Genomic DNA, 57,671 nt, shown 5'->3' on the forward strand with positions numbered 1-57,671 from the left:
AAGGCCGATAAGCGCCTAAAGACCAGCCGAGGAATCGCTAAACGTAAACAGCGTTGTTATGATGTTGAACCTGTGTTTGGTAATATCAAGCACAATCATCACTTTAAACGTTTTATGCTACGAGGCATTGAAAAAGTGACAATTGAGGCTGGATTATTGGCTCTGGCTCACAATTTAAGAAAGAAAACTGCATGAGAAAGAGCTGAAAGAGCCCAAAAACTTGTTCCCACCTCCCTAGGCCCTTCATATATTTTTACTGAATAAAATTAAGGCTCTGCATATATGCCCATGTGTATAGCGCTATACAAAAGAAAAAACCGCCTCAATTATTATTGAGACGGCTTCTTTTTTTTTGCGGTGTCTTTTTATCAATATAGACGGACGTTTATAGATCCTAACCCACTCTTAGTTGTCATGCTCTACTAACATTCGTTTCACACCGAAAAACATCGTATAGCAAGAAAGAGTTGACAGGATTCGAACCGCCTATTCCACTGATTATCCCCCCTAAGCCACCAAAACCTATTAAAGGATGGGCGATTGGATTCGAACCAGCTAATCTATTGTTTATCAATATTTTATCTGGCTGACATTTTTACAGAAAGGCAAATGTCCGTTAGTTTTAACAAGAAGGATAAAATTTTAAAGCCAATTTGAGAGGATAGCGTATTTCCTCTATTCTTTTCGATTTTAATAATTCTTGTTATTAAGTCTTCCTGCCCTCCAGTAAGATTAATTAGGTTCTCAGTTCTGTGCTGACACGGATGTAAATAATTGCTGTTGACATGACTTTCTCATAATAACGGAAAGTTTCACTAGAAAATCATTTTAAGAAAATTATATTGTTTGTTTGTGGTTTGGTCTCTTTGATAGGCTTTTTTAAAGCTTGATCTAGTTTCTGCAACATCATAGTAGAGGCTTCATTTACACAACAATCAGAGCTATATTTTGACCAATTTAACATCTCAAAATCTCACTAACATCAAATTAACAAACTGGTTAACAATCAATTAACAGCCATACTAAGCACTAGCAGTATATTTACTTTAATTTGATTTAATGACATTATTTCAAACCAGCTACCATTAAAGATGTCCTATATGGAATCAATTTCGTCGGGAAGATATAGACCACTGCAGGTCGTCCTGGAAGGAGGAAAATAAATCTAGGATTGTCTCTAATCGTTTAGAGTTAATGAAAAGTTAAATACTCAATTTACTTAAAACTAAAATAGTATCAAATGTTTATGCATAATATTGCCTTAGAATCAGCTGGTGCCGCTGCTGCTACTGGTATTGACTGGAAGGTAATTCTTGGAGCTATTGCAGCAAGCACCCTGACTAGTACTTTTATTTCTGCTATTATTAGCTGGAAGGACAAGCGTATTACTTACCGTGACGAGTACTATAAAAGAGTGATAAATAAGAGAATTGAAGCTTACGAGACCGTAGATAAACTTATGCAAATCTTCAAAAGAGTAGCTGCTAGATACATAGGTGATACCCAAGTCAGATTGTATGCTTTTTTTATAGAACGATCAAATCCAGACGAGCCACATTCTATTAAAACAGTGCACCATGAAATTGGCAAGGTCCTCATGTTGAATAACTGGATCGATCATAGAATATCAGAGCATATATCACAAATAAACCAGGTCTTAAATCATATACTGATTACTGAGTTACAAAGTTCGAACTCTTGGTCCAGGGAGGACTACATCGAAATAGGAATAAGATATTACGCGAGACTCGACGAATTAAGAACCAAAATCGAAAATCGCGCAGGAATAGATTGGAACAACCTACACAAGAAGAATGGAATAACGAATGGATACCAATATGAAGCGAGCGTTATCTACAAAATAAAGAGCAAGTTTATCAAGACGAAACCGTTGAAAATGCCATAGGGTTGAAAACCACTATTACTGAACACCTGAAGCCATTACAGCGGATAATTAGCCGTGAGTAACATTCGAAGTCAAAGGCTCCTTAAATAACATTACACAAATGTTATAATACATAACATGAAACTTAACTAATCCTCATCTTCACCGACCAATTTCCTCAAATCATCCATAAAATGCTCGAAAATTGTATTGACAGGCCCACACCTGAAAGCCTTGTCTGACAAGGATTTCAACCTTCTCTATCATCAAGTTTGTAGCAATTTTTAAAAACGTTGACACTTTCGTTGGCACTTTAAATCTGGCTACATGAATCTCCTAAAAAATGGTTGTCGCTATAGCGACTTTAATTTCTTCCCAGATAACTGGAATACTACCCGAGCGTCTTTGAAAAAAACCTGGCGGATAGAATATCGATTCTATGATCCGGAATTCAAGGAAAAATATCCTAAAGGCTATCCTAAGGTCATTAAAGCCAGGTTGAATCGTGTAAAAACGCTGGAAGACAGACAACAGTTAATGCGTGAATTACGCGACCTTGAAAGAGATCTTCTGAAAACCAGGGGTACAATCCTATTTTAAACATCAAGGAAAAGCAGACCACGAATGAAGAAATATCCCAGCTGGTAGATCCGAAAACGCCATTTATCCAGGCATTGGAGATGGGATTGGATCTCAAAGTAATGGATCTGGAATCCAAGAAGGATATCAAAAATAAGCTTCCACATGTCAAAGCTGCAGCCGATGCAATAAAGCTGAACGGCGTACTATTATCAAACATGCCTATTAGAAGTATACGAAAAAAACATATGCGCCTACTACTCAACAAGATCGGAAACAACAAAGGCGATAAATGGACCGCCAACAATTTCAACAGGTACCGCACAAACCTCCGTACCATATTTATTGAGTTGGACGATTTGGAGGCAATTGAACTAAACCCCTTAGATGGAATTAGAAAGAGAAAGGGAATCAAAAAAGAACGTGAGGTACAATCACAGGCATACAAATAATAATTAGATGAAATGAGTTTATTCAAGGCAGCATTACAAACAGGAAAAACAGTGCATAGCAAATGCATGCAATTAGGGTTCTTGCGTTCATAATCACAAGGTTAGGCGGAGCAGATAATAGCGACGATATAAATTTCAGCGCAATGGTTGCTGATGCGCAACTATACTTGTGATGGGTTAATAACCAAGCTTATTAAGTTCTAATTGTCCCTGCTATAAAAAAGCAATGCGTGCTAACAAACAGCTTCAATACTAATTTACTCCATCCGGCTAGAATAGACAAATTATTAACAAAATAGGGGATTTTTCCGGGGGGATAAGGCCTATGACCGCGCTCAACTAACCATAACAGATGTTACAGTTTACACATAAGTGCAACCTTGATGATGTTAAATCAAAAACACTAGTAATGCAAAAGTTTATAAGCAAATACAAGAATTACTTTGCAATCAGCTTAGTGTCTGTACTTGGGTTGTATCTTATGATAAAAACTGTTGTTATGTTACCAACTGATCCTACAAAGGTAGCGCCTGGAGACATAAAGTATAAGTTCTTTATACTTCTTATCACTCTAACATTACTTTTGGTATCTTTCCTAGCGTGGTTCTTATTAAAATATTTAGAAGACAGGCCTACACGACTCGTCTATTATGATGGAACCAACAAAGAGAGTCCTTTTCATCTAAAGCTAGACATTGAAACTATATTGACCAATGCTTTGAAAAAATCGTTAATAGACGATGCTACTGGTGTACTACCGGAAGTAATTGAAAGCAGATTTCCATCTATTAATCAAACTGATTCTCTTCAGAACGATTATATTGAGCAGCTCAGGTACGAAATTAAACACTCAAATAAGTTCAGTTCGATTATTAAATTAGAAAACGAGTTGAAATCTCAAATATCCCGCTTAGTTAAAAATTCAAACCTCAATCTAGTGATTGGAATATTAACAACTGTGCTTGCCATGTCGTTTCTTGCGATATTCCTATACGGTCATACTAAAATGACGACATCCATCGAGTTAATTCAGTACTTCATACCAAGAGTCTCCACGGTTATATTTATCGAAGTTTTTTCTTTCTTTTTTCTGAAGTTGTATAAAAACAATCTCAGTGAGATCAAATACTTCCAAAATGAGATCACAAACTTAAACTTTAAACTTTGCGCATTGAAATCGGCCATACAGCTTGGAGACAATCAAACAGCCGCAGCTATAATGTTGCAATTTGCTGCAACAGAAAGAAACTTCATTCTTCAAAAGGGACAAAGCACTGAGCGGCTGGAGCTTTTGAAGGTTGAGCACAAAGACAATAAAAACATCGCAGACTCAATAGTCAATGTAGTTAAAACAGCAAAGGAGAATTAGAGGCATAGTACAATACGGATATAATTTACCGGATCCTTTTGTCCGGATTCTGAAATAAAGTTAAGCAGTGGCTAATGATGTGTGTTATCACGCGTAATAATATTCCGGATGTCCAAAATACGGGGCCAGATATCCAAAATGAGCTAAATTGAGGAAAATTCAAACCTATTTATGCCTACACGCGAAATTGATGGAATTGAATACCAAGATTTAGTAATTGAGGATTGGTTGGAAAGTTTAGAAGCGCAACAATTCTATCATACTGAAACTAACCGATTGAAAGCAAAAAAGAAGTACTTAATCGGGACACTTGATGTTAAATATTTTGTTCCGGCAGATTTTATATTGATTGCTTTTGAGGACTGCATATTTTCAGGTAAGGTTGTATTCCATAATCATAATTACGCGAAAGTCGAATTTAAGAACTGTGTGTTTGAAGACGATGTAAGGTTTGTTGGGGGGGATTTTAAAAAGCAGGTAATATTCAATGGTGGAAAAATTCAAGGTCGGTTTGAAATCATAAATGGAAATTTTGAAAGGATTGACTTGTCGATGAATTGTAATGAGGTTTACATCACAGGAGGGAAATTCACAAATTTTGCAATTAATAGTTTCGGGCATTCAGATTTGTTCAGTATAAATGATCTGGTTATTCTGAGTCAAGGGATCTCAGGGAATATCTCCATAAGTAGAATGAACATAGCTAGCACAAATCTGTGGGGAAACATCCATAAAGATGCTGAACTTTCATTTAAGAATATATCATTTACACATCTCAAGATAGAGGGTCTTTTTAATAATGGAAAACTGAGGTTTTTCGATTTGGTGCCGGTAAAGCGCAATACTGCGAAGCCATCCTTATTTATAATGAATTCAAATCTCTCTAAAACAGATTTTTTTAGCCTCCCAATTGACAAACTTGAAAGATTTGAAATGTATAATAGCTTTTTTATCGATTGTACATTTGTGAATGTAACCTGGCCGGCTGAATTTGACACTGCGATGGATGGCGCTCATTACTCTGCACTGCTAGACCGCAAAGAAATGTTTCGCCAGCTCAAATATTCTTATTCCAAACAGGGCGATTCTGTGATAGAGCATAAGTTTCACGGCCTTGAAATGGATATTTACCGGGAATATTTGAAACGAAAACGGCGCGACTTAAAGGACATAGGGAATTATAGCAAATGGAGAACGGATCGGCAAACATCAATTATTTTATGGTTTAGTTCATGGAGTAGCAACTATGGCCAGAGCTTCAAAGCACCTCTATACACATTGCTAGCCGCCGGAGTTGTACTTTTTGCTGTGATGGTTACGTGTGGATTTATTCAAGGCTTCCAGGCGGGATTCCATTTTGATTTTTCCTGGCCACAAATATCCACAACAGCTGGTCATTTCTTCAGCTTTATAAATCCGCTACGCAAGTACGAGGGTCAAGAATTAAATATCGGAGTACTCCTCGATTCAGTCATGAGGATTATAGCATCGTACTGCATTTACAATTTTATTCGGGCAACCCGGCGGTTTGTAAAGTAGTCTCAATTTCCACGATAGTGATTTCATGTTCTTCATAGAGCACCTGCATCTTTACTTTCGACTGACTCCTCAACCTCGCTATATTTTCTTCTCTGATATTATAAAAGGGCGTAAAGTGGAACATCGGAAGAATGCAAACATGTTTTATTGAAACGATGCAAACATAAACCCTCATATTGTTTTACCGAAGATGCCGGCTACAGAACGCCTACTTATAAAAAACAAAATCAACTGGAACGCTTAAAGAGTACCCAAAAAAATGGTATTTTTTTGAAAAACAGGGGTAGGCAACAAACACAACGGCGGGAACACCCAAAAGCACAAAAGCCGCACGTTTTGTGCGGCTTCTACGAAGGCATTTTATCCATGTTAGGGATAATCACATTTCCATGGATATGTAAACGATTTTGGATCTACTTTAAGTGTTTCTAGCAATTGTAACAATTCTTCATCCGAGTTGAGATAGTAAAATTTTTTATCGAGATGTTCTTCCTGGTAGTAATCGTTCCTCTTATTATTCTCGTAGGTAATCTTTTCCATCTCAAATTGAACTGCCATGTAAATATAGTCCAGGTGTTCAGTACCAAATGGCTTTTTCTTTGTTTTACCAACTGCAATCCATCTGCGACGATCAGGGGTTGAAGCCGTCAATTCTGCAGCAATTTCACCGCCACTTCTCAGTCTATTGTAAATCGCTAATTCAAACTTATCTTTCATCTATTTAAAAAAATATATAATAAACCAATTTTCTTGCAACTTCAATCTGGAGATGAAGTCTATCTCCGTGCGGATTGCCTATTCCATGCCCCATGAGCCTGCCTGGATTCGCTGGGTCCCATACATCATCCCAATGATATGTTCCATCTGTTTTACCATAATAGGCCTTTACTTCGGCATCAGTCATTCCTGTTGTGTTTATATATCCTTCATGCATAAACATGCCCCTGTACAATTCCTCTGCCTCTGCCCGGCTTGCTACTGTTACCTCTGTCTCTCCTAGTTTTATTGCTTCCGCGGCCTGTTTAACCCGTATTGAGCTCCATTTGTATTCGGTAATCACCCTGCGAATCTTACCACCAAGCTCTACCAGCTTCACACCGCTAAAACTAACATTGGGTGGAACACCATGCATTGGCACTCTATGACCGGTCAGGTTTCCCCGACGATCGATATATTGGTTTCCAAATGTCCGCTGGCCAAATAGAAAATCTTCAGCCCAGCTACGTGCTGTGGTTACTCTATAGTGAAAACCATAAGTTATACCAAACATCATCCGATCAGAAAGATCTGACGCCCCACCATTAGGTGTAACTTTTATACCACTTATCCTTACTACATCAGTTTTCGGGTCAAAGTGATGCCATACCTTTGGTAAAAATGACATCAATGTTGTATCATCACCCAAAGGGTCTGACAATAACGCCGGGTTGTTAAACACATGATGGTAAGGTGTATTCTCGGGATGCCGTTCGCTTTCGGGATCAATTTGCTTCCACCTGCCAATTTGAGGATCAAAGGTACGGTAAAATGCATCATACTCATTTAGGTTTAAATCCGAGGTATGTTCGATACCATTGTATTCTAGCCTGTTTTTAGGATAGCGATTACCCGCCAATGCATAACTGGAAATCCCTACCATTGTCAACCCAAAAGGATAATAGTGAGTTTCTTCTAACAAAGGACCACTACTTAATCCCAAAATCATGTTATCGAAGAGCACATCCTGTTGACTTTCATTGCTGGTATAAACATACAAAAATCCACTTTTTTCAATTGGCATCTTTTCAACTACCAACTCTTGCAATTCGTCTGCAACTTCCTTGACCTGCCTTACACCGCTGTTAGACTCAACCAGTTTGAAATTATCATCGAACAGAACGAAATTGAGGTATGCTTTGGGACGTCCAGAAGAAGGTGTCTCGCGACTTACCTCCTTTAAACGCTGGTAATCATTTGTATAAAAGTTCTCGTTAAAGGGAGTATTATTAAATGCGAGCTCAGAATTGTGTATATCCCCTCCTTTATTCGTAGCTAGTCCGAATGCTTTTACAAGATCTATCAACATGTCTTCGACAGGTACATTCTGTTTATTCTGCTCAGGTCTTTGGGATTTGTAGAAAGCTTTAGTATTGATTTTAACGGTATCTCCGGCCATAACTCTTAGGACAAGAGATGGCCCGATCTTTTTCCCTCCTGCTTTGGCATTCAACTTAGCAACAAATTTATTCTCTTTGGTAGTGGGATCATCCGGATAGCCTGATGGCTTATCTGCTCTAGATTCCTCAACATTACTGAATAGGGCGGTTTCTTCAGTTGCTGCTGCAACTTCCATTGTTGCAGCATACATACTAAAGTCACTTTGATCCGTCAGTACAGTTCGGACATTGCCCAAATTGTCCCTCTCAAAGTAATCAAAAGCATAAGTAATTGGCACTCCCGTCTTATAAACAGGGCGAATACGTCCTTCTGTATGGCTGATCAATTCTAAACTGTCCTGACGATAAACAAACAGACCATCATAATCAGTTACCATAGTTTTCGGAGTATTGCCCGTATTGTCCGTTACCATCTTAGACAATCTGTTGCCTGTCGCATCATACTGATAGGTTATCTTTCCTTTACCATCAATAACTATCTCTACAGGAAGGTTCAGGTGATTATAGGTGACAGCACTGACGTGCTTGTTAGAGTCTGCAACAATATTACCGTTTCCGTCATAAAAATAATCTCTTCCTGAATTCGTACCATTTAAAAAATCCCCAAGCTTTGCTGAAGCTGTTTTTGCGGGGTTTGGATCTGATATGGAATCCAGCTTGTTACTATTCTGACGATAACAATATGTCAGACGGTCAATGGTATCTGCTTTGGTTCCGATCATGCCCTTCTGCCACATAGATCGAATATTGCCATTAGCATCGTATGTCAGATTACTGACAGTAAAATCTTTCTTATCCTGGCTCCAGTTGCCACCATTCTTTTGCGTAAAATCAGCCTTGATAAGACGACCTGCAGTATCATAACGATAACCATAAGCCCAGGCGCTATCTGCACGTGTTTTCCATTTAACACCAGCTATATTACCATTATATTGACTGGAATCGAATCCATAATCATAACTCAGCTCTAGCCCAAACCAATTGGATGTATTATTGCCATTGTTTACAAAATTTCTGTTGATTCCCTGTAACCAGCCACGGATGTTATAAGAATAGTTCAAACTGTCGATCACTGCTCCTGAAGGAGTTACACCTAAACGTTTCAATCTTAACTGTCCTAATTCATTATAATCATTTGCCACAACCAATCTCTCCAGTCCGGCATCATCATTCAGACGCTCTCTGATTGTAAGTAACCGGTCACTATGATCATAGGTCATCTTTGTCAGTAGTGTACTCTGCGGCGTTATACTTTTAGGATTCTGATGGCGGAAGTAGGTCGCCAGCATCGCTCCGTTAAAATTATACAGTGTTGTCAGGACGTCCTTGCCCCCGAAATTATTCTCGCTTATCATCTGAACAGAGCGCCCCTTCTCGTTATAATAATGAGTCGTAGTCAGCCACTTATCAGTACCCAATACCCTTACTTTACTACCAGTTACCCTACCTGTAGTAATCTCACTGACTGGTGATCTGTCCGGATACTGGGCATCTGTAGCCTCCAATTTTCCAGTATCTGTGGCAACGAAAGCCAACTTGCCAGAATAATTATAGTTGTCATAAAAAGTATAAGTTAGAGGAGTCAAAGCAGATACTGGTATGTTAGGTAGAGGGTTAGTGGCTAGTATGACAGTTGTATCACCTACAGTCGAAGGTTCTATCCTTGCGTCTATTTCACTATTGTTACCAGAGTCAAATCCATCCAAAAATAATATCGAGTTGGGCGCAACATACAAAGAACTACCGTCATAGTTGTACAATGCAAGATCAGCCTTTACCGGAGCTACATAAGATATAGACTGAGAAGTGGTCGCCGCATTCATCGAGGTTTGTAAAGCATCTCTCGTGACACTCGCCTTATAAATGGCAGTCATTGTGGGACGGTTCAATCCATCGTAAAAAGTAGCCTGCCACTCCATAGGAAATTTAGTCCGCTGAACAGAATCTTGTGTAAAAACCAGCCGGTTTCTCACGTCATACACCATGAATTCCCGCCCGGAGCCTGGCAGCTTTCTCATTACAACACGTTGTTGTTCGTCGTACTGATACTGAAAACACAGCTCATCTGCTATGGTTGAGTTTATTGTCCAAGAATCCTTTATTGCCTCTATAGCTAATGGTGTTATGACAAAACGCAAATTTCCCACATTGTCATAGACATAATAGGTAGATAACCATCCTATGTGTCCAGTACCAGGATTCCCAGCCACCTGCGACTTTTTTAGTACAACCTGACCATTTCTGTCCTTATATTCAAGGACCTGAGCTCCCTGTTCATCTAAAATTATACTCTTAAATAACTGGCCTGCGGCATAAATACCTGTGCTGACAGGTATACCTGAACCTATGTTCCATATTCTTACTGAGTCAATAGCCAAATTAGTCTGATATCGCGTTTCAACTGGACGGGTAACCCAGCTATTACCAACTGAGTATGTTTTGATCTCTCTATTCAAAGGCGAACCATCAAATTCACGTTTAGAATAATAAACCTGCTCGCCAGGAAACTTTTCCCGCATAAAATCAGCCTGCGCTGCAAATACATTGTACTCAAATTGCCCGTTACTGGCCGAAGACACATAAGGATGATAATTCAAAACTCTCCTTCCATCTTCATCATAAATAACAGGCTGAATACGATCCTTTCCTCCAGGAGATCCCCCTTTTTTTACTGTCTGTAACACTCTCCCTAATCCATCAACATATTGAGTTTCCTGCCGTACCTCCGCAACAGAGCCGCTATTTAGTACAGCATTGACATCTTTTAGAGGAAGTTGTGGCCGTCTTATTCTTACGTAATTGATTTTCGCGTTCCCTTGATACGCAGATGGAATAGTAGCTATTCCTGAGCTTATTGTTTTGGGGCCAATAACTTTAGAAGGAATATTTGTCTGAGCTACAGATAGCGGGCTATAACCAAGCGTTCCTGCTATCAAAAACAACAAACTGAATTTCACATTTATATTCATGAAAGTATCTCAATATTTTGTAAAGGATTCAGAACTTAATTTTGGCATGGTGCTCCATATGTACCATCAAATATCTCTATTGAGCTGGAACCATCTGAAAAATAGTACCGAATGTAACAGTCATAAGCATCATCTACCTTAACAGAACGGGTATATTTCTTAATCCCTCGTTCACATACTCCATTTATCCATTTGCGATCCGGGCTATCACATTTTTCTACACAGCTCGCAAATATGTTAGCATACTCCTGTCCATTTTCATCAATATCTGCCAGTGCTTTTGCGTCTGCATCGCCGGCAGATACAGATGACTTATATTTTCCTTTAGGTATCCTGTAAGTTATGCTACCACCATCGTATCCACTGCCACAATTTGTACGGTTGAAAACTTTGGACTTTTCATTATTACTATATAATTCTGGTGTTTCTGGATCGGGTTTCCGGGCAGTTGAATAACGTACTAATTGCAACACATTACCATTTCTATCCCTTATAACAGACAGTCTTCCGAAATTGTCATAATGATAGGTTGTTTTCTTATTTGAAACATCAATAATAGAAGTTACTCCATAAATGCCATTGTATGTATGGGTTTGCATAGCAGCATCAAAAGGCATGATTTTTACATCATCTATTGCATCCCCTTCTGAAAGCAGCATGTTATTAGTGTACTTCTTTCTTACCTCTATCCATTTCCCCTGGTCCCTATACCAATAATCTATTAGATATGATTTACTGTTAGGGGCAACGAACGGCACTTGAAAATCTCCTAAATAATATGCTTTGCCAGTATTTGCACCTTCGGCGTCGTTTGCTCGAGCAAGATCTGACTCGAAACTTTCGTAATAGCTTTCTTCCGGCAATGCATTTATAATTTGAGCAGTCATTTCACCGTTTTTTGACCATTTATAAGAATACTGACCATCTTGCTGAACTATAGATAAAGGATGAGACGTAGAATCATACGACTTCACCTCAAATATTTTTATTGGATTATCTCCATATTTTTCCCAGCGATATTTAGGCGCGACAAGTCGCTTGTCAGCAAACCAGCTCATATCATAGTCAGTTGTGGATATTTTGATGATCTTTCCTGCAAGCAGCTCTGTTTCTTCAACAACAGGTGCCAACATATTTCTATTTACCATTTCTGTATAAACAGCATTCCCCGATTGCAAATTATGGGGATATTTATACTGCGTTATTTTCTGTTCTAATTTGCTGTTTAAAGCAATTTGCTGGGCTAATAACAACTTCTGTGTGTCATATGACATATCCACCACTGAAACTATTGAATCTGATCCTGTGTAAAGGGTTTCACGTTGTTGTTTTATTCTTTTAGCCGTAGCCGTAAAGAATGATGATTGCGCATATTTCACTAGACGCCCACCACCGCTTTCAGTTCCACAGCACACATCCGCACCTGTAATTTCATTGATTGTTCTGCTTCCAGTGATGGTATAATAATCAAACTCCTTTTTGCTTACCAACCTACCGGTCACGTCATATTGTAACTCTTTTATTGGCACCCCTCTGTTCCAGTCATAATTTACCCCTCCAATAAATGGATAAGTGCCTGCAGAATCAGAAACCAGATCCATTCCCATTCTATTAGGTTTTAAAGGACTGGGATTGGCATAATATACATGAGACATTACTGAAGGCTTAAATTTACTGTCACAAAAGCCTTGTATATCAACCCTGCATCCTTTCGTTGGGTCATCATTGGAATCCCCATATGCACCTGGAAAACTAAACTGATGTACAGTTTTACCGCTGTTCTGTGTCTTAACAGTCACATACCTATAGCCTACGGTAGAATTAAAAGTGCCCCCTAACACAGTAGCGTCTCTGATAGTATTAACTAATACTTTTTGATAATAGTCAACTGTTTCGACCGCCCCACTCTGATAAAAATCCGCAATACCTGGATAAGAAAATAATGGCAGTATACTTATCGCACCACTTGTCTTCGAACCAGCAAAAGGAAGATTATATTCAAAATCCTTTATGATTTGCGATTTGGTACTGTCTGTGTGTGTGATACGTTTTATCCTAACTCCTCCTGCTTTCATATTAAACGCATCCGCAACATTCGACGAAGTCTCCGGCAACCACAGAAACTCATTTGGTTCGTACTCAAAGGTTGTACTTCCACCATTACCGTAAGTAATTGATGTTAATATGCCCGCCTGTACTAGCGATGTATTTACAGACATGTTTCGTCCGGGAACATATAATTCCACAGGTTCAGTGCTGGGGCGTTTGAAAGGTAGATACCTTTCGTAATGTCTCTTACTTCTTGGATAAACATATACTTCCGGAAGTATACCGACTGTGTTACCAGTCTGGTTATAGTATCCCCACATATCCTGATTAAAAGACTTTCTATGTGGTAGCAGTGTTTCATTATATGTTAGCTTATATAACGTAATGGCTGAGGACAAATCACTTATATCCTGAACACTGTCTAGATATAGTCTTTTTGCTATAAATGTGGAGGGTGAATTTGCTGCATTAAACGCGTCCCGATACGAATGGGCTAATCTGTAGCCTTTAACGTTTCCGTCGGAAAAAACTTTAACAGAGGTAAGTACCTTATCACCCGATAGGTCTTGTCGATTTTCCTTATATGCAAATGAAACAGAAGCCCCCGGATAATTTATCGCCGTCAATACTTCCGTGGTTATATGCCTTTGGCTTGAATATCCAAATTCAGGAGCGTATGATGCTAACGATGACCATAGTATCGAATTAGTAAAATTGCGAACATTATCACACTCATAGTCTATGACTATTCCTTTTTCATAGTTGAAAGTAATAACCTCTCCGGTATAAAGCTGAATAGTACGCAAATACCATGCTGTTCTAGCGCCGATTTCATAGTAAGACATTGATGGCGCACTCAGATCATCTACAGCTCCGAACAAATACGTGATTTTGTCAGTTGAGCTTTCTCCCAACGAAAAAGAATATTTATTTCCCGATTCATCAACTATGGCTATATGCTCATTGTCAATAAATGAGATTTTCAAGTTATTACTATCCAATTTGATAACTTCTTTTACAGTACCATTGTTGGCTTCATTAAATGGATCAACTGAAATAATGAATTTGCCATTATAGCTTGCGAAGCTATAGTAAAAAAGATCAGTTCCTCCACTAATGTTGTTAGTTACTCCGTTAGGATCGACAACACCATAAAAACCGAGATCTGACTTGCCATTTACTGCACAGATGATTTCCCCTCCGGCTTGCAGCGTCCATCCCATACCCACTCTGCTTGCGATTTCCTGTACCTTTATTCCAGAGGAATGATAAGTCAGCGCAACCGGCATTGAAAAGTTACCTACTTTAATTTCGTGCAATGGCAGCTCAAGACTATGAGTGCCAGTAAAAGGAGATATCGGAAAATCTATATACTTGGCAAGGCTTGATGCTTCTGGCGAAGATGGCAAAACACCCATCTCAATGTTACCTCCTCCCTGGCCCAAGCCCCGCAGAGCTAAAAACATAATAACAAGAACCAGGAATACGCCTTTCATTCTCATAGGCTACACTCGAATTTGATGATTTCTTTTAATTTTATCGCACATTAAAACCAAACCTATTCGTATATCATAAACAAACATACTATTGGGTAGATAAAATAGTCCATCTGCATTTATATATTCAGGTGATTTAATAACTTCTTATAGAGGAAACAGCTCTATTTATCATTTTTCTCCTATGGATGTCTTCTTTCTGCGTCTTATTTTGCAGTTTTAGCTCACCGGCCTCCTCTTTCACTACATATTTTAATGTTTGACCGTAACGAATGTGAACTGTAGGACAAACAAGAACTGTCAATAAAAACGATGTCATTTTCACTATTTAAAAATTGTCTCCTAATAGCAATTTTGATTTTATCGCATGTATCGACGGCTGATTTTTCCAACCGCTGGCAAATCATACACATAAAATGGCTCGTTGCTCACCTAGGATAAACATCTTACAGGTAATGCACGTCTTTAATAAAAAAACTACTGCCCTGAGTTAATACGCTCGTATTCTTACAACAGTATTAACATAACCTTACAGATTTATTATAAGATGACTTACAACAATCTTCATACTGGCTGCAGGCCAGATCTAAATTGAGAATTATGAATATGCTCGAACAAAGTATAGGAAACCTAAAATAGGTACTGGGCAACATCAAATTCAACTAGTCGCAAAGGTGATAAAACGACGCAACAAAACACATAACACATTAGTTGTACATGCATTGCATAACATCAATAACTCACTTCCACTACAAAGAAAAACGGACACTGCGCATTGTATGTACGTCGAGAAAATTTAAGCGGTATGTCACACATTTAAATTTGTGCTACAGCGACTCATTCATGCGGGCTAGGAAGTACACAACCGCGAGAGACCATAAATAAAGATGAAAACATTAAGTGTTAAGGCCTTAACAGTTAGTCACAGGCAAAAGAGTGTCAACAAGCCACATCCGAAAAGTATTGTCTTGGGTCGTGCACTCAATAATTATTAACACTGAGTAAAATATTCTGATTCTGAACTAGCCCTACTTTGACAGTAAATCATACCTGCATCTCCGATTAATAGCGAAAATCTCTATTTTGGGATGAAGAAGGTCACCAAGGTGAGTATTAAAGATGCTAATCTCTTCCAGTCTGCAGGTTTATTAGCGAATTCACTAATAAATGGTCTCAAAACACCATTTCTTCATATCTTCATAATAGTCCTTCAAATCACTGCAAATTGTATCATTTGAGTACAACCTCACTTGAGCGTACTAACCTAATAAATGCACAATAAACAACTGATAACCATTCACTTAAATAAAAATATACTGAACCAATCCGGTTCACCAAACCCGACTTCTTGAGAATGATCTCAAAAGGTCGGGGTTCTTTTTTGTCTGAAATGCCCGTCAAATCTGCAACAAGCGAGAACAAAGAGTTTATTTTTGTGGTCCGAGGTTGGTCTTTTTCTTTGTTATAGTAGATTCTCTCCGGGAATATCATCAATTGCAATTTCTGCTTTTCTCTATAGTCGCTGGAAGCCCATAGCCGTGCGGGTTCTGTGACGCGCTTAATAGCTAATTTTATGTATTTTTCGAGGTTCGAGGTGTTAATTAGGTTTATCATAAACCTTTCAATAGACATACAAAAATTTTATAAACTGAATACTGAAACACTGATATATAAGGATGAACGTCCAGTCGCCCCGACAATAAAAAATGAACCCTTCAGATCGTTGGATTTGAAGGGTTTTTAGTTTAATGGAATTTACATTGCATCGGCCTCTTTGCACAATTCACTGTGATTAAAACACCTACTGGTTCGAACTGTGGAGATGAAATCTAAAAAGTTTAACGCAGATTTTGCAACTCTAACGATAATCTTAAGACTTTAATCTTCGCTTTGAAAGAGGTATCTAAAGTTCAGATAATGAATTTATTGACATTTATCACAGTACTTTATTAACAAATGTCTTTTTTGTCCAGTGCGGAAATCTTCAATTTTGGATCGTAATAAATTTATCAAAATTGAAATTAAAAAACAAAGTAGCCGTGATTACCGGCGGTAATAGCGGCATAGGATTCGGCATAGCAGAAGCATTGAAAAATGAAGGAGCAGTTGGTGTGATCACCGGAAGGAATCAAACCACATTGGATAGCTCTACAATACAACTGGGAGTGGGATTCATTGGTATCAAAGGAGATGTAACCAATCTGGATGACCTGGAAAATGTATTCAAGGTAACAGCTCTCAAATTCGGTAAGATCGATACCCTCGTCGTAAATGCAGGTGGTATCGTTGATGGTGTACCAATGGCCGACATTAATGATGTGACTGAGGAAAACTATGATCAGTATATGGATCTTAACCTTAAAAGCGCCTATTTTACTGTTAAAAAAGCATTGCCATATCTCAATGACGGAGCATCGGTCATTCTGATCGGTTCAAGCGCCGCCCATCGCGCAGCTCCCGGTATGACCATCTATGGAGCTGCAAAAGCGGCAGTTATTTCCCTTGCCAAAGGTTTATCGCTTGATCTTTTGTCAAGAAAGATCAGGGTGAACACTCTTTCTCCTGGTTCTATTGACACTCCGGTGTTTGGAAAAATTGTACCGCAAGAACAGGTCGACGCTGTTAAAAAACTCTGGATCGATATTACACCAGCCGGACGACAAGGAGTGCCTTCTGACATCGGAAAAGCAGCAGCATTTCTTGCATCTGACGATTCGGCTTTCATTATCGGCACGGAAATACTCTCTGACGGCGGCCTGACGAATCTAAGTTTAATGAAGTAGTATTTCTTTGGGTAGCAGAGATCTGCTGCCCTCTTTTATTATAATTTGAAGCAGGGCAATAGTAAGTTGACCGGCAGCCTGCTTCTACCCTCTATGCATGAATCATTTAATCAACACATTCAACAGGTGGCGTAAAATAGTATGTGAACTTTTAAATAGCTTTGTACAAAGTCGTTTAAAATGTTTGAAACCTTGGCGATATACCTAGTTGAAAAAGGGGCACTCACTCAAAGCGAACTGGAGCTCATTGAGCAAGTCTCTGTTTTAAAAAAAGTTAGAAAAAACCAACTTCTGCTCGAAGAAGGTAAGTTCAGTAATTTTATAGGCTTCGTTGCGAAAGGAAGCTTCCGTTTGTTTCGCACAGCGGAAAATGGGCAGGAGCACATTATGAAATTTGCCATAGAAAACTGGTGGATCTCTGATTTTACCAGTTTTATGTCCGGTGAACCAAGTAATTGTTATATCGATGCCCTTGAAAACAGTGAACTGATCTTGTTTTCCAGGGAGAACTGGGATCATCTTCTTGCAACTATTCCCAACTTCAAACGTATGATCGATAGGCTGACCGCCAAAAACTTTGAAGCACATCAGAACAGAATTTTCAGTAACATCAGCGAGCCGGCGGAAATTCGATATGATAACTTTGTTAAAAAATACCCAACACTTTATAATCGGATACCCCTGTATATGATCGCCTCATTTTTAGGTATCAAAAGGGAAACGCTCAGCCGCATCAGAAAACAGGCCGCTTCAAAAAGAGATGCAAGCTGACCTCCAATAACAAGTTAGTTGTACCACTTTCATTTTCTGTTCTGCGACTGTAAGTTCTCTTCCAAAGAAATATAGCCGAAACTTCGTCGACCAATTACAACTGCGCTTTTTGCTAATTGTCACGTTCATTTTTTACAAATGTCCTATTTGTTTAGAAATGGTCGATCTAATTTTGACTTAAACATAAACGTTCAAAATGAAAAAAGTAATTCTAATGTCCGGAATGGTCACAATGGTCATGGCTTCTTTCAATGAGAATGCAAAAGGTGCCGACGCAACTGATAAAGGGGTGATCTACAACTTAAGTAATGCTATTGCCAACACAGGTTTATCAGTAGTTGCTTATGACTCGACAGCACTAAAGGTTGTCAATGCATTCTTCGACAAATTCAAATCTGGTGCATCTCCTGAAGAACTAGCAAACTCTTTTGACGAGAAGGCTGAAATGTTCATTCCCGGCGATATGAAGAACGTACCCTGGATCGGTAAAAGGATAGGACGTGCAGCGATCACAGATCATTTCAAACTGCTAAGAGAAAACATCAAGCCGGTTATCAAAGATATCCTGGACCACCTGGGTCTGTTTATATTTGGCAGATCTAGCTTTTTAATTGAACATAAACGACGGATCGATGTCTGCCGGAACGTCCTGGATAATATCCCAATGTTCAGCTATTCTCCCATCCTGGACGCGCCATATGTCCATTGACATCTTACCATGATCTGACACGTCATTTTTGGTAAAACACTGTATCCAGACGAGATCCCCTTCCGCAGCTATTCGTTTAATTGATACGGAAAAACCGGGGTACTTTCCGAAAAGATGTTCCTGCATTGCTTTTAGTGTACCCTCAGCCCCGCTCCCCCCATGCGGATGATGGTTGATAAAATCGGAAAGCATCATCGACATGGCTTTTACAAGGTCTTTGTCATTGTATAAGGTGTAGAAGAAGTTGGTTACAAATTTTTTATTTTTTTCTTCCTGCCTGCTATCCCGTTTTTGCTGGCCAGATGAGATAAGATGTGATAGAAGCAGAAGGGCCAATATACCCGACTGACGCAATAATTGTCTCATAAAGTTTTATTTTGATGAATACATTAGTGATCCTGTCAGCGATCATTATTGATACTAACAATGTAAAATTGCTTACAATCCTGTTTTCTGTGAATGAGCCATATCATTAAAATGAATTGATACAGATCAAATACTGCCACGGGGGAAGCTAACTGCATTAATCAGTACAAAGAAAAAATGAGACAAACTTATTGTTTGTGTGGCAAATAGAATTACAGATATCAATGATAAACTTGTACAAACCAATTATCTTTTAGACAGGTAGATGGTCACAATGCGCCTGCAGTCGATCAGTCAAGTTACCAATACTAAAGCTTTGGCTTACGATCCTTGCCGGACGTATTCCCATGGTGTTTCTGATTCCAACGGGTCAACATATTCAGGATAGGAAGCAACTCAAGCCCTTTCGGGGTCAGTGAGTATTCAACGCGTGGAGGTAATTCTTTAAAAACTTCCCTTTTAACGATTCCATCTTCTTCCAACTCCCTTAACTGATCGGTGAGTACTTTCTTGCTGATAATACCCATCTTCGCATGAATGACGCCGAAACGCACCTTCTTTTTACCAATCGTATAAATGATGATCGGTTTCCACTTTGTCCCTATAGTTGCCATCGTCCTGGTCATAGGACAATTATGACAAATGAAAATATCCCTGTCCATATTTACTGGTTACTTTATCGTTACCAGTATCTGTATTGCATTGATATTACAATACCTCTCATTGGTAACTTTGCGTAACTAATATAAGTTTTTCCTGAACAATAATAATTTTATGAAAAATCTTTCATTAAAACATTGGCTTTTCTTACTGCTTTTTCCCTCACAGATATTATTTGCGCAATCCGGGCTGAGGCAGGCCGGATACTATAGAACGATGGTAGGCGATGTAGAAGTGATTGCACTGTCGGATGGTACGGTACCTGTTGATGCACACATGCTCCTGGGGAAAGTCCCGAACATAGACACGTTACTTCATCATGCTTATCTGAAACAGATAGTGGAGACTTCTATCAATGCATATCTTATTAATACCGGATCACGCCATATTCTTGTAGATGCCGGGGCCGGGGATCTCTTTGGCGGCACTTACGGGGGAGCGCTTATTCAAAGTCTGCGGAATGCGGGGTATCAAACCACGCAAATTACCGATATCCTCATCACGCATATTCACCTTGATCATACAGGAGGGTTGCTGGTGAACAATAAAATGGTCTTCCCGAAGGCGACCATTCATGTAAACAAAGCTGACATTGATTTCTGGTCACAGCATCTGGCACCAAAGGTTGCGGAAGCAAGAGGCATCACCGCCAACCGGGCTGCTTTTATGGCACTCAAACCGTACCTGGATGCAGGAAAAGTGCGCACGTTTGAAGGAGCTTCCGTTCTATTTGAAGGCATCAGCACGCTGGAGGCATCGGGACATACTGCCGGACACACACTCTTCGCACTGGAAAACAACGGAGACAAAATGGTGTTCTGGGGGGACCTTGTTCACATCTCCGCAGTTCAGCTGGCGATGCCGGACAATCGGGACGAGTATGACTTTGATAAAGACAAGGCGGCGGAACAGCGTGTAATGTTATACCGGGAAGCTGCGGAAAAGAAGTATATGGTGGCAGCGGATCATATTTCGTTTCCCGGATTCGGGCGGTTAATAAAAAAAGGAGTTGCCTACGAATGGATACCACTTAACTACAGCGTACAGCTCTTAACTAAGTGACAGAAGAAGATAACGCCGCCGGCAGGTAAGCACACACGCGACACTGCACAAAAGTCAATCTGTTTGATTTATACAAATCTTGGTTTGTTTCACATAAGCGACCCTCTGACATATCATTCTATCTTTGAGTCATCAAAATCACTAAAAAATTCAAAGCAATGGATACAAAGAATGTATGGTTAGTTACAGGAGCTTCCAAAGGACTGGGACTCACATTAGTAAAAAAACTGTTGGCAAACGGATACCGTGTTATCGCTACCTCCAGAAATGCGAATGCTCTTGAGCGCGAGATAGGGCCCGCTTCTGATACTTTTCTGCCACTCGAAATGGCACTGGCTGACAATAACGATGTAAAAAATGGCATTGAAAAAAGCATCCGCCATTTCGGACGTATAGATGTTGTTGTGAACAACGCAGGATATGGTCAATCGGGAACACTGGAAGAGCTCACGGATGAGGAAGTAAAAAGCAGTTTTGATGTAAACGTTTTTGGTGCTATAAATGTAATCCGTAACGTATTGCCTTACCTGCGCGCACAACGGGCCGGACACATTTTCAACATCTCCTCCATCGGCGGTTACACAGCGGCATTTCCGGGATGGGGAATTTATTGTGCAACAAAATTTGCCATTGCCGGCATTACAGAGAGCCTGGCAGAAGAAGTAAGGGAATTTGGTATTCACGCCACAGTTGTCTATCCCGGCTATTTCCGTACGGAATTCCTGTCAAAAGGTTCCATCAAAATAGCGGCGAACCCTATCGATGCATATGAGTCGGCGCGTCATTCAGAAGCAGCACATTTAAATGAGATCAATGGTAATCAATCTAATGATCCGGAAAAAGCAGCGACTATACTTATCGATATTGCCAACCTGCAAAAACCGCCTGTGCATCTCTTCCTGGGCAATGATGCTTATGCCGCAGCAGCCGGTAAAATCTCAATTATAGAGCAGCAATTGAGCGAATATAAAGACCTCGCTACAGCCACAGCATTTGTTGCATAAGCATGTAAAACACCCGATTCAGGATATTGCTATCTGCAGCATTCTGAGTCGGGTTACACCCCTGAAGCCGGTTGTATGAATATCACTCTATCAGGTCTTTGGAAATACCCAGTTTTTTCATTTTGGAGGTAAGAGTGGTAGGTGGTAGATTCAGCAGCTGAGCGGCGCCACCTGCTCCATATATTTTGCGGTTACATTTTCTAAGTACATGGATGATATGATCGCGTTCAATCTCTTCGATAGTCTGTACAGCATCGTGTGCCGGCCGATTACCTGTCTTCACGGTGGCGGGTAATACTATTGATTGTATGAAGCGGTTAGGAGAAAGCACAACAGTTCTTTCAATTATATTTTCCAGTTCCCTCACGTTACCTGGCCAGTGATAGGTTTGTAGATGTTCGATGACGACAGGAGAAACTGTATAAGGGGTACCTCCTACCCTAAGTGAATGCTGGTTAAGGAAATGTTCAACCAGTAATGGTATATCCTCAGTTCTTTCCCGCAGCGGAGGTAATAGTATGGGAAACACATTTAGCCTGTAATAAAGGTCCATGCGAAACCGCCCCTCAGCGACTTCTTTTTCCAGCTGCCTGTTTGAGGCTGCTATGACACGTATATCAACTTTCACCGGGGCTTTTCCACCAACACGGTCTATCTCACGCTGCTGCAGTACACGTAGCAATTTGACCTGTGCATTCAATGGCAGCTCTCCTATCTCATCAAGGAATATAGTCCCGCCGGATGCCTGTTCAAATTTTCCGGTCCGCTGGCTGATTGCGCCCGTAAATGCTCCTTTTTCGTGACCGAAGAGTTCCGATTCTATAAGGTCGGGCGGCAGAGATGCACAATTGACAGTAACAAGCGGTTTATTATTTCTTGGAGAGAGCTGGTGTATTGCCCTTGCCACTCTTTCCTTGCCGGTACCATTCTCTCCGGTTACGAGTACCGAAGTATCGCGCGCAGCAACTTTTTTGATATAATCAAATACGGCAAGCAGCGATGAGCTGCGGCCTACTATGCCATGAAAGTGCTCTTCCTGTCCTCCGGACGATGATCTTCGATTTTCAGGCACGGCCTTCCCGCTGGCCTGATCGGCTTTGCAGACCGTCTCCACTGCCGGTTCCAGCAGACCGCGAAGAAAATTGATCATTCCGGTATGTTCACCTGAATACGGGGCTGACTTTTTACTAAAGAAGCACAAGGCGATAACTGTGCCGTCAGACATGAGCAACGGCTGAAAGAAAAGGGATTCCATTCTCAGGTTCGTCGCAACAAAACCAATAAGAGTACTATTGGCCGCAAGTTCTGAAAAACCGGAGCCTATGAACACCGAGGAGGTGTTTACCGGGACATTTGTAAGACTGAGCTGTGTCAGTGCAGTGACTGAAAGTCCGGAGATGTTTGAAAGCTGTTGTAGCCCGTTTCTCTGATATTCTTTAAAGTGAATACGAAGAAAGCCACAGTCATGCAATTGCCAACTGCCATTATCATATGTGAATGCACTAAGGAAATCAAAGGGAATAATATCCTGAAGCACTTCCGCAAACTGCGCTTCATATTCCATTTGCCCGTTTGCTGCTTTTTTGAGGAAAGCCTGTACAGCCGCTAACTGCTCCTCCTTCAGATCCAGGCTATTCTCATCGCGGTAAATCGCGATCTCAATTGCCACCAGCAGATCCTTTTCGCGGAATGGTTTTACAAGAAATCCATGTGGTCTGGTTTCTTTTGCCAGGGAGAGTATGCTTTCGCTTGAATTGGCAGAAAGATATATGAACGGGATCCGTTTATCGTTCAATATATGTGCCAGCTCGATGCCACTCTCCGCACCTTTCAGGTGTATGTCAAGCATTACAAGACCCGGCCGGTGTATATCGATCAGGGCAAGTGCTTTTGATACGGATATTGCAATTCCGCAAACCTTATGACCTGCGGCTTCCAGTATGGACTTTAGCTGATAGGCAACAGTAAATTCATCTTCAACAATAAGTATCTTCTTCTTCATAAATTAACTATTATTGATATCCGCAGGCAGTCGGAACATATTTGTATTCAAATGCACTTATGTCTTTGTCCTGAAAAAAAATTATTCTGATAGATACGCCTTCTTCCGTATTACAGATTTCCAGGACGGCCTCCAGCTGATCACTTAAGCCACGAATCAGTGTCATTCCGAGTGTTTCGGCATTGTAGGGATCGAATTTCTTCGGGAGGCCTCTCCCATTATCCATGATCTCCAGCAAGCAACGACTATCCCAGGCTGTCAAACGTATGTTGATCAGGCCTTGTTCTGTTTCGGCGAAGGCATATTTTATGGAATTGGTTATAGCTTCATTCAGGATAAGGCCTACAGGTATTGCCTGTTGTAATGTTAGCATGACATTGCTGATCTGCAACCTGAAGGTGATTCCTTGTCCGGCTGTATTGAAAGCGTCACTCAGATGGCTCACCAGTTCCCCAATATAGTCGCCCATATTAATAAACTGCATATTATTTGACAGGTACAGTTTCTGATGCATCAGCGCAATGGAATGTATCCTTTGCTGACTATCCTGGAAGGCGTTGATGGCTTCCTGATCACGTAGTCTTTTTGACTGGGAGTAGAGCAGGCTGATGACTATCTGCAAACTATTTTTTACCCTGTGATGTATCTCTTTCAACAGCCATTCCTTTTCTTCCAGCAGCGTATTCTTTTCTGCGAGCAACTTCTCCTTTTCGTTAACGAGATCCTGCAGGGAACTATTTTTTTTACTGATAATCGCCTGTTGTTTCTGCAACAGATGGTTCTTCAGGGCCTTCTGCCTGTATCCATAGTAAAGCAGTAGAAGAACTACCAGCAGAAAGAGAACGCCGATAATGAACAGCCGTTTGCTAAAATTGGCCTGGGCCAGTTCGCTTTGCTGCAGTTTTTGCTTATTGGTGAGCATCTGTATGCTATGCTCTTTCTGGGCCGTCCCATATTGTATTTGCAATTCTTCCAGTTGTTTGCTCTTTCTTTCAGAAAAGATGGAATCGTTCAGCTGTTTGTAATCCTGATAATGACGGATTGCAGCCACATACCTCCCGGCGGCAGAATCTATATGGAACTGCATCAGTTTTACTTCTTTGAGTTTGGCAATATCGGCAGCGTCACTTTTTAATGAAAGGAACATCCTGATATAATGACTAGCTTTACCATACTGGTTCCAGTTCATATACAGCCGTGCTATCTGAAAGTATTCATTATGGCTGTTGGATGTCCTGCCATTATGAAGTGCCTGTTTCAGCGCCATCATATAATAAGTTTCAGCAACAGGATACATTCCAAGAGCGGTATAACAATCTCCCAGCGCTCCATTTGTGAACTGTTTGGCATAGTCAGTACCCTTATACATGAGAGCGTCCTGTTTTTTAATGAAATAGATAGCGTCCCTCGAACGCCCCGCTTTGATCATTCCCTGTACGATCTGCCTCAGGAGATAATAGGCATAGAATCGTTGATGTATATCCGGGTTACCGATTGTCTGGAATCTTCTTAAGGCAGTATTCAGATATAACAGGCTTTTGTCCTGTTGTTCCAGTTCGAGGTACCACTTACCGAGGTTGGCATACACCTGGCTTTCGATGAAAAGATCTCCAACAGGTTTCAGATTTTTCAACGCGGTAAGACCATAATTTACGGCAATGTTATAGTTGCCTTCATTGGCTTCAATGGTAGCAAGATAGTGGTATGTTTTATAAAGCGTGCGATCACCATATGTCATCTGGATCTTCAGCAACCAGATAAGGTCATGTTTGGCCGCCGCCGCCTGTCCATTGCTCAGCATACAAGACGCCATACGCTGATAGATATCTACCTGTCTGGTAAGATCGTTAAGTAACCTGTATAGCGCAAGGCTTTTCTGATAGCGGAACAGCTTAGCGTCAGCATCTCCATCAATAACCGGCGATCTGTCAGCGAAATGGAACCAGGCATACGCCTGCAGATCTTCCCTGTCGGCCACACTATCTATCCGGATAGCTTCCCTGAAGGATTTTTCAGCCATTGGTATATTGTCACAGCGAAAGTAGTATTTGCCAAGGTCTATGAGGGACTGCTGCTGATCATAAATATTACGGTGCAGTACGCTAATCCGGTATGCATCGGTTAGCAATGGCAATGCGCTGTCGATCTTCCTTTTATTTGTGTAGTTCCACTCGGTATCGTAGTATTCTGCGGCCCTGACCAACAAATGTCTGACGTCGCTATTATCCTCTGCGGCCTCCTGGATAGCAGGCATTTGCGTACCGGTTTTGGCATACACAAAAAAAAACCGGCTACAACTCATTATAATAAATAAAGTTGCGCAGATGGTCATCAGTGGCGACCGCATAAAAGACTTGTTTACATTCATCGTTTCACGCATTAAACCTGTTCCCGCTGCTTCTGAACCAATGAAGCGTATTGGCAATTGCTTCTGTGGAAGCAGTTGGCTCGAAATCGGGGACTAATTTTCTCGAACGGGAATCGTCTATTAAAAATGACTGTTCAAAGAAATGTTTTCTCTCATTTTTTTCTCTCCATGTATGACTGAAAAACGACAACAGCCGTATTTTTCGTTTACTGTGTACTTTAATGTTCTGCTTTAATCCCGCCTGTTCCTGTATCTGTTTAATAAAACTCCTAACTGAAGAATAAGTATTTCCTGCATAGTTAAATACACTGAAAAAATCTTTATCATGCTGTTTCAGTACGCGAAAAGTCACTTCTGCGGCGTCTTCAGAATAGGCGAATTGCCGCGGACTATCGATGTTGACCGGATAAGATGACCTTTTTCCCCTTGCCACTGCTGAAAAGACCGCCGAGATATCTGTCTTAACTACACCCGGGCCATATAATTCCGGAAAGCGCATAATCATCACCTTGCATTTCTTCTCTACCACAGCTTCCAGCAATATATCCTCCAGCTTCACCTCCAGTATTCCCCTTCTACAAGCGGGGCGTGGTGCGGCCCGCTCTGTGACAGGCATCCCGCCCGCAAACTGAAGCACCGTTCCCGGATATATAAGCGTAGGCCGTCCTGACGTGACAGCGGTAATAATACTTCTGAATAAATTAATGGCCTGCTCCTTCCATTCGGACAACGTATAGTCATTTCCCAGAAAAACATACTGTCTATCGTTAAGGGTTTTCTCCATCAGGGGCGGGTCATCAGTCCGTCCTTCAATGACATTAATAAATTTACTTGTCTTGAATACAGCAGGTACCTTATTTAAATCTTCAGCAAATATTGTGAAAGGAATCTGCTTGTCCATCAACAATGATGAAAAAGCATATCCAGTACCTTCTGTTGCACCAAATACAAGGTATTCAGATGTTATCATCATCGGAATCGTTCGCTGGTTTTTTTACCCACTGCGCAGGCACAAACATTTTCATGCCAAAAATATAATGACCTGGTAATTACATATCTACAAATCATATTTACAGCATATGCGCACGATATTTCGTGGTATAAACCGAAAGCATAACGAAATATCGTTGTTGCCCGCCGGGCCTAAATATCACGCACCTAAACTATCAATATAATAACATATTTTGCCAAAAAATTTTGTGGATTTGCATATATATTTATACCAGTCAGGTCGTCCGCTCCATTACATTGTTTGCAAAACAAAATCAATTAATTCAAAGCCAATGTAATTAACAATTGCGCTCCATCGCCAAACAGGGAAAACTTGTGGTTCCAGACCTTTTCCGCTTCTTCTGATTGCCGCCTGGCGTTGACTGGAACAGCAGTTCATCAACAGGCACTTCACTGATCCAGTCAGTGGCCGAACAACTGGAAGCCGATTTTACCTATGAGTGCCAAAACGGGTTCAGCTGACCTTTGTATTCAAACAGGAACAGGGTCAGAGAGATGGGCCCATGAATTGATAAATGAAGATAAGTATGCCTGAAAAGATCTTAATCGTTGAAGACGAATTGCTCGTTGCCAAGGACCTGCGTATGATGCTGGAGGAAGCGCACTATCATGTCTGTGGTATTGCACGTTCCGTAGCACAGGCTACCGAGCTGCTGGAAAGGGAGACACCTGATATTGTATTACTGGATATATTTCTCAAAGGAGCAGCAACAGGTATTGACCTGGCAGTCACCCTGAACGAAAAAAACATCCCGTTCATTTATTTATCGGCCAACTCAAACCGTGGTACTATTGAAGCCGTCAAACGCACCAAACCTTATGGCTTTATGGTAAAACCGTTCAGGGAGAAAGAGGTGTTGATAGCCCTGGAAATTGCCCGTTACAGGCACCAGAACAGTATTGAAGCGGATCTGCAGAAGGAGCTGCTGCTACGTGACCGGCTGAAGAAAATACAGTCGGGCCAGGCTGCAGCAGCAGAGAGACTACTTGCACTCACTGAAGCCATCCAGCCATTCATATCTTTTGACCTGATTGAGTTCATTCTGCTGCAGGACGGCAAGCATGCGGCATCATGGACCAGTTTTCTGAGGATCACGTACAACGAATATCAGCAGATAGGAAGGAAAGAGCTGCTTACCATAAGCGCTGTAAAAGAAGCTGACCTGCATGTTATGGAACAGGAATCTGCGAGTGAGAGTGCGATCGTGTATTACAACGGGATGGACTTTGGCATGCATATGACCGTACATCCCAGAAAAAAATTGTTTGCCGGCACTTTCGGATTTCATTCACATGCGATGCTACCCCTTAATACGGAGGATGCCACATGCCTGATCTACTTCTATAGTAAATCTCCAGAAGGATATGACAATAAAACGATGCATTTCCTAAGCCGTATGCAACAACTGCTGGCCCCATTGGCAACGGTGGCACTCCTGTCAATGTTTTCGAAAACACATGTATCAGCACCCCAACCAGCGCCGGACCGACCGCGACAGACGGAGCTACGGGATATATTCAGGGATATTATCGGAAGAAGTAAGCCTATCCTGGCAGTAATGGATTTTGTAAAACAGGTCAGTGCGGTAGATACGACTGTACTGATCCTTGGAGAGACGGGTACCGGTAAAGAGAAGATAGCGGAACACATACACAGATTATCTCCCCGAAGGGAAAAACCGCTTATCAGCATCAACTGTGCGGCTATCCCGGAAGGATTAATAGAATCTGAACTGTTCGGACATGAGAAAGGAGCATTTACCAGTGCGACAGACAAGCGGACAGGAAAATTTGAGCAGGCAGACGGAGGCACAATCTTCCTTGACGAAATCGGCGATGTGCCACATGATGTGCAGGTGAAACTCTTGCGGGTATTGCAGCAACGGGAAATAGAACGCATAGGGGGCAGGGAAACGATTAAGGTAGATGTAAGAGTAATCACGGCAACAAATAAAATACTGGAAAACGAGGTCGCAGAGGGTCGTTTCCGTATGGACCTCTATTACAGGCTCAATGTGTTTCCAATATTGGTGCCACCACTCAGGAAAAGGAAGGAGGACATACCACTTTTGACAGACTATTTTCTGAAGATATACTCGGAAAGGCACAATATCTCTGCCTGTGGCATAACACAGGATGCGATGGAAGCGCTGATGCGGTATGACTGGCCCGGGAATATAAGGGAACTGGAAAACACTATTGAAAGATCGCTTGTGCTGAATGATGGGGAGATCATCAAAAATGTGTTCTTACAACCGGGTTTCATGACAGATAAGCCTTTGCGGAAGCAGCACGACGTCAAAACCATAGATGAGGTCGAGAAGGAACATATACAGATTGTGCTGACCCGTTGTAAGAACAAAGTTTATGGTCCCGGTGGCGCTGCAGAAATGTTAAATATTCCCCCTACTACACTCATGTCAAAAATGAAAAAGCTAGGGATCAGCAAAAAACTGTAGCGACTATTTCGAACGTACTTTCTTCTTTATAAGAGGCCTGTTCAGACATGATTTTTTATATCCCAAAGATAGTTTGAACAAGTTCTTCATTGATATTGACAACATCTAACCTATGCCGCTTAGTAACTTTGGGACTGTCAAATAAAAGCATTCCGTAATGCCATGATAAAAACTGCCGTCCTATTGTTGTAGCCTGCAGTATATTCCTATTAAACGGGTAAAACTAGAAGATCAACATGGGATTACATACCCTTGTAGGGGCCGACGGCATGATTTCGTCTGAGCTTCTGATGTTATTAAAACAGCGTAAAGAAAATGTGCGCCTTGTAAGTTCCACACCCTTACAGTTCGCGGAAATTGAGCACCGGACGGCAGATATTCAACATTATGAACAGCTATTGAAAGCAGTTGCCGGATCTACAGTCATTTATCTGTCCGCTATTTTTCCTTTTGATAGTGAATTTGGCGCCATTGACTGGATTACGGCGATGCGCAATGTAATCAATGCCTCCAAAGAGAGCTGTGCAAAACTTGTTTATCTTGATCAGGCCCATCTATATGGAAAAGTGAGCGGGGTAATAGCAGAAGACACTCCATATAGGCCCTGTAGCGACGCAGGGGTTACAGCAGCGCGAATGGCCACATTATTGCAGCGGGAAATGGAAGAGGGCACTATCAAAGCGACTATCGCAAGGATGACGGATTTTTTTGGGCCGGGGTTGTTGGCATTCTGTAAGACGAACCGCATGATATTCCATAATCTGTGGCAGCGAAAAAGGGCCAGGTGGCTGATAGATGCAGATAACCTGAGAACGTTCAACTACTGTCCGGATATCGCGAATGCGTTGTATATACTTGCCAGCAACAAAGTTGCCAATGGCCACATCTGGCATATGCCGGCAGCCAAGCCGGCAATTCCGGTCCGTCAGTTCATTCAGCTGGCGTCAATCTATATGGAGGCACCGGACAAGCCGCTTGTTATACCTTCATGGTTGCTGAAAGCCATGCAGCCGTTTGATCCATCAATCCAGGCAGTGCATGAGATCAGTTGCCAGGAAGGTAATTCATTTATTTTCAGCAGTGAGAAATTTGAAAAAACTTTCCATTTTTCACCAACCCCCTATCATGTGAGTATCAAGGAAACAGCAGAATGGTATATGAAACAAGAAAAAGGGCCCTTCCTATGAAGGTCCCCTTAACGATGAGCGAATAAAAATTTATATAGGTGAACCCGCCAGTGTTACTTTATTGCCGATGACTGTATCAGAAGGTTTCAGTGATCCTACGCCCTGAATAGCTATCAGCAAAGCACCACCCAGCATTGACATATTTTTCAGGAACATGAACATCTCAACCTGTTGCATCATCGGATCAGTAACTGTCCAGAAGGGATGCATTGCGAATGTGACAGGAAGGAGGAATGCAATGATCAGTAAAGCGCCTAATCTGGCTTTATATCCGGATATAATACTGGCTGCGCCTATGATCGCCATTACACCAGAAAGCGGAACTGCCAGCTGAGCCAGGGGGACTCCCCGTGATGCGGCATAGCCTATTGTGGCGGAAGAGAAGTGTAACAAGCCGGAAACAATGAAGATGAGTGAAAAAAGTATCCTGCCGATAAATGTTGCAAATTTCATATTAATGTATTTAAGGTTGTGTTGTGAAAATTTTGTCGATTAGTATTTTACAAGGTTAAGGGTTGCTACGGCGCCACCTGGCTGTTGCAATTTACTACCATGTGCAAGTGTACCGAGGTCAATTACGGCGAATCCAAGAGACACTATCACTGCGGCCACTTCGGTTTTTGAAGTGGTCTCGTTACCGGAAATAAACATTACACGTTTACCCTTTCCTTCCTGTGGATCCAGTCCGAGAATTTTGAAATAAAGCGTATTAAAAGATTTAACGATGTTGGCCCCTGGCACATATTCCGCCACAACCTCAGTGGAAGCCTTATCCCCGATATCTGCCAGTTTGAAGTCGGGCGAAAACGATACAAAGTGGTTTGTAGCATCGATGACGGTCTTACCTTTCCAATCGGTAAGTGCGGTCAATGTAGCAATTTGTGACCAGGGAAGTGCAAGCAGTACGATATCGGCTGCTGCTGCATCTGCAGCACTACCGGCAGCTATTCCGGAACCTATGCTATCTATTACATCTTTTAAAGAATCCGGCCCCTGGCTGTTACTTAAAACTACCTGGTATCCTGCCTTTACCAGATGACGGGCTACTGTTTGTCCGATATTACCTGCTCCTATAATGCCAAATGTTTTTTTCATGATTGTTTGTTTTACTTTTTGATTTGATAGTGTAAAGTTCGTTAGACCGGGAAAGCACAACTATGAGATATCTTAAGAAATCGGCTTGATCCAGATCAATCATATATGATGGACCGGTGATAGACCGGTGTTGATGTTATATTAAAAAGCGGTGAAGCCGCCATCCATAATCAGCTCAGCTCCTGTCATAAAGGAAGAGTCGTCACTGGCAAGGAAAAGAATACCTTTTGCCAGTTCTTCCGGGGACGCGCCCCTGCCGAGCGGGGTGCTACCGATTGCCATTTTCCGGAATGCGTCGGCGCCTTCCATATTATGTGTCATCGGCGTCTCAACATAGCCGGGGTGTAATGAATTAACTCGTATTCCTTTAGCGGCCAGATCGATCGCGGCGCCTTTGGACAACATCCTGCTTCCTCCTTTGGATGCCGTATAGGCATTTCCTCCAGCGTTACCTGTAATACCTGCTATAGAGGAAACGTTTATGATCGCGCTTCCTGAAGACATATACGGGATGACAGATTTCATTCCAATGAATTGTCCGGTAAGATTAATGGAAAGTACCCTGTTAAACTCTGACACAGAACGTTCCTCAAAAGGAGCCAGGAGATTGCCGGTGATACCAGCATTATTAACAAGTATGTCCACTCTTCCGAAGAGGTTTACTGCTGTCTTCACTACTATTCTCCACTGGGTCTCGTCAGCGATGTCATGCACCATCAGGGAGACGTTGCCATCGGCAGCTTTTATGTCTGCGGCGACTTCTCTGAGTTTGCTTTCCTGTATATCAGTGATCAAAACGGATGCTCCTTCCGCAGCGAAGATCCGTGCAGCAGCCGCACCTATACCGCCGCCTGCTCCTGTTATAACGGCTACTTTTCCTTTCAGTTTACCTGCCGCTTTATAGTCATTCATGACATTGTTGTTCTCGTTCATATAATATATTTATCAGTCTTTAATAATTGTAATCATCGTTGTATTACTAACAACACTTCAAAGGTACTTTGCGCTTCAGGCGCCGCCATTGCGCTGCAATAAGAAAATGACTTGATCTATATCATGAGGCCAGCATGGGTACAGAGAAGTAATCATCTTCCAGCTGTTTCTTAAAATCGCGGAAGTTAAGTCCGGAGACATTCTTAAAGAACTTGCTGAAGTGAGCGATATCTTCGAAACCGAGATAAAACGCTATTTCCTTCATAGACGAGCGGTCTCTTATTGCCGCTTTTGCTGCAAGCAGTATGCGCTGTTGAATATGGTAACGTGCAGAGAACCCCGTACTGGATTTTATCAGGTGGTTCAGATAATTAGGCGTTATAAACAGCGTTTTTGCATAGTGGGAAACAGTCCTGTGGTCTTTGAAGCTGCTTTCCAATACAGTAAAGAACTGGTTAACCAGGAAACAGGACGTTTTCCTGGGTGTCATCTGTACTACTTTCTCCAGTTCGTTTCTGAAATAGGCCATAAATATCTTCAGGTACTTATTAATGATGTCCGGTCTGAGGAAAGAATACTTAGTAATCTCTCTCAGCATAAGAGAGAGAACATCACGCATATCTTCAGCGGTAGTGTCACTGATCGTTAATTCCGGCGTTTGCAAAAACAATTGGGTGAGACAGGATTGTCTGGTGCTATCGTCTTCGCCATCACCGTTAACAAAGAAGTCTTCGGTAAAGGATATGATGAAACCTTTGGTACCAGGCATAATGACAAGCTGGTGGCGCTGACCGGGCAAAACACAGTATGCTTTACTTTGAGCGAGCTGGTACTCACATTCATTTACTTTATGATATCCCTGACCATCGAGTATCCAGACTATCTCAAAATCTGGCTGTGTATGTTCCACCGTTTTATACAACTGACCAACCGTAGTCAGGCTTTCAATAGTATGCACGGAAAACGGTGATTTCCTGAATGACCCGATAGATGGCGATGCTGGATTAATATTATTCATAAAACCTAAATATCTGTTGTGATGAGCTGACGTTTATGAGCTATATGCTTTTGTGCCATGTAACGGCAAATGTGCTGCCGGTTTAATAAAACATTGTAAAACAATCGATTAAAAATTCCACAGGAATTAGCACAACGAGATATCGTTATTTCTCCCCGTAATGCGGTAACGAGGAAAAGTTGCAGGAACGACTGAATTATTGATCTGGATCAAGCCGTTTTCATGATAAAGATTATTCGGGCAGCAGATAAAGCGGTGCAAATTGCATACATAAAAACACGACAATGATAAAAGCTGTTAAACACATAAATGGAGGGATCAATTCCGCAGTTGGCGAATACCTGGTAAACCGTCTCATCCCTGAGAATGACATTCAGGCCGTCGGTCCTGTTGTATTCCTAGACCACCTGTATCCTACCGAAGTCAAATCAGACGCTCATACTATTCCCGACGGTTCATTTGCGCATCCGCACAGGGGAATAACCACATTCAGCTATGTATTTGCGGGAGGGCTTTCCCACTATGACAGTCAGGGCAACTTCAACCAGATCGGCGCCGGGGGCATACAGTGGATGAAAGCCGGCCGGGGCATTATTCATGATGAACTACCTTACGCAACTACGCCGGACAGAAAGTTCCATTCATTGCAATTCTGGATCAATCTTCCATCTGGTGTTAAGCAGGAGGCGCCTGAGTATATGGCGGTGCAGCCTGCGGACGTACCGGAAGTTGAACTTCCGGACAACAGTGGCAGGCTCAGGATATTACTGGGAAATTTCGGATGTACGACGTCTGTGATCAGGACGTTTACGCCACAGTTCATCTATCATCTGAAACTAAATCCCAAATCAACCTATCGTCTGCCCGTAAAGCCGGGTATGGAGTATGCGGCATTTGTACCTTCAGGAGAAGTATTAATAAATGAAGACGTGATCGGAAAAAGTAAAATTGCTATTTTTGAGGAAGGCGGCGATGAAATTGAATTCAGAAATCCTGACATAGCTGTTGCTGATGTAATTATATTTGGCGGAGCACCATATGAAGAACCAATTGTCAGCCGCGGTCCGTTTGTGATGAATACTCATGGCGAAATTGCTACTGCATACCGTGATTTTTTCGACGGCAAATATGGCAATATTATTTATAAAAAAAAGTAGATTATCATGTACGAAATGCTCAGGAATTATATCAACGAAATTACATCCTCAGAAATATCGAACGACGAGTTTGAACTTATTAAACAAGCGTTCGGCCTGAAGCTAATGAAGAAGAAGCAATTCCTGCTGCATGAGGGTACCATCTGCAAATACATGTCCTTTATACTGAAAGGGGCATTACGTCAATACAGGATAGATGATAAGGGTGTGGAGCATATTGTACGTTTTGGCATTGAAGGATGGTGGATGAGCGACCGACAGAGTTTTATGATGCTTACACCATCCAAATATAATATAGAGGCTATAGAGGATTGTGAACTGCTGGTCACAACAAATGAGCAACTTGCTCAGCTGACGGAGCGATCTCCGTCCTTTCTGAAAATGGCGCATGTACTTGATCAGCGGAACTATATTGCAACTGAGGAAAGAATGCAGGTGACCCTCAGCCATACTGCCGAAGAACGATTTATTTATTTACTGAATTCATATCCTGCATTCCTGCAGCGATTCCCGCAAACGATGCTGGCATCATTCCTGGGCATTACGCCAGAGACCTTCAGCAGGGTCAGGAAACAGGTAATGTCCGGGAAGTCCTGACTTATTATATATAACAGAAAATCCTGGCAAGGGACATCCATCTGATGATGTTGATGCTCCTGCCAGGATTTTCCCGGGGTGATAATCCAGGACTATACGCCTGTTACTTCTTTGGACGGTTCTGTAGCCAGCAGCTGTAACTCCCATGCGAAAGAGGTTCCCACATTACCCCAGTGTTCCAGTAAATTCTGGGCAATGGCAGGTACTGTTGTTGTACGAGCCCAATCGCGCTGCAGTTCCGAACCGAATACGCCCCAGGTAATCGGCGTACAACCCGCCTGCACCATTCTGGTGATAGCCATTTCGTGCGCTTCAAGACTAACGCCTCCGGAAGCATCCGTAACGATATAGACCTCATAGCCTTCACCGGCAGCCTGTATTGCCGGCATAGCCAGACAGATCTCGGTCCACAGCGCGGCCATCACAATTTTCTTCTTACCGGTCTTTTTCACCCATTCTATCACGTTCTGGTCTTCCCATGTATTGATAAATGTTCTGTTAATCGGCTTCTGGTCAGGGAAGATATCCTGCAGCTGTTTGATCAGGTAACCACCTCTTTCTTCTACTACTGTAGTGAAGAGTACAGGTACATCAAAAGCCTTGGCCACTTTGGTCAGTCCAACAACATTATTAATAATGGTTTGTGTATCATGACTACGCAGGCCGGCAAACTGAAAAGGCTGGTGATCTATCAGTATCAGCGCACAGTTATCTGGCGTTAAAAGAGCTCCTAGTCCGGCTTTCGGGTTGTTTGTAGACATTTCTTTAATAGTTTTAAGTTGAATAATTTGTAGCACAAAACTAGTTCCGATACCGGCAGTAGTCAATGTACGAAGTAGCTACCTACTTGTCGAAACCAGCACAATTATTTACAAGGAAACGGAAATGATCAACATACCAATACACTATTGATATATATACTCATCAATAAAGCCTGTTATATACAAATCCGTCGTGTGATTATACAACATTCATGTTGTGAACCATTATAAATTTGATGCGGAGGAATGCGTGAACATTCCTGTTAATGGTAATGATGACTAATAAAACTGTATTATCAGGCGCAGACGACATTCTGTCGGCCCTGAGATTCAATCTGGACATGGATAGTGAGATTGCAGCGGGCATCAGCTCAGGTAAGATCATGACAAATCAAGCGGAAGTTCCTGACCTGGCGGTGTGGAGAAAAGCATTATTACTTCTTGGCGAGCGAATGGCGGCAACACCTACACTGTTTGATGACCGTCTAAAGGTAGAAGACACCATGATACCTGCCGCTGACGGCTCAGATATAAGGCTTCGCATATACCGTCCTGCTGCAACACATGTGCCTTTGCCGGTATTTTACTGGATGCACGGAGGAGGATTGATGTTAGGCTCTCCTGAACAGGAAGAAACACAGATGAAGGAAATTGCTGTGAGCACCGGAGCACTGGTAGTGTCAGTAGATTACAGATTGGCGCCAGAGTATCCATATCCTATTCCGCTTGAAGATTGTTATCAGGGCCTGTTGTGGATCGATGCACATGCAGACCAGCTGGGTGTAGACAAGAAGCGTATCGCAGTAGGCGGCGCCAGCGCGGGTGGTGGGTTAGCGGCGGCAGTGGCGATGATGTCATTGAGGCTGGGCGGACCGGCTATCATTCATCAGTCACTCACCTACCCTATGCTTGACTGCAGGAATCAGACAAAATCGAGCCACGAAATCCTGTCGCTGGGGATATGGGATCGCGCTTACAACCTTTTCGGCTGGCATGCCTATCTCGGAGAGAGAGTATATGAACATTTACCGGACTACGCTATTCCAGCCCTTGCAAAAGACCTGAACGGGCTTCCGCCGGCATTTATTGCAGTTGGCTCACTTGACCTGTTCCGGGACGAGGACATTGCATATGCGTTGCGCTTAATGGAGGCAGGTATCAGCGCAGAGTTACATTTCTACCACGGTGCGGTACATGGCTTTGACTGGCATGTACCTGACTCAGCTATGACGAAAAGTCTCTTCTCAAAAAGGATAAATGCATTGAATATTGCGTATAAAGTAAAGACTGAGTAAAGTACCTTTGTGATGGACGATACTATATTGGTTTTCATGGGCAATTTAATAATTTTGGCTAAGTGTCATTACATTGCTTCCTGATTGAAAACACTGCAAATAGTTACTTTTTAAAATTTTCAGTTATGGTGACGTTAGAAACACTTGAAGAGTTTTACAAACACAAATTTTCGGGCACCCCTGCAAATATCCAGCGGGAGATCGGCGACTTTAATGTGTTCGTCATTGAGGACACGGTATCGCCAAACGGCGAGGTGTCTATCAAGTATGCCAGAAGAGATTTTTACAAGATCAGTCTGATAACAGGAGAAAATCTCTTTCATTATGCAGATAAGACGCTACACGTTAAAGGAACATCGCTTATCTTCTTTAATCCCAAAACGCCTTACCGTTGGGAACCGATATCTGCTACTAACACCGGATTTTTCTGCATATTCAGGGATGCATTTTTTGCGGAAAAGCTGAGAAGTAATTTTGCTGACCTGCCCATGTTTGCAATAGGCGGAAAACCTTCTTATATACTGGACGAACAGCAAACTGCGTTTGCCAGCGGCATCTTCAGAAAGATGGTAGATGAAATCCGGTCTGACTATAAATACAAACAAGACCTGTTAGTAAGTTATATTACGGAGCTGATACATTTTGCACTAAAAATGGATGCGTCAGATACGTTGTATCAGGAAACGAATGCCAACGCGAGGATCACATCAGTATTCACTGAATTACTGGAACGGCAGTTCCCCATAGAAACACAGGACCAGCGGTTTAGTCTGAAGTCTGCGAAAGCCTTTGCAGAGCAGCTGTATGTGCATGTTAACCATCTGAACAGGGCTATCAAGGAGACGACGGGAAAGACAACGTCATTACTGATCGCGGAGCGGCTGGCTACTGAGGCCAGGGCATTGCTTAAACATACAGACTGGAATATCTCTGATATTGGTTACTGCCTGGGTTTTGAAGAACCTCCGCACTTCAACACTTTTTTCAGGCGGCTGACCTCTATGACTCCCTCTCAATACCGTGCAAGCGCACAAATGAAGGTCAACTGACACTTTACTATATACAGCTACTTAAGGGGAGAGGAAGACGCCTTCAGGACTGCTTCCTCTCCCTTTAAGCATTAATTAAATCTCCAGTTGCCGGATACTCTCTTCCTCTATGTCCACCGAGATTACGCTGGGGAAAGGGCGTTCCCTGGAATCTATATACAGGTATTGATAGTGCAGCTGCGAAAGACACGACGTCACGCATTCCTGCCCAGCCGAATATAAGCGAGCCTTTCCATCCCGGCCGGCTATCGGCGGTCCCGATATATCTGCTGACAAAGCTGGTAAATGCAGATGCTCTCAGTGAACAAATAACTCCGGACACCGCCATACTCCTCTACCCTGCAAACGGCAGCTGTGCCGGATATACTATCTGCAAGCGGCGGGCAGCCATCGTTAGCAGTAATACAGCCACTATAATGATCATGTAAATTGCAACGTGGTGTTCCATGACGTAAAACTAATATAGATCATGAAATCTCTACCTGTTTCAATCAAACAACAGTTTATACAAATCAAACAATCTCAGACCTCCATTGCGGACGAGTTCCGGATAAAATAAAGGTTGTTTGATTTATATAAATTTTAGCTTGATGATCATAATAATGCCTCCTGCCGGGCTTATTAATTTTACATCAACAAACCAGGATACAGGTTATCACAGAAAACATTAACCAAAAAAGACTATAACAATGAGAACAGTCTATCATAAACATGATTTTCCAGTTGACGGCGTTCGCCGTTTTCTGGAGCCGGGTCCAATCGTACTTGTCAGCAGCCGTTATAAGGGCGAAAATAATATCATGACTATGGGATGGTATACACTAATGCAGTTTACGCCCTCGTTACTCGGGTGTTTCATCGTTGGCTATAACCATAGCTTCGACATGATCCGAAAGAGTAAAGAATGTGTCATTAATCTTCCGACTACAGAACTACTGCAGGAAGTAATCGGCATTGGCAACTGTCATGGCGATAGTGTCGACAAGTTTGAGAAATTCTCGCTTACACCGGTAAAAGGCGATTATGTGAATGCTCCGCTTATTAAAGAGTGCTACGGCAACTTTGAGTGTAAGGTCAGCGATACAAGGTTATTACCGGATTACAGTTTTTTTATACTGGAGATCCTGAAAGCACATATACCCGATCATCCACAATATCCGGAGACAGTTCATTACACGGGCGACGGCATATTTATGATTGCAGGAGAGCATGTAGGGTTTCCTGAAAAGTTCAGGCCTGAGAACCTATGAGGCGATAAACGAATCATAATATAAGACAGGCCAAATTATGCATAAGTTAATGAAAAGGACCAACAGTATTCGCAGGGAAAATAATGACGCTGCTTTGTTTTACGCAGGATATGAAGTAAACAATAATAATCCTGACAGAATAAAGTTTTCAAACAAGCCGGTATTTCAGATAGCGCTTTCCACATTATGCAGTAAGGAAGAGAGCCGCATTTCCGTTAGTTCATTGCATAACGGATTGCTCACCCTCCGGCACACAAAGGCATATCAGCCTGTGGAGAAATATGAATTTAACAGGTACTACTATTTATGCCTGTTTGAGGAGAGGTTCCTTCCGGAAATATTCAGGGAGAATCTGAAGCAGCTACATCTTTTTACAAAGGGTGAGACAAAGGAGCTCATACTCAGTGGAAGTGCATTTGGTGCTGCCTCTCAGTTGTTTATTAAGGTTATAGCCGAGCAGCATTGCGACTACCCTCATAAATATGATCTTATCAGGATCTATATAACACAGCTTGTCCATCTGGCAATGAAAACTGACGTCGTGGAATAGATTATAGGGCATAACCGACCGTCGTAGAAGCTAATTTGTTTTTTCTATGTAAGCATCAGTTTGATAACTATAAACGGCAAGCACAAGGTCCGGTGTAATTTTGTAACACAATGCAAATATTTCCAGACAATAAAAAGTTTTATGAAACAGTACTCTTTCACAACCGCATTACTGATATTATGTATATCTGCCATTATTCCGGCTACTGCGCAGTCATTAATTCAGCAACCGGGGCATTATGCTATCAACTTTGGTACACACAGGATCATTGCGTTATCTGACGGCATCTTTCCTGCTCCGGCGTTCTCATTGCTGAAAGATGCAGATTCCGCTGACGTAGCGGGTTCGTTGCACCATGCATTTCTACCTGACACGGTAGAAACATCTATTAATTGTTACCTGATAGTCTCCGGTAAAAGACTGATACTGGTTGATGCCGGTTGCGGAACGCAGCTCGGCAACAATTCGGGAAAGTTACTCATGAACATGAAAGCTGCCGGGTATGAACCGGCGCAGGTAACTGACATAATTATTACGCATCTGCATATTGATCATGCCAGTGGTATTAGCGAAGGAGAAAAGCCACTTTTCCCGAATGCGAAGATATATGTGAACAGCAAGGATCTCAACTTCTGGAAATCACATGCAACGCCCGATAAAAATGAACATTGGGGAATTACACTCAACAGGCCTGCATATAAAGCATTACAGCCTTATATCAGTAAGGGAAAGGTCGTGGGATTTGGAGACGGTGAGGAGATACTACCAGATCTTACTGCCTACGATTATTCAGGGCATACCTCAGGTCATACAGTATTCATGCTACGTAGCGGGAATAAGCAGCTTGTCTTCTGGGGCGACCTTATACATATTGCCGCAGTACAGTTGGTACATCCGGAGATGGCGGTCGAATTCGACCTGGATAAACTGCAGGCAATTGCACAACGCAGACGTGCGCTGGAGGAAGCAGCAAAAACAGAATATTTAATAGCTGCTGCTCATATCGGGTTTCCCGGTATAGGACGTATCCGCCGGAATGATCTGGAATACCGCTGGTATCCGGTCAGCTATAGTCCGACAGGAAACGACCGGTAAAAAATTAGATTGATATGTACAAATCTCTCCACCGTAGATATATCTGATATGCGAATACAACAGGTAATTTTGTCTTGCAAAGATGCGCGGTGCAAGATATAACAAGAGGTTTGTATTCACAGAATAGCTATGCGAAGATATTGATCAGTAAATAGTCATTTTAAGTAACAACAGATAGTTAAACGATAAATGTATGAAAACAGCGTTTGTATCATTAAAAGCAAAGGACCAGGCATCAGCCGCAGCGTTAAAATCTTCTCTTCTACAGTTACAACGGTTAAGTGAACAGGAACCAGGTATTATTGCCTATGAAATATTCACGATAGAAGAAACGCCACTCAACTTCAGGGTAAGGGAAAGCTGGAAAGACGAAACTTCTTATCAACAACATTGCTCAACTCCACACCTGCAGCAATTTGCGAAAGACTGTGAAAAGTGGCTGGAAACGCCTTTTACAGCAGTAATTCTTAGTGATGTCACTGAAGAGAATACGGCACAAAACAATGCCGCTATTATACAGGGTCTGTATGATGCGGTGAATAAAAAAGATCTCGGGTATATAAGTGCCCTCGGGGCTGATTTCAGTGAATGGCTGGACGTACCCTTCAATTACACAACAACCGGCAAAAATGCGATCATCGACCCATGGGTGAGCTGGTTCGGCATCTTTCCGGATGCTACGTGTGAAGTGAAGAGCCTGAAAGCATTTGGCAACACAGTGATTGCCCAGGGCATTGGCAGAGGCACACACAAGGGCGACTTCAATTCTCCTGCAGGCTTATTGAAACCTTCGGGTGTAAAGATGGAGGTCAATTTCTGCGACGTATATACCCTGAAGAACGGATGTATCGAAAGAGCAGATTCTTATTTTGACTTCTACGGGCTGTTACAGCAGCTTAAAAACAGCTAGTTTTTTAGCACAACTACTATATATTATCCTTAAAGCCGGCTATGGAATAATCCCTGCCGGCTTTTCTATGTATTGTCATGAGCGGCCTGCCGGCCTCCTGTTCATGCACATGCCAACCTATGCATTATCGCATCACCCTAAAACATTTAACATGTTTGCGATGCTGACACGTGGGGAATCCTTCATGCTAACTTCATCGTTTGCCAGAGGAAGCACTCAAAGACCGGCAGATGAACACAGGTTAACCACATTCCAGGGTAGTGCTACAGGGCTGCTGCTCTCCTATCTGTTCGGGTTAATACCTGATGCACTAAAACTACAGGCAACAAAGGGCAGGCAACTGAACAGATCCGAAGGACAGGATCACACAGACAAACCACTCTTTCAAGATCTTGAAGTATATGTCAGATGCTGTTGTTTGAATTATATAAATATCGGTTTGAGGACGATAACAAGGAGGCTGCAAGGTGTATGTAATTTTACATCAGCAAGGAAAGCGATACATACTTAAATAAAAATAACGATAACATTAATTAAAAAAACAGAAACATGAACACACAATCAAAAGTTGCACTGATCACAGGTGCATCAAGCGGAATCGGAGAAGGCGTAGCAAGATTGCTGGCAGCAAACGGTGTAAAAGTAGGACTTGCAGCAAGAAGAAAAGATAAGCTTGAAGGACTGCTTAAAGACATCAAAGGCAAGGGCGGCGAAGGCATCGTAATAGAGATGGATGTTACAGACCAGGAGTCAGTAGGCAAGGGTATTGAAGCGCTTGTGAAAGCCTATGGCACTATAGATATTCTTGTAAACAATGCGGGCCTGATGCCTTTGTCAGATGTTGAAAGTCTGAAGCTGGATGAATGGCACAAGATGGTGGATGTAAACGTAAAAGGTTTACTGAATGTAACTGCCGCTGTATTGCCCATTCTGATGAAACAGAATGCTGGTCATATCTTCAATCTTTCTTCCATAGCGGGCAGAAAATTGTTTGCCGGACTGAGCGTATACTGCGCCACTAAACATGCGGTAGCTGCATTCTCAGATATTATGCGAATGGAGCTTGCACCAAAATACAAGATCAGGGTTACCTCCCTGCAGCCAGGAGCGGTAGCAACAGAGCTCTATGATCAGATCACTGATCCCAAATACAGACAAAACATGGAAGACCTGAAGGGTCAGATGACCTTCCTGACCCCTGAGGACATTGCACACAGCGTTTTATATGCACTTCAGGCGCCTGACCACGTAAACGTATCAGAAATCTTCATCCTGCCAACAGAACAAGGTTGGTGATAGTGAACATATGATGCTTCACTTGAAGCATCATATGTTTTCCTGTAAAAGGTACTGCAATAAACACCGAAATTTTTTCACTTATAAATTAAACTAAACTTTATGGACTCAAAAGCCTGGCTGGTAACCGGTTGCTCTACCGGCTTAGGCCGCGCCATTGCCATTCAGGCCCTTGAAAATGGTTATTATGTAGCAGTTGGCGCACGAAAAACAACAGATGTTGATGACCTGGTAAAACTTTATCCAAAGACCCTTGCAGTAAAACTTGCGGTATTAATTGCCGCATAAGGCTTATAAGTCTGAATATGTTGCCTGCTGTAGGGAGCCAAGCTCATTACGGCAGGCTTTTTTACCTGAGCGGGCGCGATTCCCCGTGGCAGTACCGGCATCCAAAACGATATATCGTTGCTGCGCAAATGCAACACCTACGTAAGTGTTTGATTTAATGAATCTTACAATCTGGCAAACCTTTGGAATATAGCACCTCGATCTTTTGCATCAATCAGTTAAACGTTCAAACTCTAATATACATAACATGGATACACAGGAATTTGCCGTTTATCACCTCAGCGATGGTGCTGATCCATCTGCCATGAATAAACTTGCGGAGCAGAAAGGCTTTTATAAAATCGTATGGGTAAGGGAAGGAACCTGCATTTACAGGGCCGGCAACGAGCGCTATGACACAGGGGCTTCCCGCATGCACTGCATTGGAGCAGGGAGCAGGCTTTCACTTGATGCCCCCCTTGGCTGCGACGGATATGTTATTCTCCTTGGGCACAGATTTATCAACGAGCACTATGGCAACGATGCGCATATTTCTTCATGTCATCTCCATAGGTATTTTGAGAACAACCCCGTCTTTCAGGTAAAACCGGCTGCAGCAGCCCCCATGAATGACACCTTACTTTTTCTCCTTAACGGCGCTGAAAAAAACTCAAGGGTTTACGACGACATACAAGAGAGGTACCTGAGACTTTTCCTGCTCTATTTTATGCAGCATCTGCTAAATCTAAAACTTCTGCCTTTCCGGCCCAGCCCATCCAGGTTAACGCAACGGTACCTGCAGCTGGTGAATGAACATTATGCGGAGAAAAAAGCAGTATGTCAGTATGCAGGTATATTATATGTTACAGCCAGCTACTTAAACAAGGTCGTAAAAGATGAAACCGGACTGACTGCCAGGGAACATATACAACAGAGGATCATTGCGGAGGCTAAACACGGTTTGTACTCGTCGGGGCTATCTATGAAAGAAGTAGCTTTCAGCCTGGGATATGATGACATCGCGCATTTCAGCAAGTTTTTCAAGAAGGTATGCGGTTATAACTTTTCTGATCTAAAAAGGAACATGACGAACCGGCATGCTGTCATGTAAAATTACCTGTAATCCGGGATTTGCCAACACCTGAAATAATGAGCTATGAGCACTAAAAAACTAAGCCAACCACAAAGTCTTTATCTGGAAACATCTAGTGATTTTTTTCACATTGCTGATCTGAACCTGCCTGCCGAAAGATCCCATATTGATATTCCCGTCGCAGAGAAGCGGGAGCTGCTTTATATATTATTCACAGAAACGGGAGGAGGTCAGATACTCACAAGTAAAGGTCTTATCGAACTGACAGATAATGCTGTTTACTGTATTTCATCCCGACAGCTGATGATGATCTCTCCCGGGCCATGCACCAGGGGATATCTGGCAACTTTTACCGTAGGGTTCCTCATGTTGCCAAGAAACTATGTTAATCCATTATATAGTGAAAGGCTTTTCAATTGTATGTCGCTTTCTCTGGACAACAAAACTTTGTCAGAGCTGAAGCGAATGTTTACGGGCATAAAAACCGAATATAATGGTACGTCTATTTTACGGAACGAAATACTTCGGGAATACCTTAAAATAATCCTTATGTATCTTGTCAGGCTTGACATGGCCTCACGGGCACAGCATCAGCATCTGATGGGAGCAACGGTTATAAATCGTTTTTTTGAATTATTGCATCAATATTACACAACAAAGAAGAGGGTGAGTGATTATGCGGAGCTGATGTCCATTTCGGCTAATCATCTGAATTATATTATCAAGAAATATTCAGGACGTCCTGTCAGCTACCATATTTCCCGTCAACTGATGAATGAGGCGGCACGGCTGGCATTATATACCAATAAGACGATGAAGGAAATTGCATTTGATCTCGGATTTGACGAAAACACTCATTTCAGCAAATTTTTCAAAAAGGTCCACGGCTGTACATTTTCAGTCTTTCGTAGGAACAGGCCGGAGATAATCATATAAAATGAAGTGCGCAATCAGACATTGCGCACTTCAACATTACCCTCTTGAAATGCCCAACTTTTTTATTTTGCTTGCCAGGGTCGTAGGCGGGATATTGAGCATTTCTGCGGCTCCACCTACGCCGTATATTTTATTGTTACATTTATCCAGGACAATAATAATATGTTCACGTTCCACTTCTTCAATTGTTTTTATGGATGTTGCGGTTACTGGCTCCGTTATTCTGGGGCTGCTGATCAGGACATGCTGTATGAGATGGCCGTTAGCAAGGACCAGTGAACGTTCGATGCAATTTTCAAGCTCACGGATGTTTCCCGGCCAGTGATAGTTCATCAGATGATGCAGCGCGGATGTGGCAATACCTTCCATCTTTTTCTGATAACGTTCGTTATAAACGCGAATAAAATGATCTACCAGTAAAGGAATATCTTCCAGCCGCTCACGTAAAGGCGGCATCCAAACGGGGAATACATTCAGGCGATAGTAGAGATCCATCCTGAAACGACCTTCTGCCATCTCATGCTCGAGATCCTTATTAGTGGCGGCTACTATCCGTACGTTGACCTTTACAGTGCCCCGGCCTCCTATTCTTTCAATTTCCCGTTCCTGCAGTGCCCGCAGTAGTTTTACCTGTACATCGGGAGGTACATCTCCTATTTCATCGAGGAACAGGGTACCGCCATGTGCCTGTTCAAACTTCCCTATTCTCCGGCTAACTGCGCCGGTAAAAGCGCCTTTCTCATGTCCAAACAACTCTGACTCAATTAGTGAAAAGGGTAATGCCGCGCAGTTCACTTTTACCATTGGCCCATTTCTCCTGGCAGAAAGCAAGTGTATATTCTCTGCGATCTTTTCTTTTCCTGTACCTGTTTCCCCTAATATCAGCACAGATGAGTCTACGGCACTTACCTGTTTGACCATATCCAGTGCTGACAACAGCATCTTACTTCTACCGATAATGCCTGGGAAAACGTCGTTACCTGCATTCAATGTTGCGCCTTTTTTCGGGACCACGGCGATATTGTCCAGACCTGCCATATGCAGTTCCCGGAACACGGTGATGAGCGAGTGCCGAATCCTGTCCAGGAAATGCAACTGTCCCCTGTTGAATGATTTTCCCGGACGGCTATAGAAGTTCAGATAAAATATAAAACCGTTATCTGTCATGAGGGGGCACACCATGTGGGAATCCAGCGCAAAAAGGCGGGCAAAGAGCCGCCTGTCGGAGTATACCCGGATCATCTCAGTAAAAGCACTGTTTGCATAAAAAGAGGGAATGGTTTCGCGGTCTCCATGGAACAGGTACTGGTCTATTTCCTTCTGTTCCAGGCCTGACATGGTACACAACTCTTCTCTTCCCAGTGACTGATATTCACTAAAACCCAGTCTGAGGAAGCCACGCCAAAAGCCCCGGGCATGCGGGCCACCACAGACGCCTATCTCTATAAAATCAAATGGAAGATAGGACTGCAGGACCATCGTGATGGCAAGCAGCTGTTGTTCCGTCCCGGCATTTCCTGCCGCCGTCTGCAATAACTGTTCATGGGCCAGTATTTCCCTTCGCAGCTGCGCTTCGGTACTATTCTGATGGCGCGCCCGCGCTATTTCGAGGGCAACAAGGACATCTTTTTCACGGAAAGGTTTAACCAGGAATCCATATGGACGCGTCAGGCCCGCGGCGTCAATGGTAGCTTTATTGGAATTGGCAGAAAGATAAACGAAAGCCACATTCCGCTCATTCAGCGCAGCAGCAAGCTCTATCCCCGTTACATCACCTTCCAGATAGATATCCAGCAGTACAAGCTTAACGCCCGTTCTGTCAACACTGATAAGCGCCTCTTTTGCGGTTCTGGCGATGCCTACGACATCGTAACCTGCTGTCTGCAGCATTACTTCAAGATCTCTTGCTACCAATAATTCGTCTTCTACTATCAGAATTTTATCACGCATAAGACAGGTTGTTTGTTAATTGTTGTGGTATTTTTTCTCCCCGTAAGGTAAATGACAATGAAATTTCCACGCCATTAGTGCCCTTAATGCTTATTTCAGCGCCTAATTGTTCTGCCATGGTATGAATCAGCATAAATCCAAGGGTATTACTGGTTGTCCAGTTGAACCCTTTGGGAAGACCAGCACCGTCATCTGCGATAAGCAAGTAACATTCTGTAGGGCTTTTTCGCGTGAGCAGTAATGATATACGGCCATGGTCGCGGTCAACGAACGCGTATTTGGTGGCGTTAGTAATGGCTTCGTTGAGTATGAGACCAATGGGAACGGCCTGCGATATATCCATTTCGACAGGCGCTATTGATACATTGAAATGTACAGACGGCGACAGTTGCATGGCTTCATTCATATAAGTGATCAGTTCATTTACATACATATCCATATCTACATACTGCAAAGAGTCTGTCAGATAGAGACGCTGATGGATGAAGGACATGGTGCGCACCCTGTGTTCACTATCTCTGATCGCTTCTATAGCAGCTGCATCCAGAAGAAACTTTGACTGATAATTCAGCAGGCAGGAAATGATCTGAAGGTTAGCTTCCACCCGTTGGTGTACCTGTTTTACCAGCCATTCTTTCTCCCTGATCAGTTGCTGCTGGCTTCCCACCATAGTTTTCAGCGAGCTGTATTGAATGTCGGTCTTCCTCTTTTGTTCTTCCAACAGTATTTCATTCCCCTTTTTCATTCTGTATACGATGAAGCAGATCAGCAACAAGGCACCCAGTGCTATTGTACCGGCCAGCAATACGAAAGTCCTGATCTGACTCTGTTTAAGCTCGGCTTCCTGAAGCTTTTCGCCGGCGCGGAGCACCTCTATATCCTGTGCATTCAGTTTATCGCGGAGTGTCAGGTCGGCATTGAATCCGGCTTCCATAGCGGCAATATGTTTTTCTTTGTCCATCAGCACAATGGAATCAGACAATTTTCTATACCTGTTATAAGTAGCGAACGCCCTTTCCGGTTTATGCTCAGCAGTGTCCAGCGTAAATTCAAGATTATAGACATTATTGAGACCGTAATAAACCTTCTTTTGGATATAGATGTTTTCGGCAAGGCGGATGAAACGTCTGGCAGCGCCGTAATGCCGTCTGGCAATATTATACCTGCTTATTGCTTCATAAGCAGAGGCTGACAGTGAATCATAAGCTTCGTTCTGAAGAACGGTATTCAGCCGATCGCAGTAGCGGGCTGCCGCAGACCATTGATGCTTCCCGCTATATGCATCGAGCAATCGTATCTGGCAGCAGACACTATCAGCAGTGGTCATGCCGATGCGGGCAGAGTCCAGCCGCGTCAGGACTGACAGTGTGCTATCGTACAGACCATTAGCATTAAAAGCCCCGGTAAGACGGAGATACAGACAGACGATGACTCTTCTGTCGTGTTCCGGTTTCAGGTGAAGGGCTTTTGCGTATATAGCAGCGGCACTATCGGCATTATTGGAACGCATCCACGCGTCGCCGGCGGTCACCAGGCTTTCCCGGAGGTGAATGACATCATCTGTCCGGCCGGAAATGGCAGAAGATACATTTCCTTCATGCAGGCGGCTATTAACCGGAACCTGGTAGTTTCTTTCGCTGTTCCGGTAAATTCTCAGCAACAGCATACCTCCGATGATTGTCAACAATGTGACGATGATCAGCATTCGTCTGATCCGTCGTTTTCTTTCCGGCATATATCTTCAAATTTATTACCTGACAAGATTTCGGGCTGACGATAATGGAACCTGATGGTCAGGTTGAAACCCTCCTGTGAATGAATACTGGCAACGGCATTCAGCTGGCGCATCATCATCTGTATCAGGTTAAAACCCAGTGATGTTGCCTTTTCCCAATTAAAGCCAGGCGGCAGACCGGAGCCGTTGTCGGCTATGGTCAATACCATATCACCGTCCCGTTCAAGGTAGAGCAGGATCTCTATTTCCGGTGCCACAGCATCTGCAAATGCATATCTGACGGCATTTGTTACTGCTTCATTGATGATAAGTCCTACAGCGACCACATCTCCTATATCCATCTGTGCGTCAGCGATCTCCACCTGATAAGTGACTGGCCTGGCAGACTCCAATGCGTCTTTGAGATATCTCACAAGTCTTTCCACATAGGTTTCTACATTGACAAACTGCAGTGACTCGTTGCCATAGAGTTGCTGATGGATGAATGACATTGCTCTCACCCTGTTCTGGCTATTGCGGATGGCAGAGCGGGCCGCATCATCCTTCAGGTATTTTGACTGGAAGTTGAGCAGGCTGACAACAATCTGGAGGTTGTTCTTTACCCTGTGATGGACTTCCTTAATCAGCCATTCCTTTTCATCAATGAGTTGCAGCTGGTGATCAACCAACTGCTGCAGGGATATATTTTGTCTGTCCACACTCTCCTTCTGCCATTGGAGTAGCAGCAGTTTTCTTCTCTTTAACTGGTAGATGCGATAGGTTACCCCAGTGAAAGCACATAATAACAATGCTGAGAAAAGCATAATGTCGGTATTGACACTGGCCTGTCGCAAAGCTGTTTCTTTTAGTCTGATGTTCATTTCTATCAGCTCCTTGCGTTGCAGGTTCAATTGTTGCTTCAATTTCAGTTCAGCAACAAACTGTCTCTCCAGTTTCCGTTGCAACTCCTTCCAGTTGACAAAGAAAGAGGAATCCGCCATATGCTTGGCCAATACTGCAGCTGCTATTGCGCCTGTGTAATCACCCATGGACTTATGCAGGTTCGCATCCATCGTGTATAAAGTCAATAGTGCCACCTGGCTCTTGTTCAGTCTGAACACTGTTTCTGTCTCTGCCAGTATAGCCTTTGCTTTTTCCAGTTTTCCCCTTACTAAGTAATATCTGTAGATCACGGAGTATGCAAACTGGGCGGTATTGAGTTTGTCAGGAGGTAACTTTGATACCCTTTTATATAAACTGTTGGCCAGTCGGCCAGCAGTATCGAACTGCTTTAAGTTAATCAATCCGGACAGGCGGTATCTCTCCAGTGTAATATCTTTTATTTCATCCGGGGGATAATGATGCATTTTAAACCTGTTTAACACTGACATCAGCGAGTCCATATAGGAGAGCTTATTATAGGTGTGGGCCAGGTTATAGGTGATCTGAAAAACGGATACAGGATCATTATTTAACTCAGCGATATGTAGTGATTTGTTGTAACAGAGGATAGCACTATCATATTTTTCCAGCCAGTACAAGGCAACGCCAAGCCGGTTATAAATGGTGCACGTCAATGGAGATATCGAATCTCTGGCCTGTAGGGCAATTTCCGCCGCCTTTTTACCATATTCATATCCTTTTGCGTAGTTGCATAGTTGTGTTTCTACACGGTTGAGCAGATCATAGGCACCCTGTACCTCCATAATATGCTCTGATTCATACAGGTTGATCGCCTTCTTCAGCAGGCGCCGGGATTTGAGCAGATCATCGGCCATCATACAAAAATCGGCTACGAGTTGCAGTGTTCTGGCGCATTCGACTCTAAGTCCGTTGAACTCAAAATACTTGGCGGCTTCTTCATAGTAAAAAATCCGGAGGTTTAGTTCATCGTCATTTGTGCTGTATGCATCACCAAGCTGATAACAAGCGCGGGCCAGCATGACAAACATGCGATTTTCACGGAAGATCCGGATAGCTTTATTAGCATACAGCCGGGCACTATCTATTTTACCAAGCAGATTGTATGCCTTTCCGAAATACATACAAGCGCCTCCTGTACCCCTGTTGAAATGAAGTTGCGTACTGAGACTATCTATCCGGCTGCTGATGCTGATAATCCGGAAGGCCTTTACTGTGTCCGGGTCTTTACCATAGTAGATACTATCGGCCATTTTAAGATAGCTGTCGACAATTGTGGTATCTGCAAGCACGCGGGAATACCGGTGCTGATGCGGATAATACAAACATAAAAAAAAGAGTACGCCGGACACCAGGGATACTCCATATACAGTTTTCATACTCATAAGCCGACAGATTTACATAAAGCAACAGGCAGGCATTATACCTGCCTGTTATAAGATCATCTTCTTTTTGCATCGTCTATCATCGCACTCATTTCATTGACGATTACTTCATTACTATCAGAGGAAAAGCCTGTTGTTTCATATCTGATCATGCCTTTAGGGTCGATGATGACCTTCATGGGAAGTCCAGAAACGCCATAGTCCCTTGCCACCTTCCCTCTGCCAAGTGCGGGATCTTTCAGGTCCATCAATACAGTGAACGGGTACCCGTTCTTTTTCAGAAAGGTCTTTACCTGGGCAGTTGCGGTATCTGAGCGTTCGGCGGTATGAACATAAAAGAAAGCGACAGCGGGATCGTCCTTGTATTTATCCATTGTCATTTTCATAGCCGGAAAAGAGCGGATACATGGCAAACACCAGGTGGCCCAGAAATCGAGTACGATCACCTTTCCTCTCAGATCGGAGCGCTTCACTTTGTTCCCTTCGGTATCTGTCAATTCGAAATCGGGCGCTTCATCGTTGAATGCCGCTTTTTCGAGGATAGCTGCAGGGGGCTTATGATAGGTCGTATCAATAACCGGAGCCAGACCATTCGCTACGGAAGCAGCACTGCTCATTCCGATTGCCAGTTTTACGGCAGCAGCTGCGTTAATAATGCCACCACTTACGGACAGGTCAGCAAATGACACTTCTTTTTGTTCATTTTTTATATAGCAGTTTACAGCTGGTCTGGTTGCTGATTGCATCAGAATATCCTTCACCTGTACGGCGGTAAGGCCTGGAAAATAAGCACGGATAAGACCTGCTACACCTGCGGCCACAGGTGCAGCCATACTGGTCCCATCCAAATATTGATATTGATTACCTGGCACCAGTGAGTAAATACCCTGGCCGGGAGCAAAGACATCCACTGTGTGCTTCCCATAATTTGAGAATGAAGCGGCCAGCCCCCGGGCCGCTGCAGACGTTGATGCGCCAACTTCCAACCATGCACTGGCTATACCGCCACCATCCGCATACCGTTTGTTCGGGAAGTTATCGTTGATATCCAGGTTGAGCCCACTGTTTCCGGCGGCATGAATGATCAGTACGTCCTTTTCCATTGCGTATTTTACTGCATCGTCCACTATCTTCTTGTTGTAGCTGAAAGGCTTCCCGAAGCTCATATTGATGACTTTCGCGCCATTATCCACCGCATAACGGATCGCATTTGCAATATCTTTATCACGCTCGTCGCCGTCAGGAACTGCGCGGACAACCATGATCCTGACGTTATCTGCTACGCCGTCTATGCCGATTCCGTTGTTGCGTTCGGCCGCAATGATACCAGCTACGTGAGTACCATGCTTCGCATCCGGCCCTGTCACGTCTGTGATACCATAGTAGTGTTGTGCGGCATCGGCATAGTTATCACCTACAATAGAACGCGGATCAAATTCCAGATTGAGTGTATAGTCAAGCTGTTTACGGAAATAAGCGACGTCCTTATCGATCTCGTCATTTTTAAAGGATGTAAAGTCGCTGTTGCGCCGTTTCATTCCCTGCCGGATCAACGCTTTTACATTGGCTTCTACCGGGCTATTAGGCTCATATGCATTAATATCGCTGATGCTTGGGTTATTTTTCCCGATACGTAGCAACATGGAGTCTATGATCAGTTGCAGATCATGCACATACTTATAACCGCGGCGTGCCACAGTCAGTTCTGCGTCGTATTTTTTGTACAGAGCCTGGTAGGCGGCATATCCGGTAGTATCAGCCGCTTTCGCATTAAACCTTTTTTGACCTTCCCGGACGAGTCGTGTAAGTTCGGTATTGTCTTCCCGCACATTTCCGCGGACGGAGCCTATGAAGCCCCATCCATGGATATCGTCTTTGTATCCGTTTTTATCATCATCTTTTTTATTCCTGTCCTTTTCTTTCAGATTAGTCCAGAGTACATGCCTGATATCAGCATGTGCTGTATCCACACCACTGTCAATCACGGCTATAACCACAGGAGTACTCTTACGTCCCTGCAGGAACATATATGCCTTTGCGGTACTGATACCAAACACGGAGTCTTTAACAGGGTCGAGATGCAACCATCCCGGCTGTTGGGCGCGGAGACCGGATGTGGAAAGCACTACGATTAATACAATCAACCAACATTTCATGGCAAAGTTTTTACGTTTACCGGAGCCTGCCAGTGTATAACAGGCCCCGGGGAGAGGTATGGTTAGTTTTTGATTCCAAGTAATGATTTGATCTGTGCTACGGGATTTTCTGCCATGTTGATGTCACGGGACAGGATGATACCCTCTTTGTCGAGGACTAAAACCTGTGGGAGATAGCCAAAGTTCAGATCATATGCCTTCGCAGTGGCACTGGCTGCTCCGGAACGCATGGACAGACCGTTGAAGTCGATGAGGTTTGTCCAGTTCTGCAGATTATTTTCCTCGATGACATTGTTCCAGTCTTCTTTTGTACCTGCAGTATTATAATAAACGGACAAGAGCGCGACATTATCATTTTTCAGCTGTTTACTGATCTGAAGCATCTGATAGGCAAATGCAGGAAACTGTGCGAAGTCGCGGTACCAGAAACACAATACGACATTTTTACCTTTGAAGGAAGACAGCGTTACCTGTTGTTCTTTTGTGTCGGGCAGTGAAAGATCGATGGCTGGTTTTCCTACCGCCAGCTTTTGAGCAATCGCAATCCTGGCGGCAATTTGTTTACCGCTTGGAGAGTTGCGGATGGCAGCAGAGAAACGATTAAATTCATTTTCCATCGCTGGCAATTCAATGAGCCCCACAGTCTTTCTACGCCACAACGTGAAAGCCACAAAACTTTCAGGATGTTGCTGAATAAATGTCTGTTGTATGGCTTTCCTTTTTTCCCTGAGACTATTCACTTCAGCCCTCACTTCGGCAATACCCGCATCATTACCTGCTGACCTGTATTCCAATTCCATTTGACTGAGCGCATTGCCTCTGTCTCCCAGTATTTTCAGCTCTTTCATGATAGACTGAAAGTCCTCATTAGATGAGCCGCCTTTCACATTAGTTGCCTCAAGATTAGTGTCACCGGTTATAGTGATCTGTGAGGGTTCGATAAAAAACTCCACCTGATCTACTGCTGCCGGTATAGCCCCTGCCATCCCCTGAGCAGCAGGATTTAGCATGATACGCGCATATGTTGGTTCTGCAATCGGGCCATTGAAAGAAAACATACCATTTTTCACTACTGCAGTATCATATTTTGTCAGATGATCCTGCACATCGTGAGCAAGGACTGCTATACCATTAACACTTGTGGCCAGTTTTCCTGTGATGGAAAATTGCTGAGCGCTAAGAGACAAAGAGATACCCACAACGCTTACCGTTGCAATTGCTTTTTTTAATCTGATATTCATTATAATAGCTTTGAAATTGATTAATTAAGGATTATCTGGCATACCTGGATTGAGTGACAGCACGCTGGGAGGAAATTTTAAAACCAGCCTTTCCGGCGCGAGGGTGTAAACAGTACTGGCGGCAGTGGGACTGTACATAATATGCCTATATGTTTTGCCGGCGAACATTGGATCTACCGACAGGCGTCTCATATCAAACCACCGATATCCTTCAATTGCAAACTCTCTTCGTCTTTCATCAATGATAAACCTGATAAGGGCTGACTGATCAGCGGCTACTGCTGGTGGTACGACAGCATCAGCTGCCGGCATTCTGTTCTTACGCAGGTATTCAACATCTTCGATGGCCCCGGACAAGTCGTTTAAACGTGCTTTTGCCTCGGCCCGCAACAGGTAGAGATCCTGCAACTGCATTCCTACTCTGACATATTGCTGGGCATATTTCCATTTCCGGCCATCCGGCAAGGGAGTACCGTTAAAGTAAGATCCGGAAAAGAGTTTCAGTCGCAGATCTGAAGCGGTGAACAATGCTGCTGTCGCCGTATCGAGAGACAGGCCCTCGCTCCCAAATCCTTGTCCTGTTGAAGATCCGCCGGCATGGCTTCTGGCTAATAATGACTCCGTGAAATCGTTATTGTTGATACCTGGATAGTTCGGACCAAAGAAGCCGATAGGCAGAAATGCGCCACCAGGAGCGAAGGCCACGTTGTAGTCGTATAGCCGCACATCACTCCCTGCCAGGTCTTCGAATGCGCTGTTAAATTGAGTGAGCGCTTCATCAAACCTGCCCATAAAGACATACACTTTACCCAGCAGGGCCTTGGCTGCGGGGCGAGACATTCTCGTCTTTACGCGGTGCATACGTGGCAGTGAGGGTATGGCCGCCTGCAGGTCGCTGATAATGAAATCGTAGGATTGCTGTACAGTCCCTCTTTGATAGTCCTGGGTAATATCGGCCTTAGTAATGACCGGAAAACCGGGATCAGTAGCAGCTGATGACGCCTGATAGGGCTTTGCATAAAAATTGACGAGCTGGAAATTGTACCAGGCGCGGTTGGCCATCGCTTCTGCGCGGAGCATACTTTTCAGGCTGTCAGTTCCCTCAGTTGAACCCATTACATCATTAATGACCTTATTACACGTATAAATGCCTGATGTGTATACGCTAAACTCCCAGGCTACATCATTTTGCTGGTACCAGGTAGCTTCCCAGCGGAAGGCGAGCGTAAACCTTGCCGGCAGATTCTGCATGATCTGTTGTTCTCCGGATACGTCGTCACCCAGTAGAATTGTAGGTAATACATTCTCCAGATAATAAAACTTTTTACTGTTCATCATAAGGTCATAATCCGCCGTAGTGGTGGCCAGCAGACTACCTTTGGGAACGATTTCCAGAAAGCTCTTCTTGCAGGAAAACAATCCTGCCAACAACATCAGGTATATTGCTCTTTTCATAAAATTCTTCATTTTAATATGAACTGCTGATCAAAACGTAATATTGGCGCCGAAGCTGTAGCCATGTTTAAATGGCGGCAACTCTCTGGTGCCATTGTACAACACATGATACTCCGGATCGATATCGAAGTCATTTGCTTTCCACACCATAAAGTTGGTCGCCTGCACATAAAGATTCACTGCACTTATTCCGGCTTTCTGTAACAGCTTATTTTGCAGATCATATGAAAAAGTGATGTCCCGTATCTTGATATAAGAGGCACTCACGATGTTCCGGTCTGCCAGGGTGTAATATTCCAGTTTTCTGTTGCTCAATAATGGAGATTCACCGGCTATATACCTGGGTATATCAGTGATGCGTTCATCACCCGGTTGTTTCCAGCGGTCCGGGAAATAGGCATTAAGGTTCCCAAGGAAAGATCCCTGGTTAGCTGTTATCCTGGAATTATATACAGTATTGATGTCTTTCCTCATTACATGTCCCATATTATAAATCATGTTGATAGAAAGAGCGTAATTTTGATACCGGATATTATTTGTCATTCCACCGTTAAAAACGGGGATCTGTGTGCCTTTATAAACAATGTCATCAACTGTTGCAGCAGTTGGCGACTTTGATACAGCGCCATTTTTCAGGTAGATCTGCGGATCACCGGCATTATCAAGCCCGG

At 42.9% G+C, this 57,671-nt stretch carries 45 protein-coding genes (1 of these 45 running past the window's edge); 25 read left to right on the forward strand and 20 right to left on the reverse strand.

The window, feature by feature from the left end:
- The 6 genes from F3I09_RS21135 to F3I09_RS21160 form a co-directional block, all read left to right on the forward strand.
- Positions 1-195 (forward strand): transposase (locus tag F3I09_RS21135; protein WP_188133901.1); only part of this gene is annotated, 195 nt, incomplete at its 5' end.
- A 1,051-nt stretch (positions 196-1,246) separates the two neighbouring features.
- Positions 1,247-1,906 (forward strand): hypothetical protein, encoded by a 660-nt coding sequence (locus tag F3I09_RS21140; RefSeq protein WP_149697043.1) that lies wholly within the window; start codon positions 1,247-1,249, stop codon positions 1,904-1,906.
- Positions 1,907-2,212: 306 nt separating this feature from the next.
- Positions 2,213-2,485, forward strand: a complete 273-nt coding sequence (locus F3I09_RS21145; protein ID WP_149697044.1) for a hypothetical protein — start codon at positions 2,213-2,215, stop codon at positions 2,483-2,485.
- Between the two features lie 80 nt (positions 2,486-2,565).
- The gene (locus F3I09_RS21150) at positions 2,566-2,916 is read left to right on the forward strand and encodes a hypothetical protein (protein ID WP_149697045.1); all 351 of its coding nucleotides are present in this window, start codon (positions 2,566-2,568) and stop codon (positions 2,914-2,916) included.
- A gap of 409 nt (positions 2,917-3,325) precedes the next feature.
- On the forward strand, positions 3,326-4,285 hold the full coding sequence (locus tag F3I09_RS21155) for a hypothetical protein (RefSeq protein ID WP_149697046.1): 960 nt from the start codon (positions 3,326-3,328) through the stop codon (positions 4,283-4,285).
- Between the two features lie 171 nt (positions 4,286-4,456).
- Entirely contained in the window at positions 4,457-5,824 is a 1,368-nt protein-coding gene (locus tag F3I09_RS21160; RefSeq protein ID WP_149697047.1) for a hypothetical protein, read from the forward strand.
- A gap of 369 nt (positions 5,825-6,193) precedes the next feature.
- Here F3I09_RS21160 and F3I09_RS21165 read toward each other — a convergent pair whose 3' ends face one another.
- Genes F3I09_RS21165 through F3I09_RS21175 form a run of 3 tightly spaced genes read right to left on the reverse strand, consistent with a single transcriptional unit; the run spans position 6,194 to position 14,500 of the window.
- Complete coding sequence (locus F3I09_RS21165; RefSeq protein ID WP_149697048.1) at positions 6,194-6,541, reverse strand: hypothetical protein; 348 nt, start codon at positions 6,539-6,541, stop codon at positions 6,194-6,196.
- A 4-nt stretch (positions 6,542-6,545) separates the two neighbouring features.
- Positions 6,546-10,949: a DUF6443 domain-containing protein gene (locus F3I09_RS21170; protein WP_149697049.1), complete on the reverse strand. Its 4,404-nt coding sequence runs from the start codon at positions 10,947-10,949 to the stop codon at positions 6,546-6,548.
- Positions 10,950-10,984: 35 nt separating this feature from the next.
- On the reverse strand, positions 10,985-14,500 hold the full coding sequence (locus F3I09_RS21175; protein ID WP_149697050.1) for a DUF5977 domain-containing protein: 3,516 nt from the start codon (positions 14,498-14,500) through the stop codon (positions 10,985-10,987).
- Between the two features lie 2,009 nt (positions 14,501-16,509).
- Here F3I09_RS21175 and F3I09_RS21180 point away from each other — a divergent pair.
- From F3I09_RS21180 to F3I09_RS21190, 3 genes are all read left to right on the forward strand, one after another.
- Positions 16,510-17,277 (forward strand): SDR family oxidoreductase, encoded by a 768-nt coding sequence (locus F3I09_RS21180; RefSeq protein WP_149697051.1) that lies wholly within the window; start codon positions 16,510-16,512, stop codon positions 17,275-17,277.
- A gap of 180 nt (positions 17,278-17,457) precedes the next feature.
- A complete protein-coding gene (locus F3I09_RS21185; RefSeq protein ID WP_149697052.1) occupies positions 17,458-18,048 on the forward strand; it encodes a Crp/Fnr family transcriptional regulator in 591 nt (196 codons plus the stop codon).
- Between the two features lie 196 nt (positions 18,049-18,244).
- Positions 18,245-18,757 carry a hypothetical protein gene (locus F3I09_RS21190; protein ID WP_149697053.1) on the forward strand — a complete coding sequence of 171 codons (513 nt, stop codon included), beginning with the start codon at positions 18,245-18,247 and terminating at the stop codon, positions 18,755-18,757.
- On the opposite strand, the gene F3I09_RS34820 is transcribed toward F3I09_RS21190, so the two are convergent.
- Together F3I09_RS34820 and F3I09_RS21200 are read right to left on the reverse strand one after the other, a co-directional pair.
- Positions 18,656-19,123, reverse strand: a complete 468-nt coding sequence (locus tag F3I09_RS34820) for a nuclear transport factor 2 family protein (RefSeq protein ID WP_149697054.1) — start codon at positions 19,121-19,123, stop codon at positions 18,656-18,658. The genes F3I09_RS21190 and F3I09_RS34820 overlap by 102 nt on opposite strands.
- A 308-nt stretch (positions 19,124-19,431) precedes the next feature.
- The gene (locus tag F3I09_RS21200) at positions 19,432-19,749 is read right to left on the reverse strand and encodes a helix-turn-helix domain-containing protein (protein ID WP_149697055.1); all 318 of its coding nucleotides are present in this window, start codon (positions 19,747-19,749) and stop codon (positions 19,432-19,434) included.
- A gap of 148 nt (positions 19,750-19,897) precedes the next feature.
- On the opposite strand from F3I09_RS21200, the gene F3I09_RS21205 reads away from it, so the two are divergent.
- Together F3I09_RS21205 and F3I09_RS21210 are read left to right on the forward strand one after the other, a co-directional pair.
- A complete protein-coding gene (locus tag F3I09_RS21205) occupies positions 19,898-20,845 on the forward strand; it encodes an MBL fold metallo-hydrolase (protein WP_149697056.1) in 948 nt (315 codons plus the stop codon).
- A gap of 158 nt (positions 20,846-21,003) precedes the next feature.
- Positions 21,004-21,849 carry an SDR family oxidoreductase gene (locus F3I09_RS21210; protein WP_149697057.1) on the forward strand — a complete coding sequence of 282 codons (846 nt, stop codon included), beginning with the start codon at positions 21,004-21,006 and terminating at the stop codon, positions 21,847-21,849.
- A gap of 82 nt (positions 21,850-21,931) precedes the next feature.
- Here the strand turns inward: F3I09_RS21210 and F3I09_RS21215 are convergent, their stop codons facing one another.
- The 3 genes from F3I09_RS21215 to F3I09_RS21225 form a co-directional block, all read right to left on the reverse strand.
- Positions 21,932-23,851: a sigma 54-interacting response regulator gene (locus F3I09_RS21215; protein ID WP_149697058.1), complete on the reverse strand. Its 1,920-nt coding sequence runs from the start codon at positions 23,849-23,851 to the stop codon at positions 21,932-21,934.
- Positions 23,852-23,861: 10 nt separating this feature from the next.
- The gene (locus F3I09_RS21220) at positions 23,862-26,105 is read right to left on the reverse strand and encodes a histidine kinase dimerization/phosphoacceptor domain -containing protein (protein ID WP_188133902.1); all 2,244 of its coding nucleotides are present in this window, start codon (positions 26,103-26,105) and stop codon (positions 23,862-23,864) included.
- A gap of 118 nt (positions 26,106-26,223) precedes the next feature.
- Entirely contained in the window at positions 26,224-27,192 is a 969-nt protein-coding gene (locus F3I09_RS21225) for an NAD-dependent epimerase/dehydratase family protein (RefSeq protein WP_149697060.1), read from the reverse strand.
- Positions 27,193-27,757: 565 nt separating this feature from the next.
- On the opposite strand from F3I09_RS21225, the gene F3I09_RS21230 reads away from it, so the two are divergent.
- Positions 27,758-29,689 (forward strand): sigma 54-interacting response regulator, encoded by a 1,932-nt coding sequence (locus tag F3I09_RS21230; protein ID WP_149697061.1) that lies wholly within the window; start codon positions 27,758-27,760, stop codon positions 29,687-29,689.
- Positions 29,690-29,925: 236 nt separating this feature from the next.
- On the forward strand, positions 29,926-30,876 hold the full coding sequence (locus F3I09_RS21235) for an NAD-dependent epimerase/dehydratase family protein (RefSeq protein WP_149697062.1): 951 nt from the start codon (positions 29,926-29,928) through the stop codon (positions 30,874-30,876).
- Between the two features lie 30 nt (positions 30,877-30,906).
- On the opposite strand, the gene F3I09_RS21240 is transcribed toward F3I09_RS21235, so the two are convergent.
- The 4 genes from F3I09_RS21240 to F3I09_RS21255 all read right to left on the reverse strand — a co-directional run bounded on the left by F3I09_RS21240 (position 30,907) and on the right by F3I09_RS21255 (position 33,922).
- Complete coding sequence (locus F3I09_RS21240) at positions 30,907-31,329, reverse strand: DoxX family protein (protein WP_149697063.1); 423 nt, start codon at positions 31,327-31,329, stop codon at positions 30,907-30,909.
- A 39-nt stretch (positions 31,330-31,368) separates the two neighbouring features.
- On the reverse strand, positions 31,369-32,031 hold the full coding sequence (locus F3I09_RS21245; RefSeq protein ID WP_223233327.1) for an NADPH-dependent F420 reductase: 663 nt from the start codon (positions 32,029-32,031) through the stop codon (positions 31,369-31,371).
- Between the two features lie 81 nt (positions 32,032-32,112).
- Positions 32,113-32,904, reverse strand: coding sequence for an SDR family NAD(P)-dependent oxidoreductase (locus F3I09_RS21250; protein WP_149697064.1), 792 nt, complete (start codon positions 32,902-32,904; stop codon positions 32,113-32,115).
- A gap of 121 nt (positions 32,905-33,025) precedes the next feature.
- Positions 33,026-33,922, reverse strand: coding sequence for a helix-turn-helix domain-containing protein (locus tag F3I09_RS21255; protein WP_149697065.1), 897 nt, complete (start codon positions 33,920-33,922; stop codon positions 33,026-33,028).
- A 284-nt stretch (positions 33,923-34,206) separates the two neighbouring features.
- On the opposite strand from F3I09_RS21255, the gene F3I09_RS21260 reads away from it, so the two are divergent.
- Entirely contained in the window at positions 34,207-35,079 is an 873-nt protein-coding gene (locus F3I09_RS21260) for a pirin family protein (protein ID WP_149697066.1), read from the forward strand.
- A gap of 6 nt (positions 35,080-35,085) precedes the next feature.
- A complete protein-coding gene (locus F3I09_RS21265; RefSeq protein WP_149697067.1) occupies positions 35,086-35,676 on the forward strand; it encodes a Crp/Fnr family transcriptional regulator in 591 nt (196 codons plus the stop codon).
- Positions 35,677-35,768: 92 nt separating this feature from the next.
- Here F3I09_RS21265 and F3I09_RS21270 read toward each other — a convergent pair whose 3' ends face one another.
- Positions 35,769-36,437 (reverse strand): hydrolase, encoded by a 669-nt coding sequence (locus tag F3I09_RS21270; protein ID WP_149697068.1) that lies wholly within the window; start codon positions 36,435-36,437, stop codon positions 35,769-35,771.
- Positions 36,438-36,712: 275 nt separating this feature from the next.
- On the opposite strand from F3I09_RS21270, the gene F3I09_RS21275 reads away from it, so the two are divergent.
- The 10 genes from F3I09_RS21275 to F3I09_RS21320 all read left to right on the forward strand — a co-directional run bounded on the left by F3I09_RS21275 (position 36,713) and on the right by F3I09_RS21320 (position 46,178).
- Entirely contained in the window at positions 36,713-37,732 is a 1,020-nt protein-coding gene (locus F3I09_RS21275; protein WP_188133903.1) for an alpha/beta hydrolase, read from the forward strand.
- Positions 37,733-37,857: 125 nt separating this feature from the next.
- Entirely contained in the window at positions 37,858-38,781 is a 924-nt protein-coding gene (locus F3I09_RS21280; RefSeq protein ID WP_149697070.1) for an AraC family transcriptional regulator, read from the forward strand.
- Positions 38,782-39,470: 689 nt separating this feature from the next.
- On the forward strand, positions 39,471-40,031 hold the full coding sequence (locus F3I09_RS21285) for a flavin reductase family protein (protein WP_149697071.1): 561 nt from the start codon (positions 39,471-39,473) through the stop codon (positions 40,029-40,031).
- A gap of 49 nt (positions 40,032-40,080) precedes the next feature.
- Complete coding sequence (locus F3I09_RS21290) at positions 40,081-40,581, forward strand: hypothetical protein (protein ID WP_149697072.1); 501 nt, start codon at positions 40,081-40,083, stop codon at positions 40,579-40,581.
- Between the two features lie 141 nt (positions 40,582-40,722).
- Positions 40,723-41,676 (forward strand): MBL fold metallo-hydrolase, encoded by a 954-nt coding sequence (locus tag F3I09_RS21295; RefSeq protein ID WP_149697073.1) that lies wholly within the window; start codon positions 40,723-40,725, stop codon positions 41,674-41,676.
- Positions 41,677-41,869: 193 nt separating this feature from the next.
- Positions 41,870-42,586, forward strand: coding sequence for an ester cyclase (locus tag F3I09_RS21300; protein ID WP_149697074.1), 717 nt, complete (start codon positions 41,870-41,872; stop codon positions 42,584-42,586).
- A gap of 549 nt (positions 42,587-43,135) precedes the next feature.
- A complete protein-coding gene (locus tag F3I09_RS21305; RefSeq protein WP_149697075.1) occupies positions 43,136-43,882 on the forward strand; it encodes an SDR family oxidoreductase in 747 nt (248 codons plus the stop codon).
- 102 nt (positions 43,883-43,984) lie between these two features.
- Positions 43,985-44,170 carry a hypothetical protein gene (locus tag F3I09_RS34145; protein ID WP_188133904.1) on the forward strand — a complete coding sequence of 62 codons (186 nt, stop codon included), beginning with the start codon at positions 43,985-43,987 and terminating at the stop codon, positions 44,168-44,170.
- Positions 44,171-44,417: 247 nt separating this feature from the next.
- The gene (locus F3I09_RS21315; protein WP_149697076.1) at positions 44,418-45,260 is read left to right on the forward strand and encodes a helix-turn-helix domain-containing protein; all 843 of its coding nucleotides are present in this window, start codon (positions 44,418-44,420) and stop codon (positions 45,258-45,260) included.
- Positions 45,261-45,305: 45 nt separating this feature from the next.
- A complete protein-coding gene (locus F3I09_RS21320; protein WP_149697077.1) occupies positions 45,306-46,178 on the forward strand; it encodes a helix-turn-helix domain-containing protein in 873 nt (290 codons plus the stop codon).
- Positions 46,179-46,214: 36 nt separating this feature from the next.
- Here F3I09_RS21320 and F3I09_RS21325 read toward each other — a convergent pair whose 3' ends face one another.
- The 7 genes from F3I09_RS21325 to F3I09_RS21355 form a co-directional block, all read right to left on the reverse strand.
- Positions 46,215-48,128: a sigma 54-interacting response regulator gene (locus F3I09_RS21325; protein WP_149697078.1), complete on the reverse strand. Its 1,914-nt coding sequence runs from the start codon at positions 48,126-48,128 to the stop codon at positions 46,215-46,217.
- Entirely contained in the window at positions 48,121-49,863 is a 1,743-nt protein-coding gene (locus F3I09_RS21330) for a sensor histidine kinase (protein ID WP_149697079.1), read from the reverse strand. The genes F3I09_RS21325 and F3I09_RS21330 overlap by 8 nt, the downstream gene beginning before the upstream one ends.
- Positions 49,827-52,148 (reverse strand): histidine kinase dimerization/phosphoacceptor domain -containing protein, encoded by a 2,322-nt coding sequence (locus F3I09_RS21335; protein WP_149697080.1) that lies wholly within the window; start codon positions 52,146-52,148, stop codon positions 49,827-49,829. The genes F3I09_RS21330 and F3I09_RS21335 overlap by 37 nt, the downstream gene beginning before the upstream one ends.
- A gap of 56 nt (positions 52,149-52,204) precedes the next feature.
- Positions 52,205-54,304: a S8 family serine peptidase gene (locus tag F3I09_RS21340; RefSeq protein ID WP_149697081.1), complete on the reverse strand. Its 2,100-nt coding sequence runs from the start codon at positions 54,302-54,304 to the stop codon at positions 52,205-52,207.
- Positions 54,305-54,366: 62 nt separating this feature from the next.
- Positions 54,367-55,545, reverse strand: coding sequence for a DUF4369 domain-containing protein (locus F3I09_RS21345; protein WP_149697082.1), 1,179 nt, complete (start codon positions 55,543-55,545; stop codon positions 54,367-54,369).
- Between the two features lie 24 nt (positions 55,546-55,569).
- Positions 55,570-57,000: a RagB/SusD family nutrient uptake outer membrane protein gene (locus F3I09_RS21350; protein ID WP_149697083.1), complete on the reverse strand. Its 1,431-nt coding sequence runs from the start codon at positions 56,998-57,000 to the stop codon at positions 55,570-55,572.
- Positions 57,001-57,030: 30 nt separating this feature from the next.
- Positions 57,031-57,671 carry the end of a SusC/RagA family TonB-linked outer membrane protein gene (locus F3I09_RS21355; protein WP_188133905.1) on the reverse strand. Its footprint extends 2,878 nt past the window's final position, so 641 of the gene's 3,519 nt are visible here — the last part of the coding sequence; its start codon lies off the right edge, out of view; it ends in the stop codon at positions 57,031-57,033.

Origin of the sequence: Chitinophaga sp. CF418 (genome assembly GCF_900142925.1) — a bacterium.
Taxonomy (GTDB): domain Bacteria; phylum Bacteroidota; class Bacteroidia; order Chitinophagales; family Chitinophagaceae; genus Chitinophaga.

Excerpts from the sequence above, each read along its gene's own strand:
- F3I09_RS21325 (WP_149697078.1), bottom strand. The coding sequence starts at position 48,128 with ATGCGTGATAAAATTCTGATAGTAGAAGACGAATTATTGGTAGCAAGA.
- F3I09_RS21300 (WP_149697074.1), top strand. The coding sequence starts at position 41,870 with ATGAAAACAGCGTTTGTATCATTAAAAGCAAAGGACCAGGCATCAGCC.
- F3I09_RS21275 (WP_188133903.1), top strand. The coding sequence starts at position 36,713 with ATGACTAATAAAACTGTATTATCAGGCGCAGACGACATTCTGTCGGCC.
- F3I09_RS21230 (WP_149697061.1), top strand. The coding sequence starts at position 27,758 with ATGCCTGAAAAGATCTTAATCGTTGAAGACGAATTGCTCGTTGCCAAG.
- F3I09_RS21185 (WP_149697052.1), top strand. The coding sequence starts at position 17,458 with ATGTTTGAAACCTTGGCGATATACCTAGTTGAAAAAGGGGCACTCACT.
- F3I09_RS21285 (WP_149697071.1), top strand. The coding sequence starts at position 39,471 with ATGAGAACAGTCTATCATAAACATGATTTTCCAGTTGACGGCGTTCGC.
- F3I09_RS21160 (WP_149697047.1), top strand. The coding sequence starts at position 4,457 with ATGCCTACACGCGAAATTGATGGAATTGAATACCAAGATTTAGTAATT.
- F3I09_RS21290 (WP_149697072.1), top strand. The coding sequence starts at position 40,081 with ATGAAAAGGACCAACAGTATTCGCAGGGAAAATAATGACGCTGCTTTG.
- F3I09_RS21295 (WP_149697073.1), top strand. The coding sequence starts at position 40,723 with ATGAAACAGTACTCTTTCACAACCGCATTACTGATATTATGTATATCT.
- F3I09_RS21215 (WP_149697058.1), bottom strand. The coding sequence starts at position 23,851 with ATGAAGAAGAAGATACTTATTGTTGAAGATGAATTTACTGTTGCCTAT.
- F3I09_RS21235 (WP_149697062.1), top strand. The coding sequence starts at position 29,926 with ATGGGATTACATACCCTTGTAGGGGCCGACGGCATGATTTCGTCTGAG.
- F3I09_RS21250 (WP_149697064.1), bottom strand. The coding sequence starts at position 32,904 with ATGAACGAGAACAACAATGTCATGAATGACTATAAAGCGGCAGGTAAA.
- F3I09_RS21220 (WP_188133902.1), bottom strand. The coding sequence starts at position 26,105 with ATGCCTGCTATCCAGGAGGCCGCAGAGGATAATAGCGACGTCAGACAT.
- F3I09_RS21190 (WP_149697053.1), top strand. The coding sequence starts at position 18,245 with ATGAAAAAAGTAATTCTAATGTCCGGAATGGTCACAATGGTCATGGCT.
- F3I09_RS34820 (WP_149697054.1), bottom strand. The coding sequence starts at position 19,123 with ATGAGACAATTATTGCGTCAGTCGGGTATATTGGCCCTTCTGCTTCTA.
- F3I09_RS21200 (WP_149697055.1), bottom strand. The coding sequence starts at position 19,749 with ATGACCAGGACGATGGCAACTATAGGGACAAAGTGGAAACCGATCATC.
- F3I09_RS21170 (WP_149697049.1), bottom strand. The coding sequence starts at position 10,949 with ATGAATATAAATGTGAAATTCAGTTTGTTGTTTTTGATAGCAGGAACG.
- F3I09_RS21320 (WP_149697077.1), top strand. The coding sequence starts at position 45,306 with ATGAGCACTAAAAAACTAAGCCAACCACAAAGTCTTTATCTGGAAACA.
- F3I09_RS21335 (WP_149697080.1), bottom strand. The coding sequence starts at position 52,148 with ATGAGTATGAAAACTGTATATGGAGTATCCCTGGTGTCCGGCGTACTC.
- F3I09_RS21155 (WP_149697046.1), top strand. The coding sequence starts at position 3,326 with ATGCAAAAGTTTATAAGCAAATACAAGAATTACTTTGCAATCAGCTTA.
- F3I09_RS21255 (WP_149697065.1), bottom strand. The coding sequence starts at position 33,922 with ATGAATAATATTAATCCAGCATCGCCATCTATCGGGTCATTCAGGAAA.
- F3I09_RS21205 (WP_149697056.1), top strand. The coding sequence starts at position 19,898 with ATGAAAAATCTTTCATTAAAACATTGGCTTTTCTTACTGCTTTTTCCC.
- F3I09_RS21305 (WP_149697075.1), top strand. The coding sequence starts at position 43,136 with ATGAACACACAATCAAAAGTTGCACTGATCACAGGTGCATCAAGCGGA.
- F3I09_RS21140 (WP_149697043.1), top strand. The coding sequence starts at position 1,247 with ATGCATAATATTGCCTTAGAATCAGCTGGTGCCGCTGCTGCTACTGGT.
- F3I09_RS21265 (WP_149697067.1), top strand. The coding sequence starts at position 35,086 with ATGTACGAAATGCTCAGGAATTATATCAACGAAATTACATCCTCAGAA.
- F3I09_RS34145 (WP_188133904.1), top strand. The coding sequence starts at position 43,985 with ATGGACTCAAAAGCCTGGCTGGTAACCGGTTGCTCTACCGGCTTAGGC.
- F3I09_RS21240 (WP_149697063.1), bottom strand. The coding sequence starts at position 31,329 with ATGAAATTTGCAACATTTATCGGCAGGATACTTTTTTCACTCATCTTC.
- F3I09_RS21260 (WP_149697066.1), top strand. The coding sequence starts at position 34,207 with ATGATAAAAGCTGTTAAACACATAAATGGAGGGATCAATTCCGCAGTT.
- F3I09_RS21270 (WP_149697068.1), bottom strand. The coding sequence starts at position 36,437 with ATGTCTACAAACAACCCGAAAGCCGGACTAGGAGCTCTTTTAACGCCA.
- F3I09_RS21350 (WP_149697083.1), bottom strand. The coding sequence starts at position 57,000 with ATGAAAAGAGCAATATACCTGATGTTGTTGGCAGGATTGTTTTCCTGC.
- F3I09_RS21225 (WP_149697060.1), bottom strand. The coding sequence starts at position 27,192 with ATGATGATAACATCTGAATACCTTGTATTTGGTGCAACAGAAGGTACT.
- F3I09_RS21280 (WP_149697070.1), top strand. The coding sequence starts at position 37,858 with ATGGTGACGTTAGAAACACTTGAAGAGTTTTACAAACACAAATTTTCG.
- F3I09_RS21330 (WP_149697079.1), bottom strand. The coding sequence starts at position 49,863 with ATGCCGGAAAGAAAACGACGGATCAGACGAATGCTGATCATCGTCACA.
- F3I09_RS21175 (WP_149697050.1), bottom strand. The coding sequence starts at position 14,500 with ATGAGAATGAAAGGCGTATTCCTGGTTCTTGTTATTATGTTTTTAGCT.
- F3I09_RS21145 (WP_149697044.1), top strand. The coding sequence starts at position 2,213 with ATGAATCTCCTAAAAAATGGTTGTCGCTATAGCGACTTTAATTTCTTC.
- F3I09_RS21340 (WP_149697081.1), bottom strand. The coding sequence starts at position 54,304 with ATGAAATGTTGGTTGATTGTATTAATCGTAGTGCTTTCCACATCCGGT.
- F3I09_RS21165 (WP_149697048.1), bottom strand. The coding sequence starts at position 6,541 with ATGAAAGATAAGTTTGAATTAGCGATTTACAATAGACTGAGAAGTGGC.
- F3I09_RS21150 (WP_149697045.1), top strand. The coding sequence starts at position 2,566 with ATGGGATTGGATCTCAAAGTAATGGATCTGGAATCCAAGAAGGATATC.
- F3I09_RS21315 (WP_149697076.1), top strand. The coding sequence starts at position 44,418 with ATGGATACACAGGAATTTGCCGTTTATCACCTCAGCGATGGTGCTGAT.
- F3I09_RS21345 (WP_149697082.1), bottom strand. The coding sequence starts at position 55,545 with ATGAATATCAGATTAAAAAAAGCAATTGCAACGGTAAGCGTTGTGGGT.
- F3I09_RS21210 (WP_149697057.1), top strand. The coding sequence starts at position 21,004 with ATGGATACAAAGAATGTATGGTTAGTTACAGGAGCTTCCAAAGGACTG.